The organism is Zooshikella sp. RANM57 (assembly GCF_050749885.1).
GTDB lineage: Bacteria > Pseudomonadota > Gammaproteobacteria > Pseudomonadales > Zooshikellaceae > Zooshikella.
Genome location: NZ_JBOIUB010000003.1, coordinates 1 through 57,671, shown reverse-complemented (window position 1 = coordinate 57,671; position 57,671 = coordinate 1). Strand labels below are relative to the sequence as shown.

46 protein-coding genes and 1 riboswitch (1 of these 47 running past the window's edge) are annotated in these 57,671 nt (G+C 40.5%); of the genes, 26 read left to right on the top strand and 20 right to left on the bottom strand.

The window, feature by feature from the left end:
* The 4 genes from pepN to ACQ96U_RS07640 all read left to right on the top strand — a co-directional run.
* On the top strand, positions 1-1,992 hold the 3' portion of the coding sequence (gene pepN / locus ACQ96U_RS07655) for an aminopeptidase N (RefSeq protein WP_431720655.1). The gene continues 648 nt to the left of window position 1, outside the view; only the last 1,992 of its 2,640 coding nucleotides appear in the window; its start codon lies off the left edge, out of view; its stop codon occupies positions 1,990-1,992.
* Positions 1,993-2,412: 420 nt separating this feature from the next.
* Entirely contained in the window at positions 2,413-2,616 is a 204-nt protein-coding gene (locus ACQ96U_RS07650) for a hypothetical protein (RefSeq protein ID WP_431720654.1), read from the top strand.
* 895 nt (positions 2,617-3,511) lie between these two features.
* Positions 3,512-5,503, top strand: a complete 1,992-nt coding sequence (locus ACQ96U_RS07645; protein ID WP_431720653.1) for a DUF1302 domain-containing protein — start codon at positions 3,512-3,514, stop codon at positions 5,501-5,503.
* Between the two features lie 344 nt (positions 5,504-5,847).
* Complete coding sequence (locus ACQ96U_RS07640; RefSeq protein WP_431720652.1) at positions 5,848-7,227, top strand: DUF1329 domain-containing protein; 1,380 nt, start codon at positions 5,848-5,850, stop codon at positions 7,225-7,227.
* Between the two features lie 197 nt (positions 7,228-7,424).
* On the opposite strand, the gene ACQ96U_RS07635 is transcribed toward ACQ96U_RS07640, so the two are convergent.
* Positions 7,425-8,195, bottom strand: a complete 771-nt coding sequence (locus tag ACQ96U_RS07635) for an O-methyltransferase (protein ID WP_431720651.1) — start codon at positions 8,193-8,195, stop codon at positions 7,425-7,427.
* Positions 8,176-9,066, bottom strand: a complete 891-nt coding sequence (locus tag ACQ96U_RS07630; RefSeq protein ID WP_431720650.1) for a LysR family transcriptional regulator — start codon at positions 9,064-9,066, stop codon at positions 8,176-8,178. Before ACQ96U_RS07630 ends, ACQ96U_RS07635 begins: the two co-directional genes overlap by 20 nt.
* A gap of 159 nt (positions 9,067-9,225) precedes the next feature.
* Here ACQ96U_RS07630 and ACQ96U_RS07625 point away from each other — a divergent pair, with 159 nt between their 5' ends.
* Together ACQ96U_RS07625 and ACQ96U_RS07620 are read left to right on the top strand one after the other, a co-directional pair.
* Entirely contained in the window at positions 9,226-10,113 is an 888-nt protein-coding gene (locus ACQ96U_RS07625) for an MBL fold metallo-hydrolase (RefSeq protein ID WP_431720649.1), read from the top strand.
* Positions 10,107-10,790, top strand: a complete 684-nt coding sequence (locus tag ACQ96U_RS07620; protein ID WP_431720648.1) for a DsbA family protein — start codon at positions 10,107-10,109, stop codon at positions 10,788-10,790. The genes ACQ96U_RS07625 and ACQ96U_RS07620 overlap by 7 nt, the downstream gene beginning before the upstream one ends.
* Positions 10,791-10,876: 86 nt before the next feature.
* On the opposite strand, the gene ACQ96U_RS07615 is transcribed toward ACQ96U_RS07620, so the two are convergent.
* Entirely contained in the window at positions 10,877-11,770 is an 894-nt protein-coding gene (locus ACQ96U_RS07615; RefSeq protein ID WP_431720647.1) for a LysR family transcriptional regulator, read from the bottom strand.
* A gap of 111 nt (positions 11,771-11,881) precedes the next feature.
* On the opposite strand from ACQ96U_RS07615, the gene ACQ96U_RS07610 reads away from it, so the two are divergent.
* The 3 genes from ACQ96U_RS07610 to ACQ96U_RS07600 all read left to right on the top strand — a co-directional run bounded on the left by ACQ96U_RS07610 (position 11,882) and on the right by ACQ96U_RS07600 (position 16,236).
* Positions 11,882-12,388, top strand: a complete 507-nt coding sequence (locus tag ACQ96U_RS07610; RefSeq protein ID WP_431720646.1) for a phenolic acid decarboxylase — start codon at positions 11,882-11,884, stop codon at positions 12,386-12,388.
* Between the two features lie 380 nt (positions 12,389-12,768).
* Positions 12,769-13,827, top strand: coding sequence for a WD40/YVTN/BNR-like repeat-containing protein (locus ACQ96U_RS07605; RefSeq protein WP_431720645.1), 1,059 nt, complete (start codon positions 12,769-12,771; stop codon positions 13,825-13,827).
* Positions 13,828-13,854: 27 nt separating this feature from the next.
* Positions 13,855-16,236, top strand: coding sequence for an efflux RND transporter permease subunit (locus ACQ96U_RS07600; RefSeq protein WP_431720644.1), 2,382 nt, complete (start codon positions 13,855-13,857; stop codon positions 16,234-16,236).
* 64 nt (positions 16,237-16,300) lie between these two features.
* Here ACQ96U_RS07600 and deoD read toward each other — a convergent pair whose 3' ends face one another.
* The 7 genes from deoD to ACQ96U_RS07565 form a co-directional block, all read right to left on the bottom strand.
* The gene (gene deoD, locus ACQ96U_RS07595) at positions 16,301-17,020 is read right to left on the bottom strand and encodes a purine-nucleoside phosphorylase (RefSeq protein ID WP_431720643.1); all 720 of its coding nucleotides are present in this window, start codon (positions 17,018-17,020) and stop codon (positions 16,301-16,303) included.
* A 16-nt stretch (positions 17,021-17,036) separates the two neighbouring features.
* Complete coding sequence (locus ACQ96U_RS07590; protein ID WP_431720642.1) at positions 17,037-18,257, bottom strand: phosphopentomutase; 1,221 nt, start codon at positions 18,255-18,257, stop codon at positions 17,037-17,039.
* An 11-nt stretch (positions 18,258-18,268) separates the two neighbouring features.
* Entirely contained in the window at positions 18,269-19,609 is a 1,341-nt protein-coding gene (gene deoA, locus ACQ96U_RS07585) for a thymidine phosphorylase (RefSeq protein WP_431720641.1), read from the bottom strand.
* A gap of 2 nt (positions 19,610-19,611) precedes the next feature.
* Entirely contained in the window at positions 19,612-20,385 is a 774-nt protein-coding gene (deoC, locus tag ACQ96U_RS07580; protein ID WP_431720640.1) for a deoxyribose-phosphate aldolase, read from the bottom strand.
* Positions 20,386-20,616: 231 nt separating this feature from the next.
* Positions 20,617-21,852 carry a NupC/NupG family nucleoside CNT transporter gene (locus ACQ96U_RS07575; RefSeq protein WP_431720639.1) on the bottom strand — a complete coding sequence of 412 codons (1,236 nt, stop codon included), beginning with the start codon at positions 21,850-21,852 and terminating at the stop codon, positions 20,617-20,619.
* Positions 21,853-22,083: 231 nt separating this feature from the next.
* On the bottom strand, positions 22,084-22,491 hold the full coding sequence (cdd, locus tag ACQ96U_RS07570) for a cytidine deaminase (protein ID WP_431720638.1): 408 nt from the start codon (positions 22,489-22,491) through the stop codon (positions 22,084-22,086).
* 63 nt (positions 22,492-22,554) lie between these two features.
* Entirely contained in the window at positions 22,555-22,713 is a 159-nt protein-coding gene (locus ACQ96U_RS07565; protein WP_431720637.1) for a hypothetical protein, read from the bottom strand.
* Between the two features lie 509 nt (positions 22,714-23,222).
* On the opposite strand from ACQ96U_RS07565, the gene ACQ96U_RS07560 reads away from it, so the two are divergent.
* On the top strand, positions 23,223-23,978 hold the full coding sequence (locus ACQ96U_RS07560) for a TerC family protein (protein ID WP_431720636.1): 756 nt from the start codon (positions 23,223-23,225) through the stop codon (positions 23,976-23,978).
* A 71-nt stretch (positions 23,979-24,049) separates the two neighbouring features.
* On the top strand, positions 24,050-25,081 hold the full coding sequence (locus tag ACQ96U_RS07555) for a quinone-dependent dihydroorotate dehydrogenase (RefSeq protein ID WP_431720635.1): 1,032 nt from the start codon (positions 24,050-24,052) through the stop codon (positions 25,079-25,081).
* A 75-nt stretch (positions 25,082-25,156) separates the two neighbouring features.
* Here the strand turns inward: ACQ96U_RS07555 and rmf are convergent, their stop codons facing one another.
* A complete protein-coding gene (gene rmf / locus ACQ96U_RS07550) occupies positions 25,157-25,369 on the bottom strand; it encodes a ribosome modulation factor (RefSeq protein WP_215821107.1) in 213 nt (70 codons plus the stop codon).
* Between the two features lie 327 nt (positions 25,370-25,696).
* Here rmf and rlmKL point away from each other — a divergent pair, with 327 nt between their 5' ends.
* The 4 genes from rlmKL (at position 25,697) to ACQ96U_RS07530 (ending at position 29,967) form a co-directional block, all read left to right on the top strand.
* Entirely contained in the window at positions 25,697-27,880 is a 2,184-nt protein-coding gene (gene rlmKL, locus ACQ96U_RS07545) for a bifunctional 23S rRNA (guanine(2069)-N(7))-methyltransferase RlmK/23S rRNA (guanine(2445)-N(2))-methyltransferase RlmL (protein WP_431720634.1), read from the top strand.
* Between the two features lie 313 nt (positions 27,881-28,193).
* Positions 28,194-28,505 carry a hypothetical protein gene (locus tag ACQ96U_RS07540; RefSeq protein WP_431720633.1) on the top strand — a complete coding sequence of 104 codons (312 nt, stop codon included), beginning with the start codon at positions 28,194-28,196 and terminating at the stop codon, positions 28,503-28,505.
* 335 nt (positions 28,506-28,840) lie between these two features.
* Positions 28,841-29,086 (top strand): glutaredoxin family protein, encoded by a 246-nt coding sequence (locus tag ACQ96U_RS07535; protein ID WP_431720632.1) that lies wholly within the window; start codon positions 28,841-28,843, stop codon positions 29,084-29,086.
* A gap of 11 nt (positions 29,087-29,097) precedes the next feature.
* Positions 29,098-29,967, top strand: coding sequence for an ABC transporter substrate-binding protein (locus ACQ96U_RS07530; RefSeq protein ID WP_431720631.1), 870 nt, complete (start codon positions 29,098-29,100; stop codon positions 29,965-29,967).
* Positions 29,968-30,002: 35 nt separating this feature from the next.
* Here the strand turns inward: ACQ96U_RS07530 and cobO are convergent, their stop codons facing one another.
* Together cobO and ACQ96U_RS07520 are read right to left on the bottom strand one after the other, a co-directional pair.
* Positions 30,003-30,605, bottom strand: coding sequence for a cob(I)yrinic acid a,c-diamide adenosyltransferase (cobO, locus tag ACQ96U_RS07525; protein ID WP_431720630.1), 603 nt, complete (start codon positions 30,603-30,605; stop codon positions 30,003-30,005).
* A gap of 20 nt (positions 30,606-30,625) precedes the next feature.
* A complete protein-coding gene (locus ACQ96U_RS07520) occupies positions 30,626-32,476 on the bottom strand; it encodes a TonB-dependent receptor domain-containing protein (protein ID WP_431720629.1) in 1,851 nt (616 codons plus the stop codon).
* A gap of 149 nt (positions 32,477-32,625) precedes the next feature.
* A riboswitch (cobalamin riboswitch) is annotated at positions 32,626-32,873 on the bottom strand.
* Positions 32,874-32,972: 99 nt separating this feature from the next.
* Between ACQ96U_RS07520 and ACQ96U_RS07515 the strand changes: the two genes are divergently transcribed.
* Positions 32,973-33,848 carry a cation diffusion facilitator family transporter gene (locus ACQ96U_RS07515; protein WP_431720628.1) on the top strand — a complete coding sequence of 292 codons (876 nt, stop codon included), beginning with the start codon at positions 32,973-32,975 and terminating at the stop codon, positions 33,846-33,848.
* Between the two features lie 3 nt (positions 33,849-33,851).
* Here the strand turns inward: ACQ96U_RS07515 and ACQ96U_RS07510 are convergent, their stop codons facing one another.
* Complete coding sequence (locus tag ACQ96U_RS07510) at positions 33,852-34,916, bottom strand: AraC family transcriptional regulator (protein WP_431720627.1); 1,065 nt, start codon at positions 34,914-34,916, stop codon at positions 33,852-33,854.
* Positions 34,917-35,239: 323 nt separating this feature from the next.
* On the opposite strand from ACQ96U_RS07510, the gene ACQ96U_RS07505 reads away from it, so the two are divergent.
* The 3 genes from ACQ96U_RS07505 to ACQ96U_RS07495 all read left to right on the top strand — a co-directional run bounded on the left by ACQ96U_RS07505 (position 35,240) and on the right by ACQ96U_RS07495 (position 40,165).
* Positions 35,240-36,907 (top strand): FAD-binding oxidoreductase, encoded by a 1,668-nt coding sequence (locus ACQ96U_RS07505; RefSeq protein ID WP_431720626.1) that lies wholly within the window; start codon positions 35,240-35,242, stop codon positions 36,905-36,907.
* The gene (locus ACQ96U_RS07500) at positions 36,894-38,462 is read left to right on the top strand and encodes a glycerol-3-phosphate dehydrogenase/oxidase (RefSeq protein WP_431720625.1); all 1,569 of its coding nucleotides are present in this window, start codon (positions 36,894-36,896) and stop codon (positions 38,460-38,462) included. The genes ACQ96U_RS07505 and ACQ96U_RS07500 overlap by 14 nt, the downstream gene beginning before the upstream one ends.
* A gap of 128 nt (positions 38,463-38,590) precedes the next feature.
* A complete protein-coding gene (locus tag ACQ96U_RS07495; RefSeq protein WP_431720624.1) occupies positions 38,591-40,165 on the top strand; it encodes an FGGY-family carbohydrate kinase in 1,575 nt (524 codons plus the stop codon).
* A 204-nt stretch (positions 40,166-40,369) separates the two neighbouring features.
* Here the strand turns inward: ACQ96U_RS07495 and ACQ96U_RS07490 are convergent, their stop codons facing one another.
* Positions 40,370-40,948: a PEP-CTERM sorting domain-containing protein gene (locus ACQ96U_RS07490; protein WP_431720623.1), complete on the bottom strand. Its 579-nt coding sequence runs from the start codon at positions 40,946-40,948 to the stop codon at positions 40,370-40,372.
* A 724-nt stretch (positions 40,949-41,672) separates the two neighbouring features.
* On the opposite strand from ACQ96U_RS07490, the gene ACQ96U_RS07485 reads away from it, so the two are divergent.
* A complete protein-coding gene (locus ACQ96U_RS07485; RefSeq protein ID WP_431720622.1) occupies positions 41,673-43,232 on the top strand; it encodes a M28 family metallopeptidase in 1,560 nt (519 codons plus the stop codon).
* A gap of 43 nt (positions 43,233-43,275) precedes the next feature.
* On the opposite strand, the gene ACQ96U_RS07480 is transcribed toward ACQ96U_RS07485, so the two are convergent.
* Positions 43,276-44,106 (bottom strand): HAD-IA family hydrolase, encoded by an 831-nt coding sequence (locus tag ACQ96U_RS07480; protein WP_431720621.1) that lies wholly within the window; start codon positions 44,104-44,106, stop codon positions 43,276-43,278.
* Positions 44,107-45,056: 950 nt separating this feature from the next.
* Here ACQ96U_RS07480 and ACQ96U_RS07475 point away from each other — a divergent pair.
* Both ACQ96U_RS07475 and ACQ96U_RS07470 read left to right on the top strand, forming a co-directional pair.
* Positions 45,057-46,655, top strand: coding sequence for an alkaline phosphatase (locus ACQ96U_RS07475; RefSeq protein WP_431720620.1), 1,599 nt, complete (start codon positions 45,057-45,059; stop codon positions 46,653-46,655).
* Between the two features lie 630 nt (positions 46,656-47,285).
* Positions 47,286-47,972, top strand: coding sequence for an MlaA family lipoprotein (locus ACQ96U_RS07470; protein WP_431720619.1), 687 nt, complete (start codon positions 47,286-47,288; stop codon positions 47,970-47,972).
* 81 nt (positions 47,973-48,053) lie between these two features.
* Here ACQ96U_RS07470 and ACQ96U_RS07465 read toward each other — a convergent pair whose 3' ends face one another.
* Complete coding sequence (locus ACQ96U_RS07465) at positions 48,054-48,380, bottom strand: PilZ domain-containing protein (protein ID WP_431720618.1); 327 nt, start codon at positions 48,378-48,380, stop codon at positions 48,054-48,056.
* 293 nt (positions 48,381-48,673) lie between these two features.
* Between ACQ96U_RS07465 and ACQ96U_RS07460 the strand changes: the two genes are divergently transcribed.
* Positions 48,674-49,858 (top strand): SpoIIE family protein phosphatase, encoded by a 1,185-nt coding sequence (locus ACQ96U_RS07460; RefSeq protein WP_431720617.1) that lies wholly within the window; start codon positions 48,674-48,676, stop codon positions 49,856-49,858.
* A complete protein-coding gene (locus ACQ96U_RS07455; protein ID WP_431720616.1) occupies positions 49,855-50,340 on the top strand; it encodes an STAS domain-containing protein in 486 nt (161 codons plus the stop codon). The genes ACQ96U_RS07460 and ACQ96U_RS07455 overlap by 4 nt, the downstream gene beginning before the upstream one ends.
* A gap of 77 nt (positions 50,341-50,417) precedes the next feature.
* On the opposite strand, the gene tal is transcribed toward ACQ96U_RS07455, so the two are convergent.
* The gene (tal, locus tag ACQ96U_RS07450; protein ID WP_431720615.1) at positions 50,418-51,371 is read right to left on the bottom strand and encodes a transaldolase; all 954 of its coding nucleotides are present in this window, start codon (positions 51,369-51,371) and stop codon (positions 50,418-50,420) included.
* A 78-nt stretch (positions 51,372-51,449) separates the two neighbouring features.
* On the bottom strand, positions 51,450-52,436 hold the full coding sequence (dusA, locus tag ACQ96U_RS07445; RefSeq protein ID WP_431720614.1) for a tRNA dihydrouridine(20/20a) synthase DusA: 987 nt from the start codon (positions 52,434-52,436) through the stop codon (positions 51,450-51,452).
* A 743-nt stretch (positions 52,437-53,179) separates the two neighbouring features.
* On the opposite strand from dusA, the gene ACQ96U_RS07440 reads away from it, so the two are divergent.
* Positions 53,180-53,446 carry a hypothetical protein gene (locus tag ACQ96U_RS07440; protein WP_431720613.1) on the top strand — a complete coding sequence of 89 codons (267 nt, stop codon included), beginning with the start codon at positions 53,180-53,182 and terminating at the stop codon, positions 53,444-53,446.
* Positions 53,447-53,667: 221 nt separating this feature from the next.
* Here the strand turns inward: ACQ96U_RS07440 and ACQ96U_RS07435 are convergent, their stop codons facing one another.
* A complete protein-coding gene (locus ACQ96U_RS07435; RefSeq protein ID WP_431720612.1) occupies positions 53,668-54,075 on the bottom strand; it encodes a LexA family protein in 408 nt (135 codons plus the stop codon).
* Between the two features lie 220 nt (positions 54,076-54,295).
* Here ACQ96U_RS07435 and ACQ96U_RS07430 point away from each other — a divergent pair.
* A partial coding sequence (locus ACQ96U_RS07430; protein WP_431720611.1) for an FG-GAP-like repeat-containing protein occupies positions 54,296-57,671 on the top strand: 3,376 nt, incomplete at its 3' end.

Here is a 57,671-nt window from a genome sequence, read left to right as displayed (position 1 = left end):
GCACTTAAATTATTTACAGAAGCCACAAATGTTGACAAATGCGAGCATGCTTTGTTGTCGCTCAAACGTGCCATGAAATGGGATGAAGATGTCTATGGTCGTGAATATGACTTGGACATTTTTATGATTGTGGCTGTAGACCATTTCAATATGGGAGCCATGGAAAATAAAGGCTTAAATATATTCAACTCATCTTGCGTGTTAGCCAAACCTGAAACAGCCACTGATGGAACCTATCAGCGTATTGAAGCCATTGTGGCCCATGAATATTTTCATAACTGGAGCGGTAACCGAGTAACCTGTCGAGACTGGTTTCAGTTAAGTTTAAAAGAAGGGTTTACCGTTTTTCGGGATGCTGAGTTTTCGGCGGATATGAATTCCCGTCCAGTGAAGCGTATTGAAGATGCTAACTTTTTACGTACCATGCAATTCCCTGAAGATGCTGGTCCTACTTCTCACCCTGTACGGCCTGCGTCGTATATTGAAATTTCAAACTTTTATACGCTAACTGTCTATGAAAAAGGCGCTGAAGTAGTACGCATGATTCATAACATTGTGGGCAAAGAAGGTTTTAGAAAGGGTAGTGACTTATATTTTTCACGGCATGATGGACAGGCTGTGACGACAGAAGATTTTGTCAAAACCATGGAAGAAGCCAATAATGTTGATTTAACACTGTTTCGTCGGTGGTATACACAATCAGGAACACCCGTAATACAAGTGTCGGATAATTATGATGCAGCCAATAAACGGTATACCTTAACGGTAAAACAAAACTGTCCACCAACACCAGGGCAAGCAGAAAAAGCACCGTTTCATATTCCGTTTGCAGTTGGACTCATTGATGCACTAGGCAATGATATGCCACTTGATGAGCAAGGTAATACGACACTTGTTTTAGATATTAAAGAGACAGAGCAAACATTTACCTTTAACAATATCAGTGAGCAACCATTACCTTCACTCGCAAGAGACTTTTCTGCCCCTGTCAAAGTTGAATATCCCTATACCCGTGATCAGTTAATGTTTTTAATGAGCCACGATAATGATGGTTTTAACCGTTGGGATGCAGGACAAAAGCTAGCGGTTGATATTATTAAAGAGCTTGTTGAGCAGCAGCGGGCAGGGATGACGTTAGCCTTAGATGAACGTTTAGTAACCGCGTATAAATCGTTACTGACGGGTTCGTCTTTGGATAAAGCAATGTTAACTAAAATGCTTGCTTTACCGAGTGAAGACTACATTGCAGAAGAGTGTGATGTTATTTATCCACTTAGCATTCACGTGGCCCGTGATTTTGTGCGTCGTACATTAGCAGAAAAACTACATAAGCAGTTTAAAGCCTGTTTTGATGCCAACAACATGCAAAAAGCCTATCAACCCACGGCGGATGACATCGCTGAGCGTAGCTTGAAAAATATTTGCTTGAGTTATCTGACATTGGTTGATGAGCAAGGTATCGAGTTGTCTTGGCAGCAATACCAGCAGGCAAATAATATGACAGATCGCTTTTCTGCTTTAAGTATTTTAGAAAATGCTGTGTCTGTTAAAGCGCGCGACTATGCCGAACAAGCATTAACCAGTTTTTATCAGCAGTGGCAGCATGATGTGCAAATGATTGAGCAGTGGCTATCCGTCCAGGCAGGGGGTGAATATACAGACCTCAAAAAAATCCAACAATTAATGCAGCATGAAGCATTTGATATGAAAAACCCTAATAAAGTAAGGGCGTTAATTGGTGTATTTGCCAACCGAAATAAAGTGCACTTCCATCGTGACGATGGGGCAGGTTATGCCTTCCTGGCGGATCAGGTATTGGTGTTAAACCGCTTAAACCCACAAATGGCATCTCGCTTATTAACCCCCATCACTCGCTGGCGGCGATATGATGAAACACGTGGCGGGTTAATGAAAGAACAACTGCAGCGTATTATGAAAGAAAAAGACCTTTCTAAAGATGTTTATGAGATAGTCTCTAAAAGTTTGCAGTAATTAACCCCCTCCTAACCTCCCCCTTCAACAAGGGGGAGGGACTGAATGAGAGTTTAAAGCGACTCCGGTCTTTTATTCCCTCCCCTTGGTAAGGGGAGGGTTAGGGTGGGGTTTAAGATATGGAACAAAAATCTAAGAATTTATTTTTGTTCCTAGTGGATAAAATTATTGTCTAACAATTTGTTTTTGTTTATATGTAAGACAGCGTTTCTGTCTATTTAATACCTGTTTTTTCACTTCCTTAAATTCTACAACTGTTACTATTTAGTAAAAAGTGATACCTCTTCTGACGGCTTATGTTACTTCTGTTCGCATATTGAGGTATGATTTGCTCTTGCTGAATAGTAGATGGTCAATAACTCATTTTATTTAGAAAGTGATCTATACCCAAAACGAAGGGTTTTTAGGCGAGGCCGTCAAGTGACGAAGCCCTGGGAGCTTATATTAATAAGTGACTGGGGTGAAGAGTGCCGACAACAAAGCCTAGAAATGCTTCGTGAAGGGTATATTTCAGAAAAAACTAATAAGTCGATGATTAATGTACATGAGTGTTGTATTTGCCTTTCTCATTGGCAAAGAGGAGGCTGGAGAGAATTAAAGGAACATAGTTTGCCTGATACTTAAACAGTTGGTATCGTTTAAACGTTCGTTTTTGGTGGACGGCATTGCTTAAAAGTTTCATAATGTAACAAATTTATAAAGCAACAATGAACAGACTAAGTTATTAGGCATTGTTCTGTGAATTTTCGACATTTTCATTGCGAAGCTATTAACATTGAATAAAAAAAATAAGAAGATAGTATATAGCTCACCTTGAGTGCTTTAAGGTGGTAAATAGAAAATCATAAAATGCTAATTCAATGTGTTCACAGTAAACATTGAAAAATGTAAGTATGAATGTACTGAGATAACAAAAATAATTAGGAAGTTGGAGCTGAGCGTAATAACCAAAAAGAGCTATTTTAAGTAATAAGAATTAATAACTTTGCTTGGTGTACCCATTATGATGGGTATAGTAGTTCAATTTGGATAACTAGGGGACAATAACAATAAGGTAAGGATACGATTATATATACCTAAAACGAAAGTTTTTTAGTGGAGGTCGTCAAGCGATGAAGCCCCCAGTGCTTATATCAATAAGTGACTGGAGTGAAGAGCGCAGACAACAAACCCTAAAAATGATTCGTGAAGGGTATAAATAAGATTGGGTGTGAAAAAAAATAATACTCAAGTAAAAATTTATACCTTATCTATTGTATTACTCTTAAGACTTAAAGTCGGATATACGAGTGTATTAGCCGATGGATTATTGTATCCAAAGAAAAGGCTATTTTTAACTCGGTATTCATAGTGATATATACAGCTATTGTTATGTTAGTGTGGCTTCTTACTTTTAAGGTAAGTATGCCCATAATGAAGGGTATATATTACGATCAAACTGCTCCTACGTGGTTAATTTATTAAGTTTTACTTTAATGATTTCCACCCTTCCTATAAAGACCATGCTACGGAGCGATCCATGAACAACACAAATAGCCTGCCTTTACGCCTGTTATTTGCACCCGCAAAAGCAGGATTTGCCTTAGCCAGTTTACTTGCCGTTATGCCTGCCCAGGCGTTTGAATTTGATTTAATGGAAGGAGAGGTAACGGGTTCATTAGATACTACCTTATCCTATGGCGCGATGTGGCGAGTTGAAGGTAGAGATACACACCTCTATGGTAACGACACTGAACCAACTCATGATGATGTAAATACCAATGATGGCAACCGTAATTTTGATACGGGAATGGTATCGAGTGTTTATAAAATTAATTCAGAACTTAAGCTGAATTATAAAAACTATGGTGCATTCGTGCGTGGTCGTGCGTTTTATGACACCGAAATCATGGATAAAGATACAGATTGGTCTGATACCAACGATCGGTTTAATCGAAGGTTTCCAGGTTACTTTGATCAGGCTGGTACAAATAGATCTGCAGATGCATTTGACAGTGATGTGGAAGAATTAATTGGCAAAGACGCTTCAATTATGGATGCATTTGTATTCGGTAGTTTCCATATTGGTGATATGCCTTTAGATGTTAGGTTTGGTAAGCAAGTACTGAATTGGGGGGAAGGTATTTTCTATCGTGATGGTATTAATACCATTAACCCTATGGATGCAGCACAATTTGCATTGCCAGGTTCAGAGCTTAAAGATGTATTAATTCCACAAATGGCATTATCGTTTAACTTAGGTCTTACTGAAAACCTCTCCATGGAAACATATTATATGATGGAGTGGGATGAGAGTATTGTTCCACCAGTGGGCTCTTACTTTAGTAATAATGATATTTTCGCGGAAGGAGCAACATATGGGTATAATGAGTTACCTGCCTCATTAAAAAGTCCAGCTTTGAAAGCGACTCTTGACTTGAATAATATTAATTATAATGGAGACTATTTAATCGTTGCAGACTTACATGGTAAGCAAAATGCGCGTGATAGTGGTCAGTGGGGAGTTAATTTCAAATATTTCGCAGAAGAATTAAATGAAACAGAATTTGGCTTTTATTTTGTGAACTACCATGCTCAAGTACCTTTTGCTGCAGCAGGTATTCGCGAAGGAGGAGTTCTTCAAGCCTTAGGAGAAACTTTACCTCATAATTTGATTAGGTCTCTTAATGTTTTATCTAATTCTGTTTATGCAGATAGAGTATATCCTGAAGATATTCGTATGTTTGGTATTAGTTTTAATACTACTGTAGGCAATACGTCAATAGCTGGTGAGTTAACGTATCGTCCTAATATGCCAATGTGGATTGATCATCCTGATGACTTAGTATCAGGTATATTCGCCAACTTGACAACAAATACAAACATTAGTGATCCAACATCTGCAATAGCTCCTGGAATTATTTCTTCTGTTGCAGGAAGTGGTTCTGAGAGTGGAATATGTACTACATTTGCTCAACTTTCACAAGCACGCCCAAATAATGTTGGTTGTGTTGGCAATGACTACAAAAACTATGAGCGTGTTGAGCTATATACCGGTTCGTTAGTATTTATTCATAATTTTGGCCCCCGTTTTGGCTTTGATAATTTTATTGCTGTATTAGAACCTTCATTTGAATTGGTTTCTGGCATTGGTGGTAATTACGATGCTTTTGCAGCTAAAGGTTCAAGTCCATATGATTCAAGAAAATTTTCTGGTGATTATACCCCTGATCATGAGCGCTTAGACCGCTTTAGTTGGGGGTATACCACAGTATTTTCTGGTAAATGGAATGATGTATTTGCAGGTGTCAACTTAAATCCCATTTTACGTTTTAAACAAGATGTGCAAGGTAACTCTCGTGTTACGGGTAATTTTATGGAAGACCGTAAAGCAGCGACCTTGGCATTAAATGCAACGTATATGAATTCTTTAGAAGCAGGTATCAGTTATACCAACTTTTTTGGTGCAGAGCGGCGTAATAAACTCAATGACCGTGATAATATAGCGTTTACAGTCAAGTATTCATTCTAAATAATAACCATACCCTTCACGAATCATTTTTAGGGTTTGTTGTCAGCACTCTTCAGCTCAGTCACTTATTAATGTAAGCTTCTGAGGGTTTATTGCTTGACAACCCAGATAGCACCTTTATAACAGCTACTGATGCTATCGCTAGTCTTAACAGACCAGACTAGCCCCACTAAAAAACCTTCGTATTGGGTATATAATAAATTAGCGTTAGCCAATGTATAGCGCCCATATACGCGGCATCAAGTGATGAAGTGAATGAGCTTATTAGGAAATAAGTGATTGAGCTGAAGAACGAAGATAACAAAGTAGATGGGTGCTTTACGAAGACTAATAGAGAGCCTGCTATGAAAAAGAATATAATATATATTGGTGCTGCGGTGGCAGCACTGACTTTAGCAATTCAAACGGCTACGGCAGCCATTAGCCCACAAGAAGCAAAAAAATTAGGCACTACTTTAACACCTATTGGTGCTGAAAAAGCCGGAAATGCAGATGGCACGATTCCCGCTTGGACGGGGGGTATTACCAAAAAAGATATCCCTGCATCGTATAAACGCCGTGGGCAGCATTACCCAAATCCTTGGTCTGGGGATAAGCCAAAGTTTTATATTACTGCTGAAAATTTGGCGAAATATAAAAGCAAATTAACAGCTGGGCAAATTGCGTTATTTGAGGCATATCCTGATAGTTTTAAAATGCCTGTTTATCAAACCCGTCGTTCTGGTTCATTACCACAACATGTGTATGATGATACCATTAAAAATGCTACAACAGCTGAATTGGTTAATGGCGGGAATGGCTTCAAAGGTGCGTATGCCAGCGTTCCCTTCCCAATGCCTAAAACTGGCTTAGAAGCATTATGGAACCATATTGTCCGTTATCGTGGTGAATACGTCGTACGTCGTGCATCTGAAGTCGCAGTGCAACGTAATGGGGATTACACACTAATTACAGCACAACAAGAGGCGGGTTTTAATTTCTATTATCCTAAAGGCAGTGAAAGCTCGTTAGATAATACCATTATTTATTATCTTTCATTCACGACAAGTCCTGCGCGTTTAGCGGGTGAAGCGGTGTTGGTCCATGAAACATTAGACCAGGTAAAACAGCCTCGCCAAGCGTGGAAGTATAATGCAGGTCAGCGTCGAGTACGTCGTGCACCTAACCTTGCGTATGATACACCTATTTCATCCGCAGATGGTTTACGTACCGCTGATGATACGGACATGTTTAATGGTGCACCTAATCGTTATGAATGGAAATTGTTAGGGAAAAAAGAAATTTATATTCCTTACAATAACTATAATTTAATTAGCCCCAACCTTAAGTATGAAAACGTATTGGCAAAAGGGCATATCAATCCTGAGCATACGCGTTATGAATTACACCGTGTTTGGGTCGTAGAAGGCACCTTGAAAAAAGATGAGCGTCATATTTACTCCAAGCGTACTCTTTATCTGGATGAAGATAGCTGGGGTGCAGCGGTTGTCGATCAATACGACGGACGTGGTGAATTATGGCGTGTCAGCATGGCGTACTTATTAAATAATTACGATCTGCCTACTACCTGGACTGGATTAGACGTATTCCATGATCTACAAGCCCGCCGTTACCATGTACAAGGTATGGCAAATGAAGAGCGTAATTACGTAGACTTCTCTCGTCCCATTCCAGACGATAAATACTTCAAACCCAGTACCCTCCGTAGAAGAAGTTATCGTTAAAATACGTTTTTAATCCCCCATAAATCTCCCCCTTATCTAAGGGGGAGATTTATTATTTTGATTTATAGTTTCTCGTATAATAAATAAAACACTACGATTTAGAGCTAACTTTTTTAGTTGTTGGGTTAATACAAGTAACTATTTTATTTTATCTTTAAAATCTCTTTTTTATTTGTATTTGAATAGCTGTTACTTGGTTAACGTTTAAGCACAAGCGTTAAGCCATCAGCAAAAGGAAGTAAGCTTAAATCTATTCTATCATCACTTAATAACTTCTTGTTAAGCGCCCGCAAAACCTCTGTTTCTTTGTCGCTTATTGATTTATTTGCGACTGCTCCAGACCACAGCATATTATCCAGTAAAATTAGACCACCTTTTTTCACGAGTTTTAGTGCTAGCTCATAATAGGTGTCGTAGTTTTCTTTATCTGCATCAATAAATGCGATATCAAATGAACCTTCAAGTTTTTCTTCGATAAGTTGTTGCAGACTGTCTTGGGCATTACCAATCATGGTTGATATTTTGTGTTCTACACCGGCTTGTTGCCAGTATTTTCGACCCATATTCACCCAGTCAGCATTGTTATCACAGGCGATGAGCTCACCATTGTCAGGTAGTGCTTGTGCCACACATAAAGCGCTGTATCCAGTAAATATGCCAATCTCAAGTGCTTTTTTGGCTTGCATTAAGCGAACAAGTAAAGCGATAAACTGGCCTTGTTCTGGCATGATTTGCATATTGCACTCTGCCATTTTCAGGGTTTCATTTCTTAATGCTTTGAGTATATCGTTTTCACGAAGAGATACGTCCCTGACATAGGTTAAAATTTCTTGCGTAATTTTGAGGTGATGAATCATTCTTTGCGTCCTTGCATTGCGTGTTAATTTTTTCTCTATGTTTGCAACGTTTACCTTTATCCAGATAAGAACAATACAGGTAGAGCATATCTCACCATGGCTTACTAGCAAAGTCCTTCACTAAATAATCTATAAGTGCTCTGAGTGCAGGAGGAAGAAATTGACGTGAAGGGTACAGTGCATAAATCGTTAAGTCTTTTGGTTTCCAGTCGGGGAGCACAATGTCAAGTTGGCCTTGTTTAATGGCTTCATTGGCTAAATAGGTTGGTTGTAATGCAATGCCGCCATCATTTTTTGCGGCCTCTAATAAAACAGTGGCTTCGTTAGCGGTCAGGTGGCACTCAACATCAATAGCTTGATAATCATTATTATACGACAAGTACCATACATTACGCTCAAAGTGTCGATAACCTAAACATTGGTGTTGGCGTAATTCCTCTGGCGTGGAAGGGTGCCCATGTTTAGCGAGATAATGTGGTGACGCGACAAGTACAGATTCACAAACAGCTAAAGGTCGACCGATTAAAGAAGGGTCAGGATTACTGGCAATGCGGATGGCTAGATCAATACGTTCTTCAATTAAATTGACAGGTCTGTCACTCACATCGATATCAATTTTAAGCTTGGGGTGTTCGGCTAAAAATCTACAAATTGTTTTTGCCAGTTGAGCATGGCCAAAGGACATACTGGTTGCCACTCTAAGCAACCCTTGCAGTTCATTATCATTATGAGCTGTTTCTGACTCCAATGCTTGAGTCTGTTCAGTCAGTTTCAAACACTGTGCTAAGCAACGATGGCCTGCCTCCGTTAGGGTGACACGACGTGTTGTGCGTTGGAGTAAGCGTACATTGAGCCAGGACTCCATGGTTGAAATATAACGAGTCACCATAGCTCTAGACATATCAAGCCGTTCAGCGGTAGCAGTGAAGCTTCCTGAGCGGGCAATATCAATGAAAACATTAATGGCGGTTAGTCTGTCCATGGGTAGTATTAGATCGAATTAAGAAACAATGATGTGCAATATTAGATCTATATCTGATCAAGTCAACTTATTATAGTGACCCCGTGCTTCAGCAATAGCTTTGAAGATATTTACCCTTTGCTGTGAGTATCGATAGATTCAAAATTTCTAAGGAGTTAAATGATGTTGAAAAGAATTTTGATAGGTGCTGCTGTATTGCTGGCTTCGGGTGTAAATGCGGACGAACAGCCTTCAGTCCAGAATGCTTCTCCCTTAAACGTTCAGGTTTACCATGCGGATGGAAATAGCTTTCATGTGAACTCTAGTTTGATCACAGGTGCTCACGAAGCGGTGGTGATTGATGCGGGCTTTACTCGGGCTGATGCTTTCCGTATCGCGGCAAATGTGTTGGATAGTGGTAAAACACTGAAAACCATTTATATCAGTCAAGCTGACCCTGATTATTATTTTGGCGTAGAAGTATTAAAAAATATTTTTCCGGAGGCTAAGGTTTTAGCGAGTCCTGCAGTTCTAAAACAAATTAAGAAAAAGCTACCTGCCAAAATTGCTTATTGGGGGCCTAAGCTTGGGGTTAATGCGCCACAACATCCCGTGGTTCCTACCGAGTTTAAAGGCGATAAGCTTTATGTTGACGGGCATGTATTGGAAATTAAAGGATTAACAAGCGCTATCGCTCATCGGCCTTATGTCTGGATTCCTTCAATTCGTGCGATTGTGGGTAATGTGGCGGTGTCTGGTGGTTTGCATTTATGGATGGCAGATTCTCAAACTAAGATTGAACAAGATGCCTGGTTAAAGCAGCTGGATGAAATGAAAGGTTTAAATCCATTATTGGTTGTGCCTGGTCATATGAAAGCAGGGACAAAAATGGATGTAGCAACAATTGATTATACACGTAATTACTTGGTGACTTTTTTACGCAAAGCTAAGCACGCGAAGCATAGTGGTGAATTAATTAATATGATGAAAAAGGCATATCCAGATGCTGAGTTGGAGATTGCATTAACCATTGGTGCTAAAGTGATTAAAGGAGAAATGCAATGGTAACGTTGCATTACTTTTATGATCCGCTTTGTGGTTGGTGTTATGGCGCTTCGGACATTATTCATGCTGCCGCTTCAATAAAAGATATCCCTTTTGTGATGCATGCTGGTGGCATGATGCAAAAGCAGCCGATAACGGCTGCTATGCGCCAGTTTATAATAGAGCATGATAAACGCATTAAATTAGAAACGGGGCAGATATTTGGCAAAGGTTATACAGGAGGTTTATTGCATAACGCAACAGCATGGTTTGATTCTTATTTGCCTATTCGTGCTATTTTAGTTGCCAAGTCGATGGGAATAGCACCATTAATTATGTTAGATCAAATACAAAAAGCACATTATCAGCAAGGCAGAGAAATTGCGCAGCTTGATGTATTAGCCGATATTGCTGAGTCGCAAGGATTAATGCGTCATACATTTATTGATAAACTGAATCAATGTGTGGAAGAAATGGAGTTACATATTAAGAAAAGTCGACAGTTAATGGTATTGCATGGCTTTTCAGGATTTCCAACATTGGCGCTGGAGAATAATGGTCACTGGTTTTTGATCAATGTGCGGGATTTTTTTAGAAATGCAGAAAAAATAGTGCCGTATATTCAATCGATTATAAATAATAAAGATAGGGATGAAGTCGAATTGTCTAAACAATTCTGTTCCTTGGATGGTTGTGTTTGAGCATAGATACTGATTGGTATTTAGATAAAAGAGAAGCATGTGAGTTTTTGAGAATAAAGCGCACATGCTTATGTTGTTTTTAGCATTTATTGGTTAGAGTCGCTGATTTGTTTACTTTTGTGTAATTCAATTAAAATATTACCTAATTCACGTGTTGCAGGACCCGCTTGAGAAAAATCATTATAAATAAGATTAAGTGGAATTTTACGTATTTGTCCTATGGACAGTGGTAGTGTTTTTAATAGCTCAGTGTTCAGTAAATGGCTAATTTCGTGTGTAGGTAACCAGCCAAAGCATAGTTGGCTTTCTACTGCGGCAATTGCAGTATGAACAGTATTAACTCGCCATACTCTATGGCTGGGTAAGGGGCACTGATGAACAGACTGAATATTTTCAATATAGACTTGCGTAAATAAATTTAAATCTGACGTAGTTAAATTGTTTTTATCTAAATGGTGTAGGGGATGATTTGGATGGGCTACAGCAAGTAGTTCTATATCTAACAATTTTGTTCCCAGTAAGTTTGTATTAAAGGGAAAGGCAATTGAGATGTTTGCTGAGTCGTTGGTATTTTGTGGTGTAAGACGAATAACCTCTTGTAGCTCTACTTGCGTTTCTGGAAATTGCTTTTTAAAGCATGTAAGTGCTTGAAATAAAGAATGTTTGGGATAAATACTGTCAACAGCTATGCGTATAGAGGCTTCTGTACCTGTGGCCAGTGCTTTAGCTCTAAACTCGATGGATTTAAATTCATCTAGAAAAGGCCGTACATCTTCTAATAATGATTTGCCAATTGGTGTTAGTGCTACGGATTTTCCTTGAACAATCACTAATGTAATACCGAGCTGTTCTTGCAACTTAGTGATGGTGTAGCTGATCGAAGACTGACTTTTATGTAGAAACTTGGCTGCTGCTGTAAAACCACCATGTTCAATGACACACTGTAGGACAAACCATTGCTCTAACGTTGATCTAAACATATGAATAATCAAATATTTCGATGGATATAAGCTAAAAATAACGTTTTTTAATCGAAAAAACAATGTTTAAGCTTGTGCAGATTAAACATGTAAAAACAATTGGAGAACTAAATGGTCAGTAATAACGTTGAGCAAGATCTTTCAGGCTTTGTGGGTAAGCATTTAATTTATACCTATGAAAACGGTTGGCAGTATGAGATTTATGTCAAGTCTGGCAGTGTTTTTGACTATCGGATTCATAGCGGCATCGTGGGCGGGCGTTGGGTGACAGACCAAGAGGCAAAGATACGCAAAATAGGTGATCAGGTTTATAAAATTTCTTGGGACGAGCCTACAGGTACGACGGTGAGTCTCTCTGTAAATTTAGAGAAGCTTGAATTACATGGTGTTATTTTCTTTCCTAGGTGGGTAATTAATGATCCACAAAAAACAGTTTGTTATCAAAATGATCATCTCAGTCTTATGCGTGAGTATCGCGATCAAGGACCCACTTATCCTAAAGAGGTGATTGATGAGTTTGCCAAAATTACTTTTATTGAAGAGTGTGGGCCTAATAACAACTCGGTGATTTGTTGTTCACCAAAAGATTTACCAAAGGGTTTTCCTTCTGTTTATTAACAGTTGGAACTTTATAGGTGCTTTAGATTAGTTTGTAAATAAATACAACAATCATTTTATTTAATGCACTATAGGAAGATTATCTTAGTAATATTACTTTATTGTTAGACAGTTTATGTGAAAATAAATCATCGCTATTTGTCAAGCTTATTGTTTGTCGCTAAATTACTTCCCCTTATTTGGTAGCCATGCTGGAATAACAGCGATATTATAACGGTCGTTTGAATAAGATTCGCCAAGTTTCATGGGGCTAAGTTTTCATAGGACTAAGTTTTTATAGGACTAGGTTTTCATGGGATATGTGTACCAGTAAACTGTGGTGTAGCCACATAGATATAGCTAAGACAATTATAAAAAAGACTGAAATAAGGGGTTGGCATATGCGAGTAGCCGATCAGGTAGGCACTGGTTTGAGTAAGCTCAAGCGTAGCCTGTCTAAAGTGCCTTGTATAGGGCTAACGGTGTGTTTACTGTTTGCATTGATGATGACTGCTTTGCAAGCAGCAGAAAACAGTACGAGCACACCTGTTGTGTTTGCAGAACCATCAGCATTAGCCCAACAAAAACTATTAATTGATGTGACAACTGTTGGACAAAGTGGCCGGTTGGTCGCAGTGGGTGACCGAGGACATATTCTTTATTCGGATGATGGGGGAGATACTTGGCAGCAGGCCAAAGTCCCTACCCGTCAGTTGCTTACCGCTGTTTATTTTGTTTCTGCTAAACAAGGCTGGGCAGTGGGCCATGATGCGTTGATTTTAGCAACAACAGATGGAGGACAAACTTGGCAACAGCAATATAAAAACCTAACGACTGAAGCGCCTTTATTAGATGTATGGTTTAGTAGTGAGTTTGAGGGTTTTGCTGTCGGTGCTTATGGACAAATATTACGCACCAGTAATGGTGGAAAAAGTTGGGAGGATTGGTCAGACCATATCGAAAATGAAGAAGAGTTTCACTTTAATAGCATTACTGGGTTAAAGGATAAGCAGGAGATGGTCATTGCTGGTGAAGCTGGTACTGTTTATTACTCTGATAATCAGGGCATGAGCTGGCAGCGCCTTGAAAGCCCATATGAAGGATCATTATTTGGTGTGATTGCAAATGGTAAACCGCATGGTTTTGTGACTTTTGGTCTGCGAGGTCATGTATTTCTGTATGATGGTTCTTTAAATAGTTGGTCAGCAATCCCTACTCATACTGAGCAAAGCTTATTTGGGGGGCAATATATTGCAGATGGCCGGTTAGCTCTGGCTGGAAATGGTGGCGTTTGGCTCATAAGTAATGATTATGGTCAGCGGTTTAGTTTACATAAGCAACCTGATAGAAAGCTTGTGTCGGGTATTACTGAAACGGCTGATGGAGAGTATATTTTAGTGGGGCAGGGGGGCGTTGTACAAACCATTCCCCAAGGAAATGATCTCGCAATACGCCCATAATTCTGGCTGACATTGGAGGACCCTGCTATGTCTCCTGCAAATCATAAAGATTCTGAAGTAGTATTAGAGCGTTTATTTTTTAATAATCGTCTTTTTGTTTTATTTGTATTTGCGTTGGTTACGGTTTTTTTGGGTTACAAAATGACTCAGGTAAAACCAGAAACCAGCTTTATGAAAATGATTCCTACCCAGCATCCTTTTATTCAAAATATGTTGAAAAATAAGGATGATTTGGAAAATTTAGGAAACTCAATTCGTATCTCAGTAGAAGCCAAACAAGGTGATATTTTTTCTGCTGAATATATGGGTATTCTACAAAAAGTAACGGACGATGTTTTTTATCTGCCTGGTGTCAGCCGTGCTGGGCTAAAATCGCTATGGACCCCTAATGTCCGTTGGATAGAAGTTACAGAAGATGGATTTGAGGGGGGGCCTGTTATTCCGCAAAGCTATGATGGGACTCAAGACAGTTTAAATCTTCTAAGAGAGAACATATTAAAATCAGGTCAAATAGGACGTTTGGTGGCCAATGATTTTAAATCATCAATTATAGAAGTCCCACTATTTGACAAAAATCCTGAGACGGGGAAAACCCTAGATTATGAAGCACTTTCGGAAGGATTAGAACAGCAAATTAGGCAACGGTATAACTCAGATCTTGTTGATATAAAAATCATTGGTTTTGCAAAAAAAGTAGGTGATTTAATTGAAGGAATTGGCTCTATTGCATACTTTTTTGCAATTGCCATTGGCATAACATTGCTATTACTGTTGATTTATTCTGGTTGTTTGAAAAGTGCTATTGTGCCTTTAATTTGCTCTGTTATCGCTGTTGTCTGGCAATTAGGTTTATTATCCTGTTTTGGCTATGGCTTAGATCCTTACTCAGTGCTTGTTCCCTTTTTAGTTTTCGCTATTGGCATCAGTCACGGCGTACAGATGGTTAATAGCATGGGGATAGAGTCTTCTTTAGGTGCAGACCGTTTAACTGCCGCGAGGCGGACATTCCGCGGACTTTATATTCCAGGTATGTTAGCGTTGGTGTCTGACGCCATTGGCTTTTTAACGCTATGGGTTATTGAAATAGATGTCATTCGAGATTTAGCCGTTGCTGCGGGTATAGGCGTGGCGGTTATTATTTTTACGAATTTATTTTTATTACCAATACTACTGTCTTATATTGGTGTAAGCCAACGAGCTATTCGTAAAGTTCAGAAAAATCGGGAAAAGAAAACACGAAGCTGGGAGTTACTATCATATTTTTCTCACCCCATTGTTGCGCCTATTTCAATTGTTTTAGCGATTATTGGATTTAGCTTAGGACTGTATTGGAGTAAAGATTTAAAGATTGGTGATTTAGATCCAGGCGCACCAGAATTACATCCTGACTCACGATATAATCAGGATAATGCCTTTATTACTCACAACTATTCTACTAGTGCTGATGTTCTCGTGACGATGGTAGAAACAGCAAAAGAGCAATGTTCATCTTATGCCACTATGTCTGCTATTGATCAATATATGTGGCGTATGGAAAACGTACCTGGGGTGCAGTCGGCTGTTTCGTTAGTGACAGTTTCAAAATTGTATATTAAAGGCACCAATGAAGGTAATCCAAAATGGCAGACCCTGGCAAGAAACCCTTATGTGTTAAATGCATCGATAGCCCAGGCTAGCCAATTGTTTAATACCGATTGTAGTTTGGCGCCAGTCATGGTGTTTTTGGATGACCATAAGGCCGAAACATTAGATCAAGTGGTCAAAGCCACCGAAGCATTCGCGGCAGAAAATAATACATCTGAATTACAGTTTAAGTTAGCTGCAGGTAATGGGGGAATTGAGGCTGCAACCAATCAGGTTATAGAATCTGCGCAAGATAAAATGTTATTGTGGGTATACGGCGTTGTGAGTATTTTATGCTTACTTACATTTAGGTCTTTACGTGCAGTTGTCTGTATTATTATTCCTTTGGCGCTTACCTCCGTACTGTGCCAGGCTTTAATGGCATGGCTAGGGATAGGTATTAAGGTGGCTACTTTACCTGTCATTGCATTAGGTGTTGGCATTGGTGTTGATTATGGTATTTATATTTATAGCCGCTTGGAAAGTTTTTTAAGGCAAGGTAAAAATTTACAGGAAGCCTATTATGCGACGCTACGGACAACGGGTAAGGCGGTAAGTTTTACAGGCATAACGTTAGCGATTGGAGTAGGAACCTGGATTTGGTCTCCTATCAAGTTTCAAGCAGATATGGGTATTTTGCTCACATTTATGTTTTTATGGAATATGATTGGAGCACTTTGGCTGTTACCTGCATTAGCACGCTTTTTTGTACGACCTGAACGACTTAATACCGTTATTACTGTTGATACACAACATGAGGTAGACACTAAAAAAGCTGTAGCGTAATTTAGTATGAAGTTTTAGGAATAAAAAAACCCCAAAAATGGGGTTTTTTTATTTTGATTACGTTTTATGCTTGATCACCTGCAATAATGGAGTCTAATGCAAGTTCAATCATATTTTTAAAGGTAGTTTGGCGGTCTTCAGCAGATAATGCTTCACCACGACGGATATGATCACTCACTGTAAGAATAGCGAGAGCATTAGCACCATATTCTGCAGCTACACCATATAAACCTGCTGCTTCCATCTCTACACCAAGTACATTGTATTTTTCCATAGCATCAAAAGATGATGGATCTGGAGTATAGAATAAGTCTGCAGAGAAAATATTACCTACTCTTACAGGCAAGTTTTTGGCTTTTGCTGTGACGTAAGCATTTTGCAATAAGTCAAAGTTAGCAAGTGCAGCAAAATCATAATTCTTAAAGCGAATACGGTTTACGTTTGAGTCGGTACTTGCTCCCATACCAATAATGACATCTTGTAAATTAATGTCTGAATTTATGGCTCCACAGCTACCGACACGAATAATGTTTTTAACATTATATTCAGTAATTAATTCTTTTGCATAAATAGAAATAGATGGGATGCCCATGCCTGATCCCATGACTGAAATACGACGACCTTTGTATGTGCCGGTATAACCGAACATATTGCGTACATCAGTAACGAGCTCAGCATTTTCTAGAAAATTCTCAGCAATAAATTTAGCGCGTAGAGGGTCACCTGGCATTAAAACTGTATCAGCAAAAGCACCTTCTTTAGCATTAATATGTGGTGTTGGCATAACTACTTTACCTCAATTAATTAAGAAAAGATGTTCCGTAATCCATTGGTTCTAAAGAAAAATAAGACGCGAGGCTTTGACCAATGTCGGCGAAAGTTTCTCGACCACCTAATGAGCCTGGATTAATGGATTTTCCATAGACAAGTACAGGGATGTGTTCGCGTGTATGGTCTGAACCAGGCCAGGTAGGATCACAACCGTGATCTGCAGTGATAATCAGCACGTCATCATCTTGCATAATATCTAGCAGTTCAGGTAAGCGTTGATCAAAATATTCTAGCGCTTTGGCATAACCTGCTGTATCACGACGGTGGCCGTATGATGAGTCAAAATCAACAAAGTTTGTGAAAACAATACTTTGATCTGAAGCTTGATTAACTTCTGTTAAGGTTGCATCAAATAAAGCTTCGAGACCCGTCGCTTTGATTTTGCGGGTAATTCCTTGGTGAGCAAAAATATCAGCTATTTTACCAACACTGACAACATCTCCACCTTTGGCCACTAATTTATCAAGAATAGTTGCAGAGGGAGGCGGAACAGCATAATCGCGACGATTACCCGTGCGCTGAAATTCTTCAGGTGAATCACCAACAAAGGGGCGCGCAATAATACGACCAATATTGTATTTATCGCAGAGCTTGCGGGCTATCAGGCAAAGTTCATAGAGGCGTTCTAAGCCAAAGCTTTCTTCATGACAAGCAATTTGAAATACACTGTCAGCAGAAGTATAAACAATTGGCTTACCTGTTTGACGGTGCTCTTCGCCTAAATTTTTGATGATTTCGGTACCTGATGCATGACAGTTACCTAAAATACCAGGTACTTTGGCTTCAGCGATAAATTCATCTAGCAATTCTTGAGGGAAACTCTTTTCCTTGGGTTCAAAATACCCCCAATCATAGAGTACAGGAACACCTGCAATTTCCCAGTGACCACTAGGCGTGTCTTTACCACTACTGAGTTCTTTTGCGTAACCGTAGGCTCCCGTAATATCAATTTGGGTTTCTACGGCTTGAGGAAATGTTCCAGCACTTTCTTGTGCTGCATGCATTAAACCCAGTTGTGACAAGTTGGGTAATTTAAGAGGGCCTGTGCGGCCCTCAATTTCAGCCTGGCCAGTTGCACAGGCTGCTGCAATATGACCCAAGGTATTGGCTCCAGTATCACCGAATTTATCAGCGTCTTCTGTAGCACCAATACCAAAAGAATCAAGAACCAGAATAATGGCTCGTTTCATGAGTGCATCTCCTACTGCTTGCTCACATCCTCCTTCGTAATACGTTCATACACGCAAGGGTTTGCTGCTGGACGCTGATCACTAATGGTAATAGCGTTAATAATTTGCTCTTGAACTTCAGCAAACTGTGCTTCGTTGCGTGCATGCACCGTAATTAGAGGTGTTTGCGTATCGACTTTATTGCCTAATTGACAAATATCTGTCAGTCCAACGGCATAGTCAATAGTGTCTGTGGGTCTTTGACGTCCACCACCGAGTTTAACAACGGCTAAGCCAAGCGCTCGGGTGTCCATAGCTGAGACGTAGCCTGATGTTGGCGCATAAATTGGTTTAACGACTTCTGCTTTTTCTAAGTAATTGTCATAATTTTCTACAAAGTCTGCAGGTCCACCCAAACTAGTGACCATTTTGCCAAAGATTTCAGCCGCTTGACCATTATCCAGGCACGCATTCAGTTTGCTGCGGGCTTCATCCAGGTTGGAAGCTAGTTTTGAGAGCACTAATAGTTCTGCGCATTGCTCAATGGTGACTTCATGCAGTCGAGAATTACGGTATTCGCCTGTTAGGTATTTAACTGCTTCACGTACTTCGACACCATTTCCTGCTGAACTGGCTAAACATTCATTCATATCAGTAAGAAGTGCTGATGTAGCAGTACCGGCACCATTAGCTACAGCAACAATACTTTCAGCTAACGCTTTAGAGTCTTCATACGTAGGCATAAAAGCACCAGAGCCTACTTTAACATCCATGATTAATGCTTCTAAACCCGCTGCTAGTTTTTTAGAAAGGATAGACGCGGTAATTAAATGAATAGATTCTACAGTACCAGTGACATCGCGGATGGAATAAAAGCGTTTATCAGCTGGGGCAAGGTCTGCCGTTTGGCCAATAATAGCAACACCAACGTCTTTCACTGTTTTTCTGAACAGAGCGTTGTCTGGACAGGTTTGGTAGCCAGGGATACTGTCAAACTTGTCTAATGTGCCGCCAGTGTGACCTAAGCCACGACCAGAAATCATAGGTACATAGCCACCGCATGCAGCAAGCATTGGGCCTAGCATTAGGCTGACAACATCACCCACTCCGCCAGTAGAGTGTTTATCGATAATGGGCCCTGGTAGATTTAGGTCATCCCAGCTTAGCACTGTACCTGAATTACGCATCGCTAAAGTGAGTGCAACGCGCTCATCCATAGTCATTCCGTTAAAGAATATCGCCATGGCTAAGGCAGAGATTTGGCCTTCAGATACGTTACCATTGGTGATGCCACTAACAAAAAAATCAATTTCAGCGTTGCTTAGTACGTGGCCATCACGCTTACGACGAATAATTTCTTGAGGTAAAAACATAATTAATAACCTTTTGACTCTGTGGGTTGCTCACCGTGACCTAATGTGTGAAGTAAACTTGCAAGTAAGCTACTGGCACCAAAACGAAAATGTTCAGGTGTTACCCAGTCTTTACCCATTATTTGTTCTGCAAGTGCAATATACTCAGCAGCTTGAGCTGCGTCTTTAACACCACCAGCAGCTTTAAAACCACAGTTTTTTCCAGATTCTTTAATGGCTGTGAGCATCACTTCAGCTGATTCAAGTGTGGCATTGACAGGCACTTTTCCTGTTGATGTTTTGATAAAGTCTGCTCCAGCATTTATTGAAATCTCGCTGGCTTTTTTAATTAGTGCTGGGTCTTTTAACTCACCACTTTCAATAATGACTTTAAGTAAAACTTTTGATCCACATGCTGTTTTACAAGCTGCAACCAAGTCATGACCAACTTGCTCGTTACCAGCAATTAAAGCTTTATATGGGAAGACAACATCAACTTCATCTGCACCATACGCAATTGCTGCAGCCGTTTCTTTGACGGCAATTTCAATATCGTCACCGCCTGCTGGGAAATTGGTGACGGTCGCTATTTTGATGGCGTCTGCATTTAGCGATTTTAATGTTTTAGCGGCTACCGGAATAAAGCGAGGATAAATACAAATGGCCGCTGTGTTACCAACAGGTGTTTTGGCTGATTGACACAGTGTGATGATTTTTTCATGAGTGTCATCATCATTAAGTGTCGTCAGATCCATGAGTTGAAGTGCACGAAGTGCAGCGTCTTTAATATTTTCCATAAATCTCACTCATTAAAAAACTTTTTGGACGTAATGCCAGAGAAAAAAGAGGTTAAAATATCACTATTTATAACAGTTAGTTTCTAATGCGAAAAAAGCCTTAATGTAAACAATAGCAAAAGAAAAAAGTCTCGAAATAAAATGATGCTATTTGTATGATTACAAAAATTGCAGGCTTTTAGAATGGCAACACCTACTAAAAGTAGGTGTTGCTGGACTGGGCAATTATGCTTAAAGCATGAAGAATAAGCCTGCCAAGGTTGCACTCATCAAGTTTGATAAAGTACCAGCGGCAACAGCTTTTAACCCTAAGCGAGCAATATCAGGACGACGGTTAGGTGCCATAGCACCAAGGCCTCCTAACAAGATGGCAATAGAGGATAGGTTGGCAAAGCCACACAACGCAAAGTTGGCAATTACCTGACCTTGTGCGGTTAGCTCACCTGCTTTAATAAGTTCTCCATAAGACATAAAGGCAACAAATTCATTGGCAATGATTTTTTGACCAATAAGAGAAGCTACTTGAGTTATATCTGCTGCAGGTGTACCAATAATGAAGGCAATTGGATAGAACACCCAACCTAAAATTTTCTCAATGGTCAAGTCTGTCATACCAAAGATTTCACCAACACCACCTGTAATACCATTAAGAACTGCGATTAAACTAATAAAGGCAATCAGCATGGCACCAACGTTAACACACAATTTAAGACCATTGGATGCACCAACGGCTGCAGCATCGATTACATTCACTGGTTGGTCTGGGTCTTCGTCGATAGCACTTTGGATGTCTTGGTGTGGTTCTTCAACTTCAGGCTTAATAATTTTAGCCATGAGTAGACCACCAGGAGCAGACATGAAACAGGCAGCCAACAGGAATTTAAGATCACCACCCATGCTGACATAACCAAACAGTACAGTACCTGCAACGGAGGCTAGGCCACCTACCATAATGGCAAATAATTCAGACTGAGTCATACGGGAAATAAATGGGCGAACAAGCAACGGTGCTTCAGTTTGTCCCACAAAAACGTTTGCTGTGGCAGAGAGAGACTCAGAGCGACTGGTGCCAAGTAACTTCTGTATTCCACCACCAATTACCCGAATCACTAACTGCATGATGCCTAGGTGATAGAGAACAGCGATTAAAGAAGAGAAGAAGATGATTACAGGTAATACTTTGATGGCAAATAAAAAGCCCCAGTCTCCAGCACCAGGATTGATTAAACTACCAAATAAAAATCCAATACCTGCATCTGCATAACTGAAGAGCTTACTGACGCCACTTGCAAGTGCTTCGACTGCAGCTCGGCCAGCATCAAAATAAAGTGCAAAAGCACCTAAACCTGCTTGGAGAAAGAATGCACCTGCAACAGTGCGTGGATTAATAGCTTTTTTATTATCTGAGAGTAGGAAAGCTAACCCGAGCAGGGTAACGATCCCTAATAGACTGATTAATATTTCCATGGAGCATAAACCTCTTACTGCTTTAATATTATTTGGCACCGATTATTACAAATCGAAAAAAACTATAGAAGCAATTTTATTTACTTTTTTATCTCTGCTTAACCTGGGTCAATTTACATTTTTTAGGGTAATAAAAGCGATAGCGACCATATAAAAATTGGTAACCCAACCTTAAATCTTGAGAAGAAAATCACAAAGATATTCTTCTCAATGCTGATTAAAGATAAGAATTTAGAAATTAAAGCTAGCCGGGAGTAGCTCGTTCATATGCCAAAGTGTTGTTTCTTCTTTGTCACATGCGGCATAGACTGGCGCATTTTCAGACAAAAACTCAGCCATAACCTGACGGCATGCTCCGCATGGTGAGTACAATTTATTACCTGGCATGTAGATCAGCAAACCTACAAGGTCTTCTTTTTTTAGTCCTTGTGCGACAGCAGAAAAAATGGCAGTACGCTCGGCGCAGTTGGTGAGGCCAAAAGAAATGTTTTCGACATTACATCCGGGAATTATTTGTCCGGCTTTAGTGATAAGGGCTGCACCTACGGGAAAATCACTGTAGATACAGTAAGCATTAGCAGCGGCTTGTTTGGCTGCAGCTTTCATTGCCATGAGTGTATCATTGGGAATTTCATTCATACCAAAACCCTCTGATAATCTGCTATATAAGCATTAAGCAAATGAGCAGTTTACCAATGACTATCAAAAAAGGATGGCTTCTAGGTCAATTGTTTTATGCCATGAGGCTTTAAGTGAGCCTAACAGAGGCAATAAACTTGTAGCACGGTAGTTTATTTCAATGTCCTGACTACTATCAATCAAACGGTTTATTACCACTGGTGCAGAACGCAAAGCCATCATTCGTTACTACTATACCTTTCGCGAAGCATTTATAGGGGCTAGATGTATTGTTAGATCCCCATGAAAAGCGCGGTTTGGGTATATAAAACAATAGTCTTAACACACTCAATACATTTCGTATGAATGTGTTGACACTGTTTAAAAATGAAAAAGGGCTTTTAAGCCCCTTGCATATATAGTTTTAAGCCAACTTATTGATTTAACTGTTATTACCGTCACAGATTGCCATCACTTGAACGAAAATGCAAGCACCTGTCTGTGTAAACCAAGATAGTTTAAATGACATAGATGAAGGGGATCATTACGAAGTAACTGATTAAGTCGGTAAGCTATTAATTATCTTTTAACAGAGACCGCATTAATACAATGAGAGTATGGATTCTTGCTGAATTGCTTCTATAATTCGTAAATTTTTTAAGAGGTTATTTTGACGTATATCATATTGATAGGCTGATGCTCATATACTTCTCAAAGTCCTTTTCGTCAATGTCAACAATGTAAGGTTTAATATGGAATGGCTTTTTGATCCACAGGCCTGGATCGCTTTGGCTACACTAACAGCGCTAGAAATAGTTTTAGGCATAGATAACATCATTTTTATCTCCATTCTGGTGGGCCGTTTACCTAAAAATGAGCGCCAGAAAGGACGGCTTATTGGCCTATCGCTTGCCATGGTAACACGGATTGTGCTGTTGCTTTCTTTAACCTGGATTATGCAACTGACAGCGCCATTATTTACGGTTATGGCACAGGAAATATCGGGTAGAGATATTATATTACTTGCAGGAGGCTTGTTTCTGATCGCAAAAAGTACTTTTGAAATTCATAGCTCTCTTGAGGGGCCAGAAGACCATCAGCATAAACAACAACAGGTTAGTTTTATCGGGGTCTTAGTTCAGATTGCTTTGATTGACATTGTTTTTTCATTTGATTCTGTCATTACTGCTGTAGGTTTGGCTCAGCATGTTCAAGTTATGATTATTGCCATTATTATCGCGGTGTTGGTAATGATGGTTGCGGCAAAATCAATCAGCGATTTTGTCGATCGCCATCCAAGCATAAAAATGCTGGCATTAAGCTTTTTGGTATTGATTGGAACGACCTTAGTGGCTGAAGGATTAGATTTTCATATTCCTAAAGGGTATATCTATTTTGCTATGGCTTTTTCCTTTGGTGTGGAGATGCTCAATATGCGCCGTCGAAGTCGACAAGGTATTCCGGTTGCATTACATCGGCCTCTCAGTAAAGAGGAAGTGGAAGAATAACCATAGCGATAGTAAGCTTTCAGGTTATAATTTTGCGCGAACCTGCAACTATGGAGTAAAGGGTTAAGTCTGTGTATCACTTATTGCGTCGATTATTGTTTACATTACCACCAGAACTAGCACATGATGCTGGTTTAAGCGCTATCAAGACGGGTCAAACATTAGGTTTGGCCCGTTTTTTTATACCTCAAGTGCCTGATTATCCTGTTCAACTTATGGGGTTAACTTTTCCTAATCCTGTGGGGCTTGCGGCAGGTATGGATAAGAATGCTGATTGCCTTGATGGACTGGGTAATTTAGGGTTTGGCTTTATTGAGGTTGGCACGGTCACGCCAAAGCCTCAGCCAGGGAATGAGCGTCCACGATTATTTAGAATACCTGAAAAACAAGCCATTATTAACCGAATGGGGTTTAATAACAAAGGCGTTGACCATCTTGTTGAGCAAGTGGCTGGCCGGAAATACTCAGGTATCGTTGGGGTAAATATTGGAAAAAACCTGACCACTGCTGTTGAACACGCTAATGAAGACTACTTAACTTGCTTACGAAAAGTTTATCTAGCGGCAGATTATATTGCGGTCAATATTTCTTCTCCCAATACGCCAGGTCTAAGAACATTGCAGTTTGGGGACTCTCTCAAGCAACTGTTGTCTTGTTTGAAGTCGGAGCAGCAGGCACTGGCCAAGCGTTATGGCTGTTATCGGCCGTTAGCACTTAAGATTGCACCTGACTTAACGGATGAAGAGATCAAACTGGTAGCAGATGCTGTGTGTGATCAGGGGTTTGATGGCATCATTGCTACCAATACAACGATTGACAAGCATCTGGTGTCTGATACTAAGCATGGACAAGAAGCAGGTGGACTCAGTGGTGCCCCGTTAAAAGATGAGTCGAATAAAGTCATTAGTGCTTTGCGGGGGGAGTTAGGCGTTGATTTCCCCATTATTGGCGTTGGAGGGATTATGAGCGCAGAGGATGCAGTACAAAAAATTAAGTCTGGCGCTAATATTGTGCAAATTTACTCTGGCTTTATTTACCAGGGCCCGGCGTTAATTAGGGACTGTGTACTTGCGATTAAAAGGTCATTTGCTGAGGGGAAATAAGTCTTTGTTGATCAGGGCCTTTGAAACTAAGGCCCTGTTTCTATTTAGTGTGTTAAAAAATTAAGAGGAGAGAATTTAACTGTAGTGCAGCTGTTGCTGCTTATGAATGCCAGATACACCGGTATAGCCATCCCAGCTATCGGTTCGTCCTTCTCGCCAGCCGGTTAGCCATGCTTGTCGTTGATGGAGTTGATCATGTGGACAGGATTCTTTAGGTTTTCCTGTAATACCTGATTGATATCCTTTTTGGAAAGCCCTTTCTTCTCTACTTCTTTTTTGTCTTTTCATAATCCAGATCGCCTCACTGGCTTAAATGAGTGAATTGAATGATTACAGTGGTAAGTTTTTGTAAAAAAGGAATGCTTACATAAAACTGGTGGTTGGTGACTCCTCTTAACACACACCTCAGTTAGAGTAATAGCGGATAGCACTATTAAAGTTAAGAAATCATTATTTATAGATAATTAATCTTTTATTAATCCTGTCTATATGAGTCTAGTTCATTGAAGTAGTTCAATACAAGGAACAATAAGCAATAATGAAGATTATGCTTTGCATTCATAGAAGATCCGCTAGAATAGCCGGATTTTTTACCTGCTCAGATGATGACGTACTATGGCAAATACGATAGTTGACTGCTTTGTAACTTGTGCAAAACACCTAGAGAGCCTTTTAGCTGAAGAGGTTCGGGCGCTAGGAGGGCACAGTATTAAAGAGACCGTTGCTGGTGTGACATTCAAAGCATCCATGCCTGATGTCTATCGTGTTTGTATGTGGAGTCGTCTTGCTAATCGGGTTTTACTCCCTTTGGTTCAAGGAAACGTTGAGCATGCCGATGATTTATACGCACTGGTTCAACAAGTACCTTGGGAGGATCATTTATCTCCAACAGGAACCTTAGCGGTTGATTTTTCTGGTTCTTCGAATGCCATTCGCCATACTCGATTTGGTGCACAAACCGTTAAGGATGCCATTGTTGATCTTTTGCGAGCAAAGACAGGAAAGCGCCCTTCAGTTCAACTTAAACAACCAGATATTAGGGTTAACGCATATCTTAAGCGGGATAATGTCATCATTGCTTTGGATCTATCAGGTGAAAGTTTGCATCAGCGGGGTTATCGGTTACAGGCTGGAACAGCGCCACTTAAAGAAACACTAGCCGCCGGAGTTTTGTACCGCTTAGGTTGGTCTAGCCACTGGCAAGATTACCCAATGCTTGTTGATCCCATGTGTGGTGCTGGAACGCTGATAATAGAAGCAACTCATATGGCTATGGATCGTGCGCCAGCACTAAATCGTCAGTATTTTGGTTTTAACCGTTGGTACGGACATATTCCCTTGCTGTGGCGAGAAGTCGTCACTGAAGCTCAGGATCGCTTTGCGGCAGGCCATGAGCGAGACTTGCCTGAGCTGATCGGGCTGGAAACCAATCAAGCAACGCTTAATGCTGCATATAACAATATTCAGCGCGCCGGGGTGAAAGACAAAGTTCAAATTAAACACCAAGACCTTTCAACATTGTCACAAGTCATTGGCAACTGTGAGAAGGGGTTTTTAGTAACAAACCCACCTTATGGGGAGCGTTTAGGGAATGATGCGACGCTGCTTTACCTCTATCAAAACCTGGGTACCCAATTAAGAGAACATTGTATGGGCTGGGATGCAGGGTTGATAACAGGGAACCCAGAATTAGCTAAGCGAATGGGATTAAGAGCAAAACGCCAGTATTCATTTTTTAATGGTGCACTGCCCTGTAAACTATTGACCTTTGAAGTATCTCCAGAGTACGTAGTTAAAGCACGACGACCAGTAGAGGATCAGTCTTCAGCTAATACTGATGCACAGATTGAAGCGCCTGTTTCTGCAGGGGCAACAATGTTTGCTAATCGGCTTCGTAAAAATCTGAGAAAGCTAAAACCTTGGCTTAAACAACAGAAAGTTGACTGTTATCGAATCTACGATGCAGACATGCCCGAATATGCTTTTGCAATTGATTGCTACAGTGATTGGTTGCATGTACAGGAATATGCTCCACCAGCAAGTATTGATCCTGAGCGAGCACAGCAACGTTTGCTTGATGCTCTAAGTGTTTTACCCGAGGTGACGGGTATTGCAAGCAATCAAATTGTGCTCAAGCAACGTCGTAAACAAAAAGGAACGCAGCAATATAAAAGGCAAGACCAGACGGGTGAGCTGCTCTCTGTAACTGAATATCAGGCTCGACTATTGGTTAACTTAAAAGACTACCTGGATACAGGACTCTTTTTAGATCACCGGCCTATGCGTAGGCAAATATTTACGGAAGCGAGTGGTAAGCGTGTACTTAATCTGTATTGTTATACTGCTTCAGTATCAGTGCATGCTGCATTGGGTGGTGCCGCTGCAACCGTCAGTGTTGATTTGTCTCCTACCTATATTAGCTGGGCCTCGAAAAACTTTGCATTGAATGGGTTAGGTGAGCAGCATCAATTAATCCAAGCGGACTGCTTAACGTGGCTGGAGCAGGAGCACAGTAAGTTTGACCTGATTTTTATTGATCCTCCTACCTTCTCAAACTCAAAGCGAACTCAACAAGACTTTGATATTCAACGTGATCATGAGCGATTATTAATGCTTGCTATGTCCCGCTTAGATAAACAAGGTACTTTGTATTTTTCCAATAACTTTAGGCGTTTCAAACTTGCGGATGCCTTGTTTCATCAATTTGAGGTGGAAGATATTTCGAGTAAAACCATTGACCCTGACTTCGCTCGAAACCAAAAAATTCATCGCTGTTGGCGACTTCGACATCGAAGTTGAGTAGGGGGCGCTTGTAGTAAAGATTGGGCCAGGGATGGTTGATTGACGAATTTGTTTGCTATTTGATCTAATAGTGTGACTAGGTATTTTTTTGTCTTAGTAAGTGAACTAGGTTCCAAATAGCTGATGTTTGCTGACGGGTATCAATTTATATAAGGCTAGTTGCAGTATAATCCCCAAATAATGCCCCATTGAAGAGGGTGTAGAGGGTTGGGTTGTTTAAGTAAATTGAAGTTATATCGCTCCAGGACAGGGGGCGGTAAATACTAATTTGCCAAGTAGTTATTAGTTAAGCAGTAGTTGGAGACATATTATGCCTGAGATCATTGTTACCATTGCTGGTTTTTTTCCAATGATCATTTTTCCTGCCGCTACAGTGATTCAGTTAGTTGCACTGTTGAAAAGCAAAACAGGAAAAGGGGTCAGTAAAATGACCTGGTTTCTCTTCGGAGTTGCGAATATAGGTGCTTACCTAATGAGTCCACAAAATTATGCAGCGATTCAGTCCATCATTGGCTTTTTAGGAACCGCATTGATCGATTTTGTCATCGTCTTTCTAGCATTCAAATATGAGCTAAGCGAACGGAACACTACAAGTCGCTGTGGTGCTGCTGTTACAAACTAATTTTTATTTCCTGGTCATGAAAAAAGCTCTTTTAAAAGAGCTTTTTTTTCGTCTTTTATTTGGGGTTATGGTTGTTAGATGAAAATTACTTTAATGCTTTTATTATGATATGACCAAGTATTCCCTATTTTAAAATAGATCACTCCCTATAAAGAAATCGCAATGAAGGTTGCTAGGGCCTGTTGAATCACCACTGCCGTAGACTATTTTTTTGCCTAGATTAGACTTTTACCGTCATAACAGCGATATTCAAATAGTGTTAACAGGCCCTAATATGCTATAAAGCACAAGGGTTATGGTTACATTTTATAACGGCTTGATTATAGAGCTATAGTATGGCAAAACGAAAATTGGTTCTTTATTCTACTGAAGGCTGTCACTTGTGTGATCAAGCTTTATCCTTGATAAATTCAAGTGTACATGCATCTGATCTAGACATAGAAGTCGTAGATATTGCTTTAAGTGATGAACTGATGACCCTTTATGGGGTGCGTATTCCTGTGCTGAGAGAGAGGCAGCGAGAAGAAAAGCTTTTCTGGCCATTTGATGAGGCGCAATTATCAGCATGGCTTTCTGTATGACAGGCTGCAGTGTGTTGAAATTGTTTTTTTCTATGTTCGTTTGGGTTTTGGTTAATCCATGCAGTCAAGTAGTAGCGACACAACTTCCGGATAATAAAAAAACAGAAAATAATACACCTAGAGTAGTAAGTTTGGCACCTCATATTACTGAGTTATTATATGCTGTGGGGGCTGGTAAGAATATTGTTGGTGTTATTGATGGTAGTGATTTTCCCCCTGATGCACTAAAAAAGCCTATAATTGGACATTATAATTTACTTAATTGGGAGCAAATCTTTGCTGTACAACCACAGTTGATTATTGCCTGGGGAAGTGGCAATAAACATTTGTTGGGGGGGAAGGCAGAGCAGTTAGGTATACCCATTATTTATTCAGAGCCAAAAACACTTCAAGATATTGCTGACGAGTTAATTAGGTTTGGTAATATAACGGCTCATAAAGTAGAAGCGGAACAGGTTGCGTCAGACTTTAAACAACATTGGCAACGTTTGGCATCTCACGTTAAAAAACAATCATTAAAACAAAAAGTAGCCATATTATTAAACATAAACCCAATACAAACACTGAATGGGCGGCACTTGACGTCTGAAATTATCGAACAGTGTGGTGGGGAAAATATATTTGCCAACGCTAAAGTTATAGCACCTCAGGTTAATTTTGAAGCATTATTAGCTCAACAGCCAGACTGGTTAATAGTGACTGAGCCAACTTTTTTAAAGCAGTTGACGGGGCGTTGGCAATCATTAAAAGCTGTTCAACAAAAAAAAATAATTATGGTTAACCCTGATCACTTTTTACGACAAACGCCGCGTATTTTGCTTGCAATGGAAACGATTTGTCAGAAACTAGCTAACACAGCTATTTCAGGCAAAGAACAATAAGCATCACATTATAAATTCCTTTAATGAAGACTTATTTACCAGTCAATCCCTTCTTGTGCTTTAATGCCAGCATCAAAGGCATGTTTAATCGGCTGAATATCACTCACAGTATCAGCTATGTCGATTAACATCTGTGGACAACCTCTCCCTGTTATAATAACGGATTGCATGGGGGGGCGTTGTTGCAGGGCATTAATAACGTCTTCTGTTGCTAAATAGCCATAACGCAATACATATGTAATTTCATCCAGAACAACGAGTCGTAGGTTAGGATCGCTTAACATTGACTTTCCTGCTTTCCAGACTTCTTGTGTTGCGGCAATATCAACGGCTTTATCTTGAGTTTCCCACGTGAAACCCGTTTTCATCACATGAAATGTGACTTGTCCCGTTTGTTGTAATAGCTGACGTTCGCCACATGGCCAATCGCCTTTAATAAATTGAATAACACCTGCCTGATAACCATGACCTACACAACGTGCTACATTACCAAAAGCTGCCGTTGTTTTACCTTTACCATTCCCCGTTAAGATAATAATGATACCACGAGACTCCTTAGCATCAGCAATACGTTGATCGATATGTTGCTTTTTTTTAATCATACGCGCCTTGTGGCGCGTGTGTTTATCATTCGTCATAAGATTCTTGTATTCGTTATTTAAAGATTGGGACGATACGTTAGGGAAATAAAGGTATTGATACCATCTGTTTCATAAGGAATGTTATTATTCAAATCCTCAACATAATCTTTATCAAAAAGGTTATTTATTTTCCACTCAATACTAAGTTCGTCTGTGAGGGCATAAGACTGAACCACGTTTACGGTCGCATATCCTGGTAAAGTCTGGTCAGTAGAACCTATGTTTTTACGTTCACTTTGGCCTTGCCACTCAATACCTAAATTATATCGACCGAAGGTTTTATGGGCCATAATTGAAAACTGTCTACGACTTCGGTTGGGTAAGGTTTGCTCTTTGGCTTGGCTATCTGTATCTGTGTTTTTATCAATAGGATCTAATATTGTAAAGTTGCTATTAATTTGCCAGTCTTGCCATAGTGTATTGATGGCAAGCTCTAATCCTTTAATTTGAGCTTGCTCACTATTTTCTGGCCTACTATTTTGGAAAATAATCATATCTTTAATATCTGTTTTAAAGACATTTATGTGCCATTGAGTATGCCCATAGTCTGCTTGTAGACCTACTTCATAATGTTTGCTTTGTTCAGGGTTTAAATTGGGGTTACTAAAATTAGGATAATATAGGTCATTAAATGAGGGGGCTACAAATGCTTCCCCATAGCTGGCAGTGACTTTATACGTGTCGTTGATCGGCATACCCCAGGCAAGGTTTCGTGTATTGTGTTTACCAAATTGCTCATTATCATCTTGACGAAACCCTATCAGAATTTCATGTTTTCCAAATTGTAATTGGTCTTGAATGAACCAGGCATGATTATCACGTTCATCTTCATCAAAGTGGGTGGTTGAAGTTAAATGATCATCATAGTAGTCCAATCCAAATGACAATAGCTGGTTTGACGTTAATTGCAGGTTATTTTGCCAGTTAAACGCTTGTCGTTTAGACTCATATAGAAAGTTACGACCTATATGATCTGTTCTATCATCAGATTTATCGGTGGTGAGACCTGCAGTAATGGCAATATCCCATTGTTGTGTTAGCTGGTGGCTATAACGTGCTGTTGCTGTTTCGAGAGTGGTAGTCGTATAAACAGGGCTTGATATGGCATAAGCATTGTCATACTCCGCTTCGGCTTTTTGACGCATAAGTTGTAGGGCAAGCTGACTATTATCAGTGAGCTGATACTGAATATTTCCTGTAAAGGACTTGTTGCGATAGCCATCATTTTCATTGCTTAAGTCACCGTACCAGCGATTAAAACCTTCTGTCGTATAGTAACTCGCCTTTAGTCCATAATAGGCATCAGCCTGTTTACCTTTTATCCCTGCTAGATATTGCTCACTTTTATGAGAGCCAAATCCAGTTTTAACAGTAGGTTCGATAGGTTTTTCGCTGTATTGCTGGGTGAAAATATGGATGACGCCAGCAAGGGCTTCAGATCCATAAAGCACTGAGCGTGGTCCTCTGACCACTTCAATACGTTCCACTTGGTTAATATCAATTGAAGATAAAGAGGCTTTACCATTTGTAGCAGTATTAATTTTTATGCCGTCAACAAGTACGAGTACTTGCTTATCACTTGAACCTCTAAAAAAAAGTTTTGATACAGTACCCTTACCACCCGTAGTCGTAATGTTGACACTGGGCACATGTCGAAGCACATCAAATAGGTCTTGAGCTTGCAAGCGTTCAATATCTTGTCGAGTAAATACATTGACAGGGGCTAAAGAATCAGAAATCACTTGCGGTGTTTTGGTAGCGGTAACCGTCATATTCGGTAGTTGATAACTGTCTTCTGCTTGACACGTAATTGAATAAGACAGACTTATAAATGATATCCCTGTAACAAGTGTGCTGATTTTTTTCATGAAGTCCTCAAAACCATATACTACTGGTGAGTGGCTTTGAGAAGGGCAAACAGGCAACAACTGGTAGAATATGCGTATGCCTATTCTGCCAAAGATTTGTTAAAGTCCCCAAAGAAAGGGAGGTACCTGTGGGTGAAGCCCTCCGCATCACCTAATTTAGGCTATAGGCCGGTATCCGGGCTTACAGGCTGTTGCAGATATAACAACAGCTACCACATCCTTCCCATGTCGATGAGTTTTACTCAGTAAACACAGTGGTTTAAGGGTATTTAGAGTTATCAGATAATCTAAACTGTTTACCGTTGCGGGGGCAGCGTTGGCTTGTTAGAACGAGCAAGGTTCTAATGACCACTCTTCCCGTTTAACCAATAATGGCACCTATAACGCATTGTATGTTGTAAAAAAGCGCTATATTGAGAGCAATATCTACTTGAGTCAAGCTAAAGAGGGCTACTCTTCAGCGTTTACTATTTGGGCGATTGAGTACAAATAAACTATGGCTATTTTTAAATCTGACGATAAAGTGTTTTGGCTGCGCTTCGCAAGTACGGCTTCTGTAGTAACTGCCATTATACTGATTTTGGTAAAATTAATAGCCTGGGTAGTGACTGACTCTGTAAGTATTTTGGCATCGCTCATTGACTCTTCACTTGATGCGATGGCATCCATTATTAATTATGGTGCAGTAAGTTATTCGTTAAAGCCTGCTGATGAAGACCATCGATTTGGTCATGGGAAAGCAGAGTCATTGGCGGGACTGGCTCAATCTATGTTCATTATGGGATCGGCTTTAGTGCTGATTTTTCATGCGGTGGGACACTGGCGTAAATCAATGATGGTTGATGCTGAGTGGGTTGGTGTGAGTGTAAGCGTTTTTGCGATTGTTCTTACGCTTGTATTGTTGTGTATCCAGCACTTTGCCGTCAAATTAACGGGGTCAGTAGCGATAAAAGCAGACTCGTTGCATTATCGAATGGATGTATTAACTAATTTGGCCGTAATTGTAGCATTGATTTTAACCGCTATGGGCTTTACCCAAGCAGATAGCTTGTTTGCAATTGGTATTGCGATCTATATGGTTGTTAGTGCTAGAGAGATTTTAGTGGATGCGATTAATCGACTAATGGATCGTGAGCTACCAGTTTATACCTTATCACATATTGAGACTTTAGCTTTAGCTGTGCATGGGGTACGAGGCATTCACCAATTACGAACACGCCAATCGGGAATGATTCCCATAATCCAGATGCATGTCGAGTTAGATAAAAATTTAACGTTAGAACAAGCACATCAAATTGCAGATAATGTTGAAGCGGCTATTCAAGCAGACTATCCGGATGCTGATATTACCATTCATCAGGACCCCGTTTAATTTTTAGTAATCACTGTGCTTTGTAGTTTGTTCTAAACGATAGTGACTGGGAGTTAAACCCGTCCATCGTTTAAAGCTACGCTGGAATGATCGCACCTCGGTAAAGCCCAAATTTTCAGCAATAGTATGAATTGTCATTGTATTGTCTTTAAGAAAAGATTTGGCTTGTTCCATTCGTACATAATCTAAGAGTTGTTGAAACGTCGTTTGTTCATGTTGTAAATGGCGATGTAATGTTCGAGTCGTCATTGCCAACTGTTTAGCTACGACCTCTTTTGTTAAAGCACCATCACATGAAAGCTGCTGTCGTATAATAGCTTTTACACGTTCTGCTAAACGATTATTGTGGGGGGTGAGCGTAGCAACGACATGTTGTGCATGTTGCTCTAAGGTTTTAAGTAATGCAGGGCTGGCTTGTTGTAGCGGTGTTTGTAAGTCTGTAAGGGAAATATCCAGGCTATTTTCAGGTTGTTCAAACAAGACAGGGCAGTTAAAAAGTTGTTCGTACTCTTGGTAACTGTTATCAAGGGGACAGTTATGACTAAAGTTTACGACAATAGGTGTACGTTCATATTTTCCCGTAATCCATCGTGCATAGTGTGTCCAAGCGGCAAAGCAATGTTCAACCATATGCCGCTTAATCGTTGTGTTTGTATAGATACATGACCAACTGATACGTAGCCGTTCAGCTAGATAGTGTAAGGATGTCCTTCCCATATCACCCACTAGCTTTTCATAAGGTGTGATGCGTTGAATAGCATCTTTTAATGTAGCACAGTTCATGGTGATATAGCCAAGTACATTATAAGACGCTGGTTGTATAAATTGTGCTGCATGTAATCCAAAAAGTGTATCATTTGCATGATCAATTAAAGTGAGAAGCAAGCGTTGTGCACTTTCACCTGGAAGGCGTTCCACGGTGTCTGTACACGAAGTGATTTCTAACTGTTTTAAGAGCTGTTGGGTATTGATGCCTAATTGGTTGGCATAATGCAAGTAGGGTAATAAGCTTCCCCAGGACACTTCACCGAGTAATGTGTTGGCCTCAATTGTTACTTTTTGTGGCATTTTTTGACATTATCTTTGATATTTATTCCCGCTAGTATATATCTATAAGATGTTCTTTTTGAATAAAACTGTAGATATATACCCACAGCGAAGGGTATACCTTTAATTGTAGTTTAGTTGTGGGTATATAAGCGAGATAAGAAATAAACATGATAAGCATATTCTTGGTTTAACGACGAGGCAAGACAATAACGCTCTTGATGATAGATTAAGAGAATAATAAAAATTAAAAAACTTAATAGCAATTTTTGCCATTTATTCGCGGTTTTAATTTTTCAAAATGTATACTGGACAGATGTTGGCTATCGATAGGGAGGTTCGTTATGCAGCGGTGGAATAGCTGGGGAGAAGCAGGCCAAGACTATCCGCTTCCTGAGCATGCGCTTTGCTACTTAGCAGATTTAATCGGTCCAGGTTACCCTCTTGAGGAGGTATTGTTAGAAACAGTATCGACTCAAGTTACTGAAAGTCGTTTGGCAGACCATCCCTTAATAAGTAAAGACCCGGAACTTCGTGTGCGTTATGCAAGAGGTCATAGTTTTGCTGATTGGCTAGCTAAAAAAAGTGGACAATTTGAAACTGTGCCAGATGCCGTTGCTTTTCCAGAAAGTCGTGATGATATCCATCAATTATTAGAGTGGGCAGAGCAGCATGATTGCAATCTTATTCCTTATGGTGGAGGAACGAGTGTTGTCGGACATATTAATCCGCAGGTGTGTTCAAGACCCACATTAACCGTTTGTATGTCACGATTAAGCCGATTGTTAGCGCTGGATAAAGAAAGTTTGCTGGCAACATTCGGTGCAGGAACAATGGGTCCACACGTAGAGTCGCAATTACAGGTTCACGGTTTTACTTTAGGTCATTTTCCTCAGTCATTTGAATACTCCACTTTAGGGGGATGGGTTGCAACACGTTCAAGTGGTCAGCAGTCATTAGGTTATGGACGAATAGAGAAACTTTTTGCCGGTGGTCGTTTAGAAACATTTCAGGGCAGTTATTATCTGCGACCATTTCCTGCAGAGTCTGCTGGTCCTGATTTAAAAGAATGTATTTTAGGCTCTGAAGGACGGCTAGGTATTTTATCTGAGGTGATTGTTAATATTTCTCGGCTGCCGCGTTTTGAAGCATTTTATGGAGTGTTTTTTCCCGATTGGCAGGCAGGAATTGCAACCTGCCAGCAAGCATTACAACAGCGCATTCCTTTATCCATGTTACGGTTGAGTGCGCCAGAAGAAACCGAAACGTTTTTAAGACTATCTGATCAGCAAAATGCGATTCGCTGGCTAGAAAAACTACTTAAGTTCCGAGGTGCTAAACAAGGTCGGTGCCAGTTGCTAGTAGGGGTTTCTGGGGAAAAAGCCCAGTGTCTTCATGCCTGGAAGCAGCTGCGGCGTATCAGTCGTTTTTATGGCGGGGTTAATACTGGACAACTGATAGGTCAACAATGGCAACGTCACCGTTATCGAAACCCTTATTTGCGAGAGTCATTATGGCAGGCTGGTTATGGGGTTGATACGGTAGAAACAGCAACACAGTGGTTACATATTGACTCATTGCGTCAAGCAATGGAGCAAGCGCTTCGTGAAGCATTGCGCGATGAGGTTGAACAGGTGCATGTCTTTACGCATATTTCTCACTGCTATGCACAGGGTGCTAGTCTATATACGACATTTGTATTTCGGCTTGGTGAGACCTACGACATAACCTTAGCACGCTGGCAAAAGCTCAAAGCCGCAGTAATGCAAGCCATTGTCAGTCATGGGGGATCGGTCAGCCATCATCATGGTGTGGGGGTGGATCACCGAGCGTTCCTTCCTTTTACTAAAGATGAACGACAGTTGCAGGCTATTTCTGCGCTGTGTCGTCATTTTGACCCAAACGAAAGATTGTGCTCACACAACTTATTACCCCCTAATAGCCATTCGTTGCCAACAACATTCTGCGATGAACCTCATAAGTTTAAGGAAGCCGCAGATGTTATCGTCTGATTATTTAAAAACACTCTCAAAGCCGGCGTGGGATGTGATTGTGATTGGTGGGGGAATTACTGGTGCAGGCATTTTGCGTGCAGCCGCACAACAAGGGTTACGTTGTTTATTGGTAGAACAACATGATTTTGCCTGGGGAACATCCAGTCGTTCTTCAAGCATGGTGCATGGCGGCTTACGTTATCTGGGGAGTGGTAATTGGCAGTTAGCCCGCGACTCTATTAATGAGCGTGAATGGTTGCAACGATCTTTGCCAGGATTAGTTAATTTTATCCCTTTTTTAATGCTGCATAAGCCTTGGCAGTGGCCGACACATCATGTATTTCAACTATTGTTAGCTATTTATGATGGGCTTGCTGGGTACCGAACTCGTCGGTGGCTAAATAAATTAAAAATACAACAGGTATTACCTTATATAACGTCAACCTGTGCGAGTGGCTCCGTTTTTCAAGATGCACTGACTGATGATGCTCGACTGGTTATGCGGGTGTTACAAGAAGCCAAAAATGATGGTGCTGAGTTATTAAGTTACACGCGCGTTGAGGAACTCGTTTATAAAGATGATCAGGTTGTGGGTGTAAAAGTGTGTTCTGAAGCCAATAAGCAGGCAATACTTGAGGCCACAGTTATCGTTAATGCGACAGGTGTTTGGAGTAATAAACTGGCGCCATTAGCATCGGGATTAACACTAAGACCTTTACGAGGAAGCCATTTGGCATTTCCGGCTTGGCGTTTGCCTGTTCCCGCTGTGGTCAGTTTTTTTCATCCGCAAGATCATCGCCCTGTTTTTATTTATCCCTGGCACAATGCAACCGTTGTTGGCACAACCGATCTAGATGAGACTCAAAAGCTTGATAAAGAGCCTAGAATAACATTAACAGAAATTGATTATTTATTGACTGCTGCGAATAGCCAATTTCCTCAAGCTGCACTTACGGCAAGTGATGTGTTGAGCTGTTGGAGTGGTATTCGACCAGTACTCAGCCAGAAACGGCAACGTCAACCTTCTAAAGAGTCTAGAAACCACCTGATCTGGCAGCAACCAGGGTTGATTTCGGTCAGTGGTGGTAAGCTGACAACCTTTCATTTAATTGCTAAAGAAATTATGGCCTTGGTTGCTCAATATTGCCCAGAAGCACAGCCAGTGTCTGCGGATATATCACCATGGTTGGCAAATGAATCTATTTCCAGTCAGTGGTTATATTATCTTAGTCCACAACAATTGCAGCGTTTATCTGGATACTATGGTAAAGCAGCTAATAAATTACTCACTTGTGCCAAAATAACTGAACTGACTACAATTGGTGCAACGCAAACGTTATGGGCCGAATTACGTTGGATATTGATGAATGAGTGGGTGACGCATTTGGATGACTTGTTGTTACGTCGTACCCGGTTAGGTTTATTAATACGAAAAGGAGGAGAAGAGTATTTACCTCAAATTAAGCAATATTGCCAACAGCTGTTAAACTGGGATGATTTGCGTTGGCAGCAGGAAGTGCAGCGATATCGACGGATTTGGTTGAGTGCCTATCAATTACCAAAAGTGAGTTAGCTTCATTTTGCCTTTACGCCTGATTTTTGGTGACAACCTCTTTGTAGTGAGTAAAAGATAATAGGGCACTTCTAAAAAAGTGCATTTTTAGGGGTTCCCAAGAATAAAAGACTGAAGTTGTTTTAATCATGTTGCTAGAGAAAGGCATGGAAAAAGAACCGTTAGTGTTGGCAATTGACTGTGGTACTCAAAGTGTCAGAGCGATGATTTTTGATTCATCTGGAATGCTTTTAGCAAAGCAACAAATTGCACTACAAGCTTATATATCACCACAGCCTGGCTGGGCTGAGCAACACCCTGATTATTTTTGGCAGCAGTTGTCGATGGCATGCCAACAATTATGGCAAAAGCACCCAGAATATCAGTTTCAAATCACAGGGTTAGCACTTACTTGTCAGCGAGGTTCGGTTGTTTTTCTAGATCAGCAAGGTATGCCACTACGTACCGCTATTTTATGGTTAGATCAGCGGAGGGCGACACAACTGTTACCGTTACCTGGTTATTTAAAATGTGGTTTGGGACTTTTGGGGTTATCGTCAACACTGACGTATTTACAAAGTAAAGCACAAGCAAACTGGGTAAGGCAGTATCAGCCAGAAATATGGGATAAAACGGCTTATGTTGTCTATTTGTCTGGGTATTTACTGTATAAGTTAACAGGGGAGTGGGTGGATTCAACTGGGGCGATGGTCGGTTATTTGCCTTTTGATTATAAAAGATTACAGTGGGCAAAAACGGGATCATGGCGCTGGTCATTAGCAGGTATTACTGCCCAACAATTGTCAACATTATACGAGCCAGGTGCATTATTAGGTCATTTATCACCGCAGGCAGCTAAAGTAATAGGTTTAAAGTGTGGATTACCTGTATTTGCGGCTGCGTCTGATAAGGCCTGTGAAGTATTAGGGGCTGGAGCATTAGCATCTGAAGTCGCCTGTTTAAGCTATGGTACCACTGCAACCATTAATACCATTCAGCAAAAGTATGTTGAGCCCATTCGTTTTATTCCCCCGTATCCTGCAGCCATTCCCAAAGCCTATAACACAGAAATAATGGTATATCGTGGGTTCTGGATGGTGAGCTGGTTTAAGCGTGAGTTTGGTAAGGAAGAGCAGCTTCGTGCTAAGGAGCTTGGTGTTCCCACGGAAAAATTATTTGATGAGTTACTGGCAAAGTCTCCTCCTGGGGCGATGGGTTTAACTTTACAGCCTTATTGGTCTCCAGCTCTAAAACAACCTTTTGGTAAAGGTGCCATTATTGGTTTTGGTGATGTCCATACCAGAGCGCATTTGTATCGCGCTATTGTTGAAGGCTTAGCCTACGCGTTACGAGCAGGAAAAGAGCAAATTGAAGCGCGTAGTGGGACAGCGATTAAGTCAATTCGAGTATCAGGAGGGGGAGCTCAAAGTGATGCTGTACTTCAGTTGACCGCAGATATTTTTAACTTGCCTGTTAAACGTCCACATACTGTTGAGACATCTGGGCTAGGTGCTGCAATTAACGCTTACGTTGGCCTGGGAATTTACTCAACCTATGCGGAAGCTATTTCTGCTATGACACGGCATGATAAATCATTTTTGCCTGATACAGAAAATGTTAAGTTATACAATGCACTTTATGGGAAAGTCTATAAGAAAATGTTTAGCAGGTTACGGCCACTTTATAAAAATATTCAACAGATTACAGGTTATCCTTCATGCTAGGGGCACCTTTGAAAGTGCACTTATTTATAAGATTATCATAATTTAAGCGTATTTGATGGATAGTCAATGATACTAACCTTAATATATCAGGTTTTAGTTATACAAAACTCCACTATGGGTATATAGATTTTTACCCACAGTGAAGCTAATGCATTTTCCACTAACGCTTGACAAAGTTTTTAAAAACTATGCTGAGACCTATAATTAACGCAGACGTTTTTTTCTGTTAAATATTAATCCTAATCCACCTAGCATTAATAACGCAGGTGTTGCTGGAGTAGGTACTTGGGTAAAAGACAGCGCGTCCATCCCCCAAACAGTAGGTGAATGGGTTTTGATTACGACTTGGTCAATGTCAGCCCAACCTAACTGAATATGAGTGGATTGAGCATCGCTTAAGGTAAACATCTCACTGGCAAATATCTGCTGGCCATCACGCCACCCTTCAAAGCTTATTAGGCTATCGTTGCTATCACTCACCCAGTAGCCACCATTGAAATTAATTAAACTATTTCCTAGCCAGCGCATAATAATGTCTTGGCCAGAAAAATTTAGTACAGCATTAATTCCGTCAATAGCCGCATTTTTTAAGCCTTTTGCTTGCTGGCTTGCATTAAATACTAATGATAATCCATCTCCGCCAAATGAAAAACCACCATAATTATTTATAACTTCTAAATTACTACCAGGGTTTATATCTTCAAAGCTTAGTAAGCCAGCTTGAGCTGAAGTTGCACAGATAGCAAAGGTTAATCCAGCAATTTTTTTGTAGATTGACTTCATCCATGACTCCTTATGTATATATTATTTAAGTACCTAGTTTGTTTGTTATTATAGTAGGGGTCTTATCCTTTACCGCACTGCTGTATTGGGTTTACTTTGTTTAAAACCCTTCATTTTTAGTGTTTTATACCATTACTATTTAATACGACCAGGTCAGCTAAAACAGTGTAAGGTTTTATATAAGCTGTTTCGTATAAGTTGAACGTTTTTTAATTACTAAAAATTGACTATGGTTGATGCTTAATAACTACTCGTCTTGTGTTTTAACATTCCCTCACAATATCCTCTTGGAGGACTACTTTTTACGCGACTCAAAATATTTATAAGGCGTATGTTGTGAGTGAATCTTGTACGATAATGCAAATTTTTGCGGTTGTACAGTGATAAAATTTTAAGTAAGTAGAAGACAGTTGTTTGATGTTAAAACAACAAAATACAAAAATAAAGTATTAGGTTGGTATTGTGTGTTAGGTATGGCTGGTATAAATTGAAGGGGTAAAAATAAAACGATAAAGTTACAAAAGGGATGTACCCGTAAAAAGCTTTTAGAGCAATAAACTAATAATAGCGAGCACTCTCTTGACTAAAGCAATTAATTGTTAGTTTGATGCATTAGATGATTATATACAAACTAACAAAATCACAGAGCTGATTCTTCTGTCAAGCTTTGAGAAAAGGGATGTTGAGCAATAAAAAGAATCCGCGCAACGATATGGAGGACATCATGCGCAAAAAACTTCTTCCGGCAATGATTGCGTTATTAGGGGGCACGTCAGGCCTAGTAGTCGCTGACACAACAACCACTGCTGTGTGTGATCAAGGTATTAACAATATGCCTTGGCAATTGATGGAGTGTGTTAATGCCTATGGTGTAAAAAAACATCTACAAATGTTTCAAACTATTGCTGACGCTAATGGTGGTACCAGAGCATCAGGTACCAGTGGCTTTAATCAAAGTGTAGATTATGTTGTCAATTTAATGTCATCTGCAGGTTACGATGTTAAGGTTCAACCTTTTGCATTTACTGCATTTGAAAAACTTGGTGAGTCTACCATGGTGCAACTTGCTCCAGACTCTAAACAGTATCAAGAAGATACTGATTTTAAAGTAATGACACATTCTGAGCCTGGTAATGTGAGCTCACCTGTTACACCTGTCGATATTCATCTTGGCCCCAATAATAATTCAACCAGTGGATGTGAAAAAGAAGACTTTGATAATTTCCCTGCTGGAACTATTGCGTTGATTCAACGTGGTGCGTGTACTTTTGGTTCTAAGGCTGAAAATGCAGCAGCGGCTGGTGCTGTAGGTGTTATTATTTTTAATCAGGGAAATACAGAAGATCGTAAAGGCTTAATGAGTGGTACATTAGGTAGTGACTACAGTGGAGGAATCCCTGTTATGTTTGCGACTTATGATGTGGGAGAATCATTAGTTCATACCCGAACCCCTCAGTTGCAAATGTTTGCCAATGTTAAGCGTATTGCTACTGAAACATACAACGTAATAGCAGAATCAAAGGGAGGAAACCCTAATAATGTTGTAATGTTAGGCTCTCATTTGGACTCTGTTGATGATGGGCCTGGTATTAATGACAATGGCTCAGGAAGTGCTGGAATTCTTGAAATTGCATTACAGATGCAGTATTTGATGCCCAAGAACAAATTACGGTTCGCGTGGTGGGGAGCAGAAGAGTCTGGCTTAGTAGGTTCAACCCATTATGTACAGAACTTGTCAGAAGAAGAAAAAGATAAAATAGCGTTATACCTTAACTTTGATATGATCGGCTCACCAAACTACTTTAACGGTATTTATGATGGTGATGGCTCTTCCTTTGGGCTTGAAGGTCCTCCAGGTTCTGATGTCATTGAGCATACGTTTGAGCGCTTTTTTAGTTTGTTTGGCCAACCTTACCGTGGTACTGAAATAAGTTTCCGTTCAGATTATGCTGAGTTTTTTAATGAAGGTATTGCTTTTGGTGGGTTATTTACAGGTGCAGAAGGTATAAAAACTGAAGAAGAAGCGAAGCGTTTTGGTGGAGAAGCAGGTAAAGCGTATGATCACTGTTACCATCAAGCATGTGATGATATTACAAATATCAATGATCGAGCACTTGATATTAATGCGGATGCGGCTGCCTTTACCACATTGATCTTTGCTTTCTCAACCAAGTCTCTTGAAAATACGACAATTCAGCCACCTTTACGGGCTAATACTATGCGTCGCACTGTGCCCGCTAAGAAAATTGAGCCAGAGCGTTGGGGGAATGACTGGTTAAAATAGTCATATCAGTTAACAACAAGGTAAAAGAAAAAACGAGCGGCTATTATGGCCGCTCTCCTCTTTTTAAGCGTGCTTCAATATCTTCCAGGCACGACTGAATATCGCTGACAGTATCTACAACATAATGTGCACCAGCGCGGTAGAGGCCCAGCGTTGCTTCACTACGAATTTTATCTTTTTCGGTGTTACTGAGTTGATTCCATTCGCTCATTGAGCGGTTATTGTATTCCCCGCTAATGGCAGTCCCTATTGTCCACATGCCTGCATTAAGACCTTCTTCAATTCCTTTGAGACTATCATCTACTTTTACACATGCAGCGACACTCATAATATCTAAAGCGACGGCACAGGTGAGGACAAGATGAGGTGCAGGTCTAGGCTGGCTGACATCAACGGCACTGACCCAGTGATCAATTTTTAGACCTTGTTCTGTCAGCTGTGGAATTAAGTCACTAGCAATATCACGACAGTAATGTGTACAGACTCCGACTTTATAACCTTGTTTTCGTATAAATTGGAAGACAGGTTTACTGTCAACAGGCAATGAGAGTTGTTGGCTAGCATAGTCTATTTGGTGTGTTCTAAACTGCATAATCAACTGCTCAAGCTGCTTTTCGTCAGGGAGGGAACCGTGATGTTGTTGCCACTGGTTTTTAAAATCCTCCATATTAAACAGATACGTTAACTGGGCTAAGTCAGGTAAATCGGCAATGGCCAGTAAAATATCAGGTGATAATTGTATCTGGTAGTGACTAAAAAGCTGTTGTAGTGCTTGGCCATTCGCTTTAACACCAAAGTCTACCAGTGTACCTGTCATATCAAAAATGACAGCTTGTATTTTGCCGCAGTATTTGCGGTGATAATTGAGATGCATTGGGGCTCTCCCATTAACGTGGCTACACAATCCGATGTGTTGTCGGGCATTCACTAGAGCCTTAGGGTGCGTGAATTGTGTTGTTATTATGATCTATTTTTGAACATTGCATGCTTGCTAAATTCTATAATAGACGGTTTTATGTGAGTCGGCATAAACAATAATTACCTAAATCAACAATAAATTATGATTAGACAGTCAGGTAAGCCGAGGAAAATGTTATAAAAGCTGGCACGCTGTCAATAGGTTTGGGCTAAGTTAGCTAAAATATGAAGTAATTATGAAGAAAAATTGAATTCTACATGAATGAAAGCACTTTTATGACTTGATATTCAAAGTAAAACGATATGTCTGGTATTAAATATACAGTTTCTTAATAATGGGTTCTATAGCATAAAATTTAAACAGTACTCGTTGGCTCAGAATATGTTGGCTGAAAATAGTATTAATGTGGTTGTGCGCTTGAGTGTGATTTTTTCTTATAAAAGTCTACTCAGTATTTTTTTTATTAAGAGGGAATTCTTTACCTAATATCTAACAATTTGGTAATGTAACTGCGCTAGCCTTTGTATCGTAATTTTAGCGATGTTGGTTAAAAATACGACAAAATTAGCATTTGGTAGTGATTTTTATTAGATTGCATGCCTCAAGTTATGAAACGACAAAAAATATTAAAACGCTAGCACCTTTAAAGTTTGTTTGGGAAGAAAATTTGTGAAGGTATAGGTTAGTTATAGTCGTTACCATATGGATCAATGGGTATGTACTGATTAAAAAATGTAACTCATGTGCAGTAGGTTTTATTTAGCTGATCATGTTTTTACTCTTTTGCTGCTTGTTTAGTGTAAGAGTAAACTCCTTAATCAAGTTAAAAAATGCTGATTGGGTTATAAATTTAAGCTACAAATATTTTCAACACTGTTTATCCCAAAGTTAGTATCGAGGGGATTATGAAAGCCAAAAAAGGTTTATTCGCAGGATTGATCACGGCGTCAATGTTAACCGTTGCGTCTAGTGGTTATGCAGAGCAAAAGATCAAAAATGTTATTTTAATGATCGGTGATGGCATGGGGCCTCAGCAAGTAGGCCTGTTAGAGTCATATGCACGACTTGCACCGCATTCGATTTATAAAGATAAGCAAGGAAAGACAGCTATCACCCGAATGGCTGAAGAGGGTGTCGTTGGATTATCTATGACTTATCCTGCTGGTGGGGTGGTTGTTGATTCAGCATGTTCTGCAACGCAGTTATCATTAGGGGTACTGGCCGGCTCAGAAATGATTGGCCTGGATGATCAAGGTAATGTAGTGGAAACAGTGTTAGAAAAAGCTCAAAAGCTTGGTAAAGCAACGGGCTTGGTTTCTGATACACGTTTAACTCATGCTACACCTGCTTCTTTTGCTGCACACCAACCCCACCGCTCATTGGAAAATAAAATTGCAGTGGATATGTTGAATGTGGGACCTGATGTGATGCTTTCAGGTGGATTACGACACTGGATTCCTGCCTCTGTGAACGCTGATGATGTCAGCAAACAAAGTATTGCCAAGTTAGTGGGCAAGAATGTTGCCATTAAATCAAAACGTAAAGATGAGCGGAACTTGTTGCTTGAAGCGCAAAAAAAAGGGTATCAACTTACCTTTGATCGCGATCAGCTCAGTAAAGTTAAAGAGGGTAAAGTGCTTGGTTTATTCAGTAATTCAGGCATGATGGATGGTATTGCTTATACGCATAATAAAGAGAGTAAACAACGTCATGAGCCATCGTTAAAGGAAATGACGACTAAGGCAATTGATGTTCTATCTAAAGATAAAGATGGCTTCTTCCTAATGGTTGAAGGCGGTCAGATTGACTGGGCTGGTCATAACAATGACGTAGGCACTATGCTTCATGAAATGATCAAATTTGATGAAGCAATAGGTGCAGTGCTTGAGTGGGCTAAGGGACGTGATGACACACTAGTCGTATTGACAGCTGACCATGAAACAGGCTCATTTGGCTTCTCTTATTCTGCCAATAATTTACCAAAACCAAAGAAATTACCTGGCGCAGGCTTTAAAGATACTGACTATGCTCCATTCTTTAATTTTGCTAAGCGTAGTGTGTTAGATGATATCTATGGTCAAAATAAGACATTTGGTGACATGATCGCAGATTATCAGGCATTACCAAAAGCTAAACAGACACCAGCAGAATTGGCAAAAATAATTAGCGATAGTACTGGTTTTAAAGTCACTGAGGATCAAGCTAAAGCGATTCTTGCAGACCAGCCTAACCCTTTTTATGCCAAAGGACATGATTACCTTGGAGCAAAAACACTACCTAAGGTTAATGACTTTACGGCATTTTATGTTTATGGCGAAGAAATACGCTATAACCTGATTGGCCGTGCATTATCACAACAGCAGAATGTCGTTTGGGGAACAGGTACGCATACTCATACACCGGTTGCGGTATTTGCTTATGGTCCTAAAGATGTGACACGTAATTTTTCATTGTTACAGCACCATGCTGACGTAGGCCAAAAACTTAAAGCGGCGTTACAGTAAGCGCATACTTGCTTTAGTAAACGTAAGGGGGGGTCTTAACTACTTAAGGGTTAAGGCATTCCCTTCAAATTAGTAGCAATGAACGATTAGAAGAAAACAATACAGAACGTGTTGTCACTCCTCCCTAGCTTTACTTCGTGTAGCCTTGTTTGTCTGGCGTTATTGGTACGGTTTTTTCAATAGGATACTTGCTGAAACTGGTTATTACTGGGTAAAATCACCGTTGGTTTGTGCTTGGGTTATCAGTTTGAGCTTAGTGTTTGATAATTGTTGATGCATTATCACTTAGTTATACACAATTCATAGTATGTTATTAGCTGTTGCTTGATCATCAAAAGATGTTCGCTGTGTTTTTTTGCTAATCTTTATTAACTGACTTGGTATAAATGTATAACTGCAAAGAGTTGATCAAAAAAACATCAAAACTCATGAGCTGTATAGTATTACAGAAGCCTAAAACAAGCTTCAGCTTTTTTGGAATTTATGCGATTTGCATAATATATAGCTTGCTCGCAAGTGATAACTGATCCACATGTGTGCATGCGTTTATGGTTAACAACGTGCGTGATAATGACAAGCAAGATAATATACTGTCATGAGAGCAAAAAGATTATTGGTTGAGGATTTCGAATGTTAATGGTGTTACGCAAAACGGCTTATTCCCTGCTGCTTAGTATGTGTGTAATAGGGCAGAGCTTTGCAGAGCATCCTGAGGACCCATGGGAAGGTTTTAACCGATCTGTTTTCCAATTTAATGAAACAGTGGATGAGAATTTTTTTAAACCAGTAGCTAAGGGATATCGCTATGTGACGCCTGATCCTGTAGAGCAATTGGTGACTAACTTTTTTGGTAATATTGGTGAAGTACCCAATATCATTAATGATTTGCTTCAGTTAGAAGGAAAGCAGGCGGCTAATGATACAGGGCGCTTATTGGTTAACTCAACCGTTGGTATGTTGGGTATGCTTGATGTTGCTGAGCATATAGGGCTTGAGAAAAACTATGAGGACTTTGGTTTAACCATGGGACATTGGCAGGTACCACGAGGTCCTTATCTGGTTTTACCTTTATTTGGTCCAAGTACTGTTCGTTCTGCAACTGGAATGGTGCCTGATAGTTACATGAACCCCATTCGATACGTTGATAATGTACCTACCAGAAATGCTCTGTATGTTATGAAGGTCGTGGATAAACGAGCAGGACTATTAAAGTCAGAAGATTTGATACTAGGTGATAAGTACACATTTATTCGTGATACTTACATACAAAACCGTGAGTTTTTATTAACAGGTGAACAGCCTGAAGATGACTTTTAATAAAAGATCCTACCTGATTGTGATAGATATCTAACTGCGGTATGTGTTTTCATACCGCTTTTAAGATAGTCATCATGTCTGCTATATAATTTTCTCAATTCTTAGTGCCACTTCATATAACTCACTTGCTGGTTTTTGAGTTACCCGAATTACTGTGCCTTCAGCAATAAAGTCTGGAAAATCCTCTCGCTCAGAAGGTATAGTAATTTCAAGTGAGCTACTTTCCGCTATAGGTTGTGTAGACTCAATCAGTACTCCAGTGCTGCTTAGATTGATGCACTTTACAGGCACTGATGTCAGTGTGTGGTTACCCTCGTTATCTGTCAGGTCTTTGAGTTTGGCCTGAGTGTTCATTCTCATCCGAATAAAGCCACGTTTTTCTGTATAAAACTGGTTACTTAGGTTCATGGATAACCTCTTTTTATAACACCCCGTTAGTGTAAGCATAGGCGTTAAAAGTACGGTTGGTTATGTGTTATTACTTGAGTTTGACTGACCGTTAAAAATTGTTGCTTATTTTAAAATCACTCTTGCTGTCTCCTATATAAAAGAGTAATGTTGCCCCCCTCATGTAATGCAATTAGTGATTAGCCAGATTTATAGTGAGTAAACTCACATAACTGGACTGAGTAACATAAGAAAGACCTATTCTTTAAAGAATAGACAAAGCTTGCGAAAAGCAGGTATTGCAAGGTCCGTTTATGAATACCAACAGTAGTAAGCTTTTGGTGATTGATGATGAACCTATTGTCCGTGAAAGCATTGTGGCTTACCTTGAAGACAGTGGATTTTCGATCATTCAAGCTGAAAATGGTGAAGAAGGCATTCAGGTTTTTAAAGAAGAGCATCCTGATCTTGTGATCTGTGATTTGCGTATGCCTAAATTAGATGGTTTAGGTGTTTTAAAAACCATCCGAGGCATATCACCTAATACACCTGTGATTGTTGTATCAGGGGCGGGTGTTATGTCTGATGTCGTTACGGCATTGCGACTGGGTGCCAGTGATTACTTGATTAAACCTATTGGTGATTTAGAGGTGCTTGAGCACTCCATCAATAGAGCCCTGATAAATGCGCAATTATTACAGGATAATCAGCGCTATCGGGAGAACTTGGAAGAAGCCATCCAGACATTGCGTAATAGCTTGGCGGAGCTACAAGCAGATCAAAAAGCGGGCCGACAGGTTCAGTTGAAAATGCTACCGCAAAGCCCATTCTCAACAGATGATTATGTTTTTGCTCATCATATCAATCCCTCACTCTATTTAAGTGGAGATTTTGCAGATTATTTCCCAATGGGGGAGCATCGGTTTGCTTTTTACCTTGCAGATGTTTCGGGGCATGGAGCCTCTTCAGCATTTGTCACAGTTCTGTTAAAGCATATGACTATGCTGTTTATTGAGGAGTGTGAAAAGCAAGGTCGGTTTGAGCAAACAACGCCTGCTGATTTATTGGATTATCTCAATCAGGGACTGATCAGTGCAGATCTTGACAAACATGTCACTATGTTTTGCGGATTTCTTGATACGAAGTGTCATCAATTGACATATAGTTATGGGGGGCACTTTCCGTTCCCCTTGTTTGCAACACCTGATACAGAGTATTACCTAGAGGGGCATGGTCTACCAGTAGGATTATTTGATGATGCGACCTACGCTAATACTGTAATGGACTTGCCGACGCAGTTTTCATTAACTATCTTTTCTGACGGTATTATTGAGGTCTTACCTCAAGAACGACTTAAAGATAAAGAAGCGTATTTGCTGTCTATTATTAGTGAAGGAGCATCAACGGTTGGTGCAATTGTACAAGCATTAGGCTTGGATAAAATGCAGGATGCACCAGATGATATAGCCTTACTGGTGTTGGCTAGGAATATGTCATGACAGCCGGAAAAATACAATTTGCTGAAAATGAAGGAACGTATGTTCTAAAATTTGTGGGTGATGTGAGGTTAACGCTTTGCTCAACCCTGGATACGTTTCTAGACAAAATGTTTGCTCAGCCTGATTTTAAATCAGTGATTGTTGATTTAACGGAGACTGAGGGAATCGATAGCACATCACTCGGATTGTTAGCAAAATTATCTATTCAGGCTAAGAAAAAGCTTGGCTTGGTGCCTACCGTCGTGTCTACCAATGAGGATATCACACGTATTTTACTGAGTATGGGCTTTGACCAAGTATTTATTTTGGTTCGTGAGCAGGCCCATCCCTCTCAGTCTCTTCAAGAGGTGCCTGTTGAAGAGTGCTCAGAAGAGTCAGCTAAGCAAAAAGTGCTGGATGCACACAAAGTGTTGATGAGCTTGAATGAAAAGAACCGTCAAGCTTTTAAGGATTTAGTGAAATCGCTAGAGTGCGATGGCTAACGTCAAATATTCTTTCTCTTTAATGTAATAAACAGCAGCAGGTTTGATCACCCCTGCTGCTGTTGACTGCAAAAGTATTAATAAAGCAGGCTTAGTTTATTTTCCAACTTAACTTGGTCAATAGCAAAGTTCCGAATGCCTTCTGCCAGTTTTTCTGTAGCCATAGCGTCTTCATTCATAAACCAGCGGAAACTTACTTCGTCGACAGCCGGTTTAGCAATTGATTCACCTAAGTTCTCTGCGCTGAGTTTTTGTTCAAGCGGTTCGTTGGTAGAGGCTAGCTCATCAAGCAGTTGAGGACTGATGGTCAGTCGATCACAACCTGCCAGTTCTTGTATCTCACCAATATTTCTAAAGCTGGCTCCCATGACGATGGTTTTATAGCCATGCTGTTTGTAGAAATTGAAGATTGTTGAGACTGATTGTACACCAGGGTCTTCTGCCGCAGAGTAAGTCTTGCCTGTAGCGGCTTTGTACCAATCTAAGATACGACCAACAAAAGGTGAGATGAGATAAACACCTGCATCAGCACAAGCGGCTGCTTGGGCAAAGCCAAACATTAGCGTAAGGTTACACTGGATACCTTCTTTTTCTAATATTTCTGCGGCACGTATCCCTTCCCAGGTAGAAGCAATTTTAATCAAAATTCGATCACTATTTATTCCTGCATCAGCGTAAAGCGCCATTAACTGCTTTGCTTTCGCTATGGTTGCTTCTGTATTAAAAGAAAGGCGGGCATCTACTTCTGTGGATATACGGCCAGGAATAACCTGCAAAATCTCATTACCAATGCTTACAGCTAATTTGTCACATGCATTAGCAAGCATTTCCTGCTGGCTTCCACCTTGCGTTTTAGACCAGCTAATTGCTTCTTGAATGAGAGGTTGATACTGAGGAAGTTCAGCGGCTTTGAGAAGTAATGATGGGTTCGTTGTTGCATCCACGGGTTGGTATTTTTTTATGGCTTCAATATCACCAGTATCTGCAACCACTGTGGTAATTTGCTTTAGTTGTTCCAATTGGTTCTGCATACAGATATAAACTCCGTGAGTGCAAGGGTTTGTAATGTGGGTGGGTAGTATAGCATGCCAGTTAAGAAATGTAGTTACCTAACTAGATGTTAGTGTTGCAGCGGCTTGCAAAGTTTGCAGGCTACTGTCTGGTTTGCAAGCATGCTCACTTAAAAAGCGGCGAAAATTTCTTCCTCCTGGCTGTCCCTGAAACAAGCCAAGAATATGTCGGCTTAAGTGGTGTAAGCGGGTACCATCATTTAGCTGTTTTTCAATATAAGGATAAAACTGACTAAGGATTTCATGTCGAGATAGGGCAGGGTAGTGATCATTAAAGCAAAGTGCATCTGCTTGGGCCAGTATATAGGGATTTTGATACGCTTCACGACCAATCATGACGCCATCAATATGCAATAAATGCTGTTGCACGGCGTCCATGGTATTAACACCACCATTTAAAATAATTTCCAAGTGGGGAAATTCTTTTTTGATGGCATAGACCCAGTCATATTTAAGTGGAGGAATGTCTCTGTTTTCTTTGGGACTTAATCCTTCCAGAATCGCTATGCGTGCATGAATAATAAAGGTTTCACAACCTACGGCAGAGATTTTTTCAACAAATTGGCAAAGTTGTTCAAACTCTTCTCGACCATTAATACCAATTCTGTGTTTAATTGTCACAGGGATAGAAACACTCTTCTGCATTTGTGCTATGCAGTCTGCAACAGTGTCGGGTTCAGCCATCAGGCATGCACCAATACGCCCATTTTGTACACGATCACTTGGACAACCTACATTGAGGTTAACTTCATCATATCCCCAGTCTTCAGCCATCTTAGTGCACAAAGCAAGCTCTTGAGGGTTAGAGCCTCCAAGCTGTAAGGCTACAGGGTGCTCTTCAGAGTTGAATTGTAAAAAGCGCTCACGATCTCCGTTGAGTAAAGCACCTGTTGTGACCATTTCGGTATAAAGTAATGTGTGACGAGTAATCAAACGTAAGAAATAACGTTCATGACGGTCTGTCCAATCCATCATGGGCGCAACGCTGAGAGTCCGGTTTAGCTTTTTACTACTTTTATTAGCCATATCAACTAGTTATCGATTTCTTTTAAATCAAACATTCGTTTTAAAAATCGCTAAAATACGCTATCTTACAGCTTTCGGTGTACCATTATTAGGATGGTACACTGCACAAAGGAACTGTATAAATGTTGACCATTGTAAGATGTCTTAGAGCAAATGGAAGCTCTGCCTATCGGGCCGTGGTGAGAGTAAAGCGTAAAGGCAAAATTGTCTATTCCGAATCAAGAATTTTTGATCGAGAACAGCTTGTCTGAGCCTGAAGGTGTAAGCGTTTTCAAGATATCTGCAATTCGTGAACGAAAGGAAAAGCGACAATTATCCTGACATAAGGGGCAATTTAATATCTCCATGTGTGACCTATTTGAATTTGCCATTGAGGCGGCAATGCGGCAAAACGAAAGTTGTAGTATTCGTTGAGGGGCTCAATAATAACAAAAAGCGATCCTGTTTCGTGAGTGCAAAAATCCCAAAAACAAATATAACAACTACCAGGTAGTTCTTTTACTTGGTAAATCGTTTGATTTTATTTTGAAACAGCCATGCATTGATGACAAAATTTTTCCTTATAATTCTAGATCCGTTGAGGTTGTATTTTTTTGAGGGTAAATTCGTGAAAAGTCAATACGTATAGTGTTGTATTATTTATGATATATTACTGGTAGATTAGACGTATAACGGTATTATAACTATGATTTAGCAAGTATCTATTATGCATTCGTTGTTCAGAGATAATAGAGAGAACGATAATGACAAATATCTATAAAGGCCCTGAGGCTGGTATTGAAAAAGAGGAAGCTGAAAAGCTTCATTTTCGATCAAAAGTTGGTTGGAAAGTGTTTTTCTTTGTAATTTTGATATTAGAGCTTTTTTCAATAGCTTATTGGTTTTTTGGTCATCCGCCATCATTATTTAAAATAGTTGGTGAGCTTATTGTATATACGCTTTCTTTATTAGGGATATTTGGGTTTGCTTTTAATAAAAAATATTTATTAGGCAGTTTTGGTTTTATATGATTTTTATTCTGTTTACATGGGATGCATTTTCAATTTTTGGATCTAATGCATTCGAAGTAACTGACATGTCTTTACCTTTAGAATTTTATGCTTCACTTCTAATTACGTTGTTTATTTGGATTTCATTTTTTATCTTTGAGGCAATAGCATTATATAAATACAGCTTCCGCTCGCCAGAAATATGGAATCAATAAAATTGGCTCTATTTGAGATAGAGAGTATTACCCCTCTACCTTATGTACACTGTATGTTACGACACCAAAGACAGCGAACTCCTGTTCGGGATCAAGGCGGATTCTAGGGTATTGAGGATTCATCGGCAGTAGCCAATATTGGTTATTCTTGATGTAAAGCTGTTTCACAGTAAGATCACCATCGACCTCGGCCACGATGATGTTACCGCTGCGAGGTGTCAGCGAGCGGTCAACGACCAGGATATCGCCATTGTTAATGCCTGCATGAATCATTGAATCACCACTCGCGCGTAAGAAGAACGTCGCGGCAGGGTGTTTTACCATATGTTCATGTAAGTTCAGCTCTTTTTCCATGTAGTCATCGGCAGGGCTGGGAAAGCCTGCTGAAACGCTGCATGAGAAGAGCGGTGCTGTGTCTAAGTTTGTCTGTTCCATAGTCATAAAACTGATAACTGTATATATGTACAGCATTATAGTCTGCTGTCTGGTTTTTAATCAAGTAACGTTGGTTTGAGTTGATTTTTGGTAAAGTTGAGTGAAATCGAAGATCTTGGCTGAAGGAGTGCTGATTTAGCGCAGTTGAATGTGATGTGCTTCCATGTATAATGCGGCGATTTTTTAAAAATAATGATAATGCCGTCACTAGAAGTACATAATGAAACGTTTAAACATCGCGCTTGCTAGCTTTACTTTTTTTATTACCCAACTATTGATACCTACTTTTGCTACTGCAGATCCACCTAAGGTGGTTGGAACTATTCCAGGATCATTTTCTGTAGGCACCGATGGTGCGGCTAATTACCGAATTTCATTGGAATTACCACCTGGTGTTAATGGTTTAACACCGAATTTAGCCCTGGAATATGACAGCCAAAAAGGCAACGGATTATTAGGCATCGGTTGGCGGTTAACAGGTTTTCCTACCATCACACGTTGTCCTACAACGTTAGAACAAGACGGCTTTATTGATGGTGTTGATTTTGATGATAACGATAAATATTGTTTGAATGGCCAGCGCTTAGTCGCTATAAATGGTTCCTATGGTGCCAGTGGTACGGAATATCGCACTGAACATGACCATTATAAAAAAATTATTTCCTATGGTACCGCCGGCCATGGTCCCGCCTATTTTCAGGTCTGGTATAAAGAAGGTAATTTTATTGAGTTAGGCAGTACCGAAGATGCGCAAGTAGAAGCGCAAAGTAAACCCAATGAAGTTTTTCGTTGGGATATCAGTAAAATTCAAGATCGGTTTGGCAATACGGTTACTTTTCATTATTCAGAGCAAACCGATTTCGGTGAACATTATCCGGTCTCTATTCGTTATGCGAATACAGCAATTAATTTTACGTTAGAAGAGCGTCCCGATCCTATTTTAACGTATGTTTCGGGCGTTAAGCACCTGATTAAACAACGCATAAAAACCATTACTATCGCGCAGGACAATGATCAACGCCGTTATGTTTTAAATTATGGTACAGCAGGACGCCCCTTAAAAAGTTTATTGGAATCGATTCAATACTGTACCGATCAGTGTTTTCCTGCCACACAATTTTCCTGGCAACGCAATGAAAATACTGCATCGAGTTTTAATTCGGCCAGTTTATTACGTCTCAGTGGTAAGCCTTATGAAAAAGATAATACCAAATTAAAAGGCGATTTTAATGGGGATGGTTTAATTGATTTAGCGTGGGCCTATTCAGGTCCGCAAGGATTAGATATTTCAACCGCCTTAGCGAAAGGGGATGGTACTTTTTTATCCGCACAGTTGCAGCGTGTCAGTGGTACCCCTTATGAAAAAGATAATACTTCACAGACTGGGGATTTTAACGGTGATGGCTTAACCGATATTGCCTGGATGTATTCCAGTCAACACGGTCTTGATGTCTCGGTCGCGTTAAGCAACGGTGATGGCTCATTTCAACAGGCTCAATTACGTAAGCTCACCAGTACGCCCTATGAAAAAGAGAATACCAAATTAACAGGCGATTTTAATGGCGATGGCCGGACGGATTTCGCTTGGATGTATTCCGGTCCCCAAGGGTTAGATGTCAAGGTTGCGTTGAGTAACGGCGATGGGACTTTTGGTGCTCCCCGCCTAAAACGTGTCAGAGCTCAAGGGTATGAAAAAGATAATACCGCATTGACCGGGGATTTTAATGGGGATGGCATAACGGATATTGCCTGGATGTATTCCAGCGCCCATGGACTGGATATTACGACGGCCACCGCCTTAGGTGACGGTGATTTTGCCCCTGCGATTTTTAAACGGGTCAGCACAGTAGGTTATGAAAAAGATAATACCAAGTTAACGGGGGATTTTAACGGTGATGGTCTGACGGACCTGGCCTGGGCTTATGCCGGGCCATTAGGGCTGGATGTGTCAGTGTCACTCGCCAAGGGTGATGGTTCTTTTACCCTCGCGGTGGTGAAGCGACTCAATACTGCACGTTATGAGCATGATAATACGGCCTTAACCGGGGATTTTAATGGCGATGGCATGGCCGACCTGGCCTGGGTTTATTCCAGTCAGGCGGGGCTCGATGTGACTGTCGCCCTGGGTGTCGGGGATGGTACTTTTTTACCCGCCACCTTAAAGCGGCTCAGTGGCTTAGCCTATGAAAAAGATAATGCCAAGCTGACCGGCGACTTCAATGGCGATGGCTTAATGGATTTGGCCTGGCTTTATTCTGGTCCCTCAGGTCTCGATGAAACCGTGGCACTGTCTCTGGAGAAAAAGCCCCTGGTTAGCCAAATTACCAATGGCTTAGGACAGACCACAACGCTGACGTATCAACCCATTACCGATAAAAGTATCTTCACCAAAAGCACAAACAGTCAGTACCCAGTGATTGATAAACCACCCGTTGTCTATGTGGTGGCACAAGCCGCACAGGCCAATGGGATCGGAGGGTATCTCACTACAGACTATCATTACCAAGGCTTAAAACGACACTTGCGGGGGGTAGGGGCTCTGGGTTTTGCTGAAATTACCAGCACCCAAGTTGAGACGGGCATTAAAACCACTGACTATTATCTGCAGGATGTGGCCAACCGTAAAATTGGTTTACTAAGCCGTTCGCAAACCTGGTCAGCGACCGGTGTCTTATTAAAAGACACCCAACAAACCTGGCAGGTGAATACGCTGGATGATGGGGGCATTAAACGTTTTCAAACCCACTTAGTGTCACGCGAAACCCAGCAAAAATCGCTGCAAGATGAATGGCTGTCCACGCTAACCGAAACCTTTCAGTATGACGACTGGGGAAATACCACAGAAGCTAAACAGATCATTAAGGATGCGTTAGGTCAGCAGACAAGTGCCACCACTAACACCTACCAAAACGATGAAAGCAACTGGCTGATTGGCTTAGCGACACAAACGCAAGCCACGAATGTAGGGGTATCGGGTGATAGCCAAACCCGCACCACACAGTTTAGTTATGATGCTACGACAGGTGCCTTAACACAGCGTATTCAGGAACCAGGTCAAGGCGATTATGTCCTGACCACTGACTTTAAATACGACAGTTTTGGTAACTTAATCGAAGAGCAAACCCAAGGTGCCAAAGTTGCTACACGTAAACAGACGTATACCTATGATGCCCAAGGTCGGTTTTTAACCTCGACCACCAATGCCTTGGGCCATAAAGCGCAACAAACCAGCGATGCCTTCTGGGGTGTGCCATTAACCACCACCGATGCTAATGGCTTGGTGACGCAATACAGTTACGATAACTTTGGTCGCTTAATTAGCCAGAAAGCGCCGGATAATACCCAAACCACCCTTACCCGTGGTTGGTGTGATGCCAGCACAGAATGTCCCGCAGGTGCCGTGTATTGGGTGAAAACCCAAGCCCAAGGCAGTGCCCCCACCACCGTTTATGTGGACCAGCTGGAACGTACGATTCGCACCGAAACCCTGGCCTTAACGGGAGAAACCCAATACCAGGATACCGTGTATAACGCATTGGGTCAGGTGGTGAAAACCTCGTTGCCTTATTTTAAAGGTGATGAGGTGTATTGGACCA

Excerpts from the sequence above, each read along its gene's own strand:
- ACQ96U_RS07645 (WP_431720653.1), top strand. The coding sequence starts at position 3,512 with ATGAACAACACAAATAGCCTGCCTTTACGCCTGTTATTTGCACCCGCA.
- ACQ96U_RS07640 (WP_431720652.1), top strand. The coding sequence starts at position 5,848 with ATGAAAAAGAATATAATATATATTGGTGCTGCGGTGGCAGCACTGACT.
- ACQ96U_RS07630 (WP_431720650.1), bottom strand. The coding sequence starts at position 9,066 with ATGGACAGACTAACCGCCATTAATGTTTTCATTGATATTGCCCGCTCA.
- ACQ96U_RS07625 (WP_431720649.1), top strand. The coding sequence starts at position 9,226 with ATGATGTTGAAAAGAATTTTGATAGGTGCTGCTGTATTGCTGGCTTCG.
- ACQ96U_RS07620 (WP_431720648.1), top strand. The coding sequence starts at position 10,107 with ATGGTAACGTTGCATTACTTTTATGATCCGCTTTGTGGTTGGTGTTAT.
- ACQ96U_RS07615 (WP_431720647.1), bottom strand. The coding sequence starts at position 11,770 with ATGTTTAGATCAACGTTAGAGCAATGGTTTGTCCTACAGTGTGTCATT.
- ACQ96U_RS07610 (WP_431720646.1), top strand. The coding sequence starts at position 11,882 with ATGGTCAGTAATAACGTTGAGCAAGATCTTTCAGGCTTTGTGGGTAAG.
- ACQ96U_RS07605 (WP_431720645.1), top strand. The coding sequence starts at position 12,769 with ATGCGAGTAGCCGATCAGGTAGGCACTGGTTTGAGTAAGCTCAAGCGT.
- ACQ96U_RS07600 (WP_431720644.1), top strand. The coding sequence starts at position 13,855 with ATGTCTCCTGCAAATCATAAAGATTCTGAAGTAGTATTAGAGCGTTTA.
- deoD (WP_431720643.1), bottom strand. The coding sequence starts at position 17,020 with ATGCCAACACCACATATTAATGCTAAAGAAGGTGCTTTTGCTGATACA.
- ACQ96U_RS07590 (WP_431720642.1), bottom strand. The coding sequence starts at position 18,257 with ATGAAACGAGCCATTATTCTGGTTCTTGATTCTTTTGGTATTGGTGCT.
- deoA (WP_431720641.1), bottom strand. The coding sequence starts at position 19,609 with ATGTTTTTACCTCAAGAAATTATTCGTCGTAAGCGTGATGGCCACGTA.
- deoC (WP_431720640.1), bottom strand. The coding sequence starts at position 20,385 with ATGGAAAATATTAAAGACGCTGCACTTCGTGCACTTCAACTCATGGAT.
- ACQ96U_RS07575 (WP_431720639.1), bottom strand. The coding sequence starts at position 21,852 with ATGGAAATATTAATCAGTCTATTAGGGATCGTTACCCTGCTCGGGTTA.
- cdd (WP_431720638.1), bottom strand. The coding sequence starts at position 22,491 with ATGAATGAAATTCCCAATGATACACTCATGGCAATGAAAGCTGCAGCC.
- ACQ96U_RS07565 (WP_431720637.1), bottom strand. The coding sequence starts at position 22,713 with ATGATGGCTTTGCGTTCTGCACCAGTGGTAATAAACCGTTTGATTGAT.
- ACQ96U_RS07560 (WP_431720636.1), top strand. The coding sequence starts at position 23,223 with ATGGAATGGCTTTTTGATCCACAGGCCTGGATCGCTTTGGCTACACTA.
- rmf (WP_215821107.1), bottom strand. The coding sequence starts at position 25,369 with ATGAAAAGACAAAAAAGAAGTAGAGAAGAAAGGGCTTTCCAAAAAGGA.
- rlmKL (WP_431720634.1), top strand. The coding sequence starts at position 25,697 with ATGGCAAATACGATAGTTGACTGCTTTGTAACTTGTGCAAAACACCTA.
- ACQ96U_RS07540 (WP_431720633.1), top strand. The coding sequence starts at position 28,194 with ATGCCTGAGATCATTGTTACCATTGCTGGTTTTTTTCCAATGATCATT.
- ACQ96U_RS07535 (WP_431720632.1), top strand. The coding sequence starts at position 28,841 with ATGGCAAAACGAAAATTGGTTCTTTATTCTACTGAAGGCTGTCACTTG.
- cobO (WP_431720630.1), bottom strand. The coding sequence starts at position 30,605 with ATGACGAATGATAAACACACGCGCCACAAGGCGCGTATGATTAAAAAA.
- ACQ96U_RS07520 (WP_431720629.1), bottom strand. The coding sequence starts at position 32,476 with ATGAAAAAAATCAGCACACTTGTTACAGGGATATCATTTATAAGTCTG.
- ACQ96U_RS07515 (WP_431720628.1), top strand. The coding sequence starts at position 32,973 with ATGGCTATTTTTAAATCTGACGATAAAGTGTTTTGGCTGCGCTTCGCA.
- ACQ96U_RS07510 (WP_431720627.1), bottom strand. The coding sequence starts at position 34,916 with ATGCCACAAAAAGTAACAATTGAGGCCAACACATTACTCGGTGAAGTG.
- ACQ96U_RS07505 (WP_431720626.1), top strand. The coding sequence starts at position 35,240 with ATGCAGCGGTGGAATAGCTGGGGAGAAGCAGGCCAAGACTATCCGCTT.
- ACQ96U_RS07500 (WP_431720625.1), top strand. The coding sequence starts at position 36,894 with ATGTTATCGTCTGATTATTTAAAAACACTCTCAAAGCCGGCGTGGGAT.
- ACQ96U_RS07495 (WP_431720624.1), top strand. The coding sequence starts at position 38,591 with ATGTTGCTAGAGAAAGGCATGGAAAAAGAACCGTTAGTGTTGGCAATT.
- ACQ96U_RS07490 (WP_431720623.1), bottom strand. The coding sequence starts at position 40,948 with ATGAAGTCAATCTACAAAAAAATTGCTGGATTAACCTTTGCTATCTGT.
- ACQ96U_RS07485 (WP_431720622.1), top strand. The coding sequence starts at position 41,673 with ATGCGCAAAAAACTTCTTCCGGCAATGATTGCGTTATTAGGGGGCACG.
- ACQ96U_RS07480 (WP_431720621.1), bottom strand. The coding sequence starts at position 44,106 with ATGCATCTCAATTATCACCGCAAATACTGCGGCAAAATACAAGCTGTC.
- ACQ96U_RS07475 (WP_431720620.1), top strand. The coding sequence starts at position 45,057 with ATGAAAGCCAAAAAAGGTTTATTCGCAGGATTGATCACGGCGTCAATG.
- ACQ96U_RS07470 (WP_431720619.1), top strand. The coding sequence starts at position 47,286 with ATGTTAATGGTGTTACGCAAAACGGCTTATTCCCTGCTGCTTAGTATG.
- ACQ96U_RS07465 (WP_431720618.1), bottom strand. The coding sequence starts at position 48,380 with ATGAACCTAAGTAACCAGTTTTATACAGAAAAACGTGGCTTTATTCGG.
- ACQ96U_RS07460 (WP_431720617.1), top strand. The coding sequence starts at position 48,674 with ATGAATACCAACAGTAGTAAGCTTTTGGTGATTGATGATGAACCTATT.
- ACQ96U_RS07455 (WP_431720616.1), top strand. The coding sequence starts at position 49,855 with ATGACAGCCGGAAAAATACAATTTGCTGAAAATGAAGGAACGTATGTT.
- tal (WP_431720615.1), bottom strand. The coding sequence starts at position 51,371 with ATGCAGAACCAATTGGAACAACTAAAGCAAATTACCACAGTGGTTGCA.
- dusA (WP_431720614.1), bottom strand. The coding sequence starts at position 52,436 with ATGGCTAATAAAAGTAGTAAAAAGCTAAACCGGACTCTCAGCGTTGCG.
- ACQ96U_RS07440 (WP_431720613.1), top strand. The coding sequence starts at position 53,180 with ATGACAAATATCTATAAAGGCCCTGAGGCTGGTATTGAAAAAGAGGAA.
- ACQ96U_RS07435 (WP_431720612.1), bottom strand. The coding sequence starts at position 54,075 with ATGGAACAGACAAACTTAGACACAGCACCGCTCTTCTCATGCAGCGTT.